The organism is Enterobacter cloacae complex sp. 2022EL-00981, assembly GCF_028737495.1.
GTDB lineage: Bacteria > Pseudomonadota > Gammaproteobacteria > Enterobacterales > Enterobacteriaceae > Enterobacter > Enterobacter cloacae.
In genome coordinates this window covers 1-57,114 of the sequence record NZ_JAQZRK010000013.1, presented here as the reverse complement: position 1 = coordinate 57,114, position 57,114 = coordinate 1, and the positions used below count along the sequence as shown (strand labels likewise).

The window sequence follows — 57,114 nt, the reverse complement described above, 5'->3', positions numbered from 1 at the left end:
TACTGCGCAAAACTTACCAGAATGAAGAAGCGGCGAAACGTGCGGCAGCGGCAAAGTGGCAACAGCTTCAGCGTGGTGCGGCAGAGTTTTCGATCACCCTGGCGCGTGGCCGCGCTGAGTTATACCCCGAAATGCACGTCACGGTTAGCGGTTTTAAGGATGAAATAGACAATCAGGACTGGATCATTGCGCGTGCTGAGCACGTCATTGACGACAACGGCTTTACCACCCGGTTAGAACTGGAAGCGAAAATACCTGACTGGATAGCGGAAACTGAATAAAATGAAATGGAGTTCAACTCCCACAGGGGAGCCATCATTATGTTCAGATGTCCATTCTGCGGCGCTATGGCCCGCACCCGTACCAGCCGCAAAATAACCGATATGACAATCCGGCAATATCACCAGTGTCAGAATCTGGAATGTAGCCGATCATTCACCACGCTTAACAGCGTAGAAAGGGAGGTAACAAGGCGTGCAGGTACTGCGCCGTTACCGCCAGATTTCATCCCCCGCGATGCCTTTCCCGCCTCGCACTATGGAAATAATCAACTTAGCCTGATTATTTAAACAAAAGCCCCGTTTGTGTAACGGGGCTTTTCACTTGTCAATGCGTCCAAATCCGATAAAATCCCAATGATTTGTAACAAAAAGATAAGATTTTCATTTAAGGAGATTTGTTTATGGCATTGGTTAGCTGTCCAGAGTGTCTTAAGGATGTAAGTGATACAGCATTACGCTGCCCGTCATGTGGGAAGCAACTTAAAAAGCCACGGCGTTCACTTTTTGGAAAAGTCATCAAGTGGGCTTTTATACTGTTCAACTTATTTATGATCTACTGCCTCTTCGCAGGATTAGGTGGTAGTGGTGAAGTAATAAATCACGCAACTTCCGATGCAGAAAGAGCTGGGGCTGCAATTGGTACCGGTCTAGGTTTAATGGCAATCGCTAGTGTCTGGGTTATAGGCGACATAATCATCGGTATCCTTGTATTCCTCACAAGACCAAAGGGATGATTAAATGAAAAAGCTGTTTTTAAATGCAATAGCATCATTTATGGCACTCAATGCAGCGTCTGTATACGCAGGAAGTGAACATAAAAACTTCAATGCAGTCCTTGAATGTCGGGCTATGGAAAATAATGCTGAACGACTTTCTTGTTACGACAAATCAATACCGCCATCACGAACACAAAATGCTGATAAATTCGAGAGTAGAGATCAATGCCCTGAGGAGAAAGATAACGATAAACGACTATCTTGTTACGATCGCTTCTTCTCACCAACGTTTAAAGCTACAACAAGCACGATAAACACGTCAGCAAAAACTGATTATCAGCAACCTGGCCGAGCTAAGTTGTTAGAGTGCCAAAGTGAAATTAATGGCACTAAAAGGCTGGCATGTTTCGACAAGTTATTCCCGCAAACTACATCCGCAGAAACTGAAGCTGTAGAAAATTCTGTTTCTAACCCTGGCAAGTGGCAAACATCAATTAGCACCTCGCCGGTAGACGACTCAAAAAACATAATCCTCTCACTTAACAGTAATGATTACATTCGAACACCTTTTGGAGAAAGTGTGATTCCAACAATGTATGTAGCCTGCCGCGAAAAGAAAACGGAGGTATTCATTAACTGGGATGTGTACTTGGGCCTTGAGCAAACGAGCATGCTCTACCGCTTGGATAAGCAGAAAGCAGTTGAAAAAGAATGGTCTATCTCAACTGATACCAAAGCGGTTTTTTACAAGGGTAGTGACATTGATTTCATTAAATCTCTAGCCAAAGCAGACAAAATGTTCACCAGAATCACCCCATACAATGAAGCCCCTGTGAGTGCAACCTTCGATCTCAAGGGCCTTTCAGATGCAATGAAACCGCTTCAAAAAGCTTGTGGTTGGAAGTAAACGAAGTTTATGTCATTAAACAGAGCTATCTTCAGACGATGAAGAGTAACTTGTTATGAAAAAAGCCCCGCTCAATAAGCGGGGCTTTGTCATTGTAATGTGGACACTTTTGTCGAAGTGTGGACGCTATGTGGACGCTGATTTTAAAAATCCCTTTCAATCAGCAATTTAAATTCTTGACCTTCCCCTTGATGGAAGGTTTAACCTTCATAACAGTTAGCGAAAAGCGTTACTCCGGTCAACAACTGACCAGTTCATTATACGGGAGTTTTGTTATGTCTCACACAATTGACCTGACACTGGACGGCCTCTCCTGCGGCCACTGTGTCAAACGCGTTAAAGAAAGTCTGGAACAGCGTCCTGATGTCGAAAGCGCTGACGTCACTATCGATCACGCTGCCGTCACCGGCAGCGCCAGTGCGCAAGCGCTGATTGATACCATCAAACAGGCAGGTTATGGGGCGGAGCTGAGCCACCCAAAGGCTAAACCGCTGGCAGAGTCATCATCCCCGTCGGAAGCACTGACAGCGGCCACTCCTGAGCTTCCGGCAGCTGATGATATCGATGACAGCCAACAGCTGCTGATCAACGGCATGAGCTGCGCCAGCTGCGTCTCCCGGGTGCAAAATGCCTTGCAGGCGGTACCCGGAGTCGCGCAGGCACGGGTCAATCTTGCGGAGCGTACTGCGCTGGTGATGGGCAGTGCCTCCGCCGCAGAATTAGTGCAGGCCGTTGAAAAAGCGGGCTATGGCGCAGAGGCCATCGAAGATGATGCCAAACGCCGTGAACGCCAGCAGGAAACGGCTATCGCCACCATGAAACGCTTCCGCTGGCAGGCCATTGTTGCGCTGCTGGTCGGGATCCCAGTAATGGTGTGGGGCATGATCGGTGACAACATGATGGTCACCGACGACAACCGCACGCTGTGGCTGGTCATTGGTATCATTACGCTTGGTGTAATGGTATTTGCAGGCGGGCATTTCTATTCCAGCGCCTGGAAGAGCCTGAAAAACCGCACCGCAACCATGGATACGCTGGTAGCCCTTGGCACCGGTGCGGCATGGCTCTACTCCATGAGCGTGAACGTCTGGCCACAGTGGTTCCCGATGGAAGCCCGCCATCTCTACTATGAAGCGAGCGCGATGATCATCGGCCTGATTAACCTGGGCCATATGCTGGAAGCCCGCGCCCGTCAGCGCTCCTCAAAAGCGCTGGAGCGGCTGCTGGATTTAACCCCCCCGACCGCCCGCGTGGTCACTGACGACGGAGAAAAAAGCGTTCCGCTGGCCGAGGTTCAGCCCGGTATGACGCTGCGTCTGACCACCGGTGACCGCGTTCCCGTGGACGGAGACATCACGCAGGGTGAAGCCTGGTTTGACGAAGCGATGCTCACCGGGGAACCCATTCCGCAGCAGAAATCACAGGGTGATGGCGTACATGCCGGTACGGTGGTGCAGGACGGCAGCGTGCTGTTCACCGCCAGTGCGGTGGGAAGCCACACCACGCTGTCCCGTATTATCCGCATGGTGCGCCAGGCACAGAGCACTAAGCCTGAAATAGGTCAGCTGGCCGATAAAATCTCCGCCATTTTTGTACCGGTGGTGGTGGGCATCGCGCTGCTGAGCGCGGCTATCTGGTATTTCTTCGGCCCGGCGCCGCAAATTGTCTATACCCTGGTGATCGCCACCACGGTACTGATTATCGCCTGTCCTTGCGCGCTCGGCCTTGCGACGCCGATGTCGATTATCTCCGGCGTGGGTCGTGCCGCCGAGTTTGGCGTGCTGGTGCGTGATGCCGACGCCCTGCAACGCGCCAGCACTCTCGACACGCTGGTCTTTGATAAAACCGGTACCCTGACCGAAGGTAAACCGCAGGTTGTATCCGTGCATACCTCAGGCTTCGCGGAGGCTGACGCACTGCGTCTCGCCGCGGCCCTGGAACAAGGCTCCAGCCACCCGCTGGCGCGTGCCATCATTGAGAAAGCCGGTGAGGCCAGCCTGCCGCAGGTGAACAACTTCCGCACCCTGCGCGGATTAGGCGTCAGCGGTGAGGCCGAAGGGCACACACTGCTGCTGGGTAACCAGGCCCTGATGAATGAAAACGGCATAGCGACTTCAGCGCTGAAAAGTGAACTGAATGCCCAGGCCTCACAGGGCGCAACCCCTGTGCTGCTGGCGGTGGACGGTCATATAGCGGCACTGCTGGCCGTGCGCGATCCGTTACGTCAGGACAGTGTGGATGCCTTACAACGACTGCACCGCGCGGGCTACCGCCTGGTGATGTTAACCGGGGATAACCCAACCACGGCCAACGCCATCGCCAGAGAGGCGGGGATCGATGAAGTCATTGCCGGTGTCCTGCCGGACGGCAAAGCGGACGCCATTAAAACGCTGCAACAACAGGGGCGCCAGGTCGCGATGGTTGGCGACGGTATTAACGATGCGCCGGCGCTGGCACAGGCAGAGGTGGGGATTGCCATGGGAAGCGGGAGCGACGTTGCCATTGAGACGGCAGCCATCACACTGATGCGACACAGCCTGATGGGTGTTGCCGATGCGCTGGCGATTTCGAAAGCCACGTTGCGCAACATGAAGCAGAACCTGCTGGGTGCGTTTATCTATAACTCGCTCGGTATCCCGATTGCTGCCGGCATTCTGTGGCCCCTGACCGGTACGCTGCTTAACCCGGTGGTCGCAGGTGCAGCGATGGCGCTCTCCTCCATTACCGTGGTGAGCAACGCCAACCGTCTGCTGCGCTTTAAACCGAAAGCGTAATACGTTGTAGGCTGGGGAAGCGCAGCGCCACCCGGCTTTTTTGCCTGATGGCGCTGCGCTTATCAGGCCTACGAAACGTGCCGACGTTCACCTGTTGCGCCGCCCTGCCCCACGCGTTAGCATGAACCTTTCCGTTTATGGAGCGCGTATGAGTCTGTTTCGCCGTATAAAAACATCGTTTCGCGCCCTCTTCCCCCGCCGTTATACCTGGCCCGGAATGGATATCTCGCTCCCCGGCGGTCAGCATCTGCACCTGGTGGGCAGCATACATATGGGCACGCAGGATATGTCTCCGCTGCCCTCTGGTCTGTTATCCCTCCTGAAGCAGGCCGATGCGCTGGTGGTTGAGGCGGATATTTCAGGCCACGAGTCTCCCTTTGCCGGGCTGGAGAGCGATTTGACCCTGGCCGACCGTCTGGACGAGGCTCAGCTCGCCGAACTGACGCGCGTGGCGGATGAAACCGGCGTATCGCTCTCCATGCTGGACACCCTGCCGCTCTGGCAGATTGCCATGATATTGCAGGCGACGCAGGCGCAGCGTCTGGGGCTGCGCGGTGATTACGGTATTGATTACCAGCTGCTGAATGCGGCCCGGGCACGCCGTCTGCCGATCATTGAGCTGGAAGGTACCGACAGTCAGATTGCCCTCCTTCGCCAGTTGCCTGATGATGGTCTCATCCTGCTTGATGATACGCTGACGCACTGGCATACCAACGCCCGTCTGCTGCAAACCATGATTGGCTGGTGGCTCGATGCCCCGCCTGCTGAGGGGAAATTAACGCTGCCGTCAACGTTCAGTGAATCGCTGTACGATGTGCTGATGAACGCACGCAATGCGGCATGGCGACAGACGCTGCATGCGTTACCTGCCGGGCATTACGTGGTCGCGGTGGGGGCATTACATTTGTACGGAGAAGGGAATTTGCCGTCGCTGCTGAAATAAAAAAATGGCCAATATTTCTATTGGCCCGTCAAAGAGGAATTTCATCGTTTTTATTATGCCGAAGGAGACCTTCGGTTGAGCCGATTGTCGCTCAAAGTGACCATCACTGCCAATACTATTGCGCAAGATGGTGCTATTTTTTAGACAAACGTCAGGCGTATGCTGTCAGCATGAATTGTCTGTCGTAAGAAGGATAGCTATGACTCCCGCCGTTAAATTACTCGAAAAAAACAAAATTTCTTTCCGGATCCACACTTACGATCACGATCCGAACGAAACCAATTTTGGTGATGAAGTGGTGCGCAAACTGGGGCTGAACGCCGACCAGGTCTATAAAACGCTGCTGGTGGCCGTGAATGGCGATATGAAGCATCTCGCCGTCGCGGTCACGCCCGTGGCTGGACAACTGGACCTGAAGAAAGTGGCCAAAGCGCTGGGAGCGAAAAAGGTAGATATGGCAGACCCAATGGTTGCGCAACGCACCACGGGTTATCTGGTGGGCGGGATCAGCCCGCTCGGGCAGAAAAAACGCCTGCCAACGCTGATTGACGCCCCTTCTCAGGAATTTGAAACCATCTATATTTCCGGCGGCAAGCGCGGGCTGGATATCGAACTGGCCGCAGGCGATCTGGCCAAAATGCTGGATGCGAAGTTTGCGGATATTGCGCGCAGGGATTAAAAGAAAAAGCCGGGTGGCGGCTGCGAGGTAAAAGCAAAACGGTAACAGACGTTACCGTTTTTTGTGTTCGCGCCCTCTCCCGGTGGGAGAGGGTTGGGGTGAGGGCATCAGGCCGCACAACGTTACTGCCAGCTCACCTCGCCTTTCGGCTCATACGCATTCACGTCGATCGGTGAATTCTGCTCGATAAACTGCTTCAGAACCTCGGCATCAATAAAGCCGGTATTCACATAGCCCGGTTTGTTATCGATGTGCGGATAACCGTCGCCGCCGGTGGCGTTAAAGCTTAAGGTTGCCAGACGGTAGGTTTTCGCGGGATCAACCGGCTCACCCTTGATTTTGAGATCGTTGAGCTTGCCGTCTTTGGCCACAAAGCTGACGTTAGCGAACTGCGGATAGGCGCCGGAGTCCGGCTTCATCTGCGCCACGGCGGTAAGATACTCAATCACCTCTTTTCCGCTCATATCGGCATAAACCACCACGTTGCCAAACGGCTGCACCTTCAGCACATCTTTATAGGTGATATTCCCGCCTTCGATGGAATCACGGATCCCGCCGCCGCTCATCACACCAAAATCAGCACCGGTGCGCGCGATTTGTGCCGCCAGCACCAGGTGACCCATATTGGTCTGTACGAAACGGACTTTGCTGCGGTCCCCTTCCAGACGCCCGTTCAGCGTACCGATTTTCACGTCCAGCTGCGCTTTGCCTTTATTCTGGAACGGGGTTAACAGGGAGAGCATCTGTGGGTTCTCGGGGATCTCCGGGGTGTAGAGCACGCGCTCACTTTTCCCGTCCGGGTAGGTCACTTTTTTCTTCAGGTTGACCGGGATGAGCTGATAATGCACCAGTTTCATCTCGCCGTTACGGAACTCAAAGTCGGCACGGCCAACGTATTTACCCCACTCGTGCGCCTGCACAATCCAGATCCCGTTCTGACGGTCTGGTGCACACGGCGTGCCCGGAACATAATCCACCTGTTTTTTATTCTCTGACGCCATGCACACCGGATCTTGTGAGTGACCACCCACAATCATCGCCAGTGAGCCCGCAGGGAGGCTGCGCGCCATTTCAACGTCGCCCGGCGCGTTAGAACCATGCTCACCGTTGTCGTAATGGCCCATATGGGTGGTGGCGATGATCACGTCCGGCTTTTCGTTTTGCTGCAACTCCTGAATCACCAGCTTCGCTTCGTCTGCCGGTTTACGGAATTCGATATCGGTAAAGAACTCCGGGTTGCCAATTTTTGCCGTATCGTTCGTGGTGAGGCCAATCACCGCGATTTTCAGATCCTGACGCTTAAACAGCGCCCACGGTTTAAACAGGCGTTCACCGGTACTTTTCTGATAGATATTGGCGGAGAGGAACGGGAATTTGGACCATTTTTCCTGCTGGCGCAGCACGCTCAGCGGGTTATCAAACTCATGGTTTCCGACGGCCATTGCATCGTAACCGATTAAATTCATGCCACGAAAATCAGGCTCAGCATCCTGTAAATCGGACTCCGGCACGCCGGTATTGATATCGCCCCCCGATAACAGCAGCACGCTGCCCCCTTCGGCGGCAACCTCTTTACGAATGCCATCCACCAGCGTTTTTTGCGCGGAGAGACCATATTCGCCGTACTCGCTGCGCCAGAAATGGCCGTGGTGATCGTTGGTATGCAGGATCGTAATTTTATACGTTTTGTCTTTTTCATACGCCTGTGCGGGCAGGCTTGCCAGACCCCAGGCGGCGAGCAGCGCCAACGCGACGCCATGCTTCATTAACTTCATCTTCTCTCTCCCTGACCAATAGACAAACGCAAAAATTACAGTGAGTAACAAGAATAGACAAATAAGTTTTCATAATTGCGACTTTCTTCAAATGTCGATGGCAGGTATGTTAGTTGGATAATAATTACCCCCTGCATTTTTCATCACTAACGACGTGGTATTTATGGCAATCAGTGAATCAACCCAGCCCGTTTCGGGCGCGCCGGCGTCGCCGCCACCCTCGCGCACCTCATTTAAAGTCTTAGGCGCTATTAGCCTCTCCCATCTGCTCAACGACATGATCCAGTCGCTGATCCTGGCGATTTATCCGCTGCTGCAATCCGAGTTTTCATTAACCTTCGTGCAGATCGGGATGATCACCCTGACCTTCCAGCTGGCCTCTTCGCTACTGCAACCGATCGTCGGTTACTGGACGGATAAATATCCGATGCCGTGGTCGCTGCCGATTGGCATGTGCTTCACCCTGAGCGGGTTGGTGCTGCTGGCTATGGCGGGCAGTTTTGAAGCGGTGCTGCTTGCCGCCGCGCTGGTGGGGACCGGCTCGTCGGTCTTCCATCCGGAGTCCTCCCGCGTGGCACGTATGGCCTCCGGCGGGCGCCACGGGCTGGCGCAATCACTCTTCCAGGTGGGCGGTAATTTTGGCAGTTCCCTCGGCCCGCTGCTGGCGGCAGTGATCATCGCCCCCTACGGCAAGGGTAACGTCGCCTGGTTTGTGCTGGCCGCCCTGCTGGCGATCGTTGTGCTCGCCCAGATCAGCCGCTGGTATGCCGCACAGCACCGTGTAAACAAAGGCAAACCAAAAGTGAAGGTTATCAATCCCCTTCCACGCAATAAGGTTATCCTGGCCGTGTCCGTGCTGCTGGTGCTGATTTTCTCGAAATATTTCTATATGGCGAGCATCAGCAGCTATTACACCTTTTACCTGATGCAAAAATTCGGATTATCGGTACAAAACGCGCAGTTCCATCTGTTTGCTTTCCTGTTTGCCGTCGCAGCAGGGACGGTGATTGGCGGGCCAGTCGGGGATAAAATTGGCCGTAAATATGTTATTTGGGGCTCTATCCTTGGCGTTGCCCCCTTTACCCTTATTTTGCCTTACGCCAGCCTTGAATGGACGGGCATTTTAACGGTGATTATTGGTTTTATTCTGGCCTCGGCGTTCTCGGCTATCCTGGTATATGCGCAGGAGTTGTTACCGGGGCGTATTGGTATGGTTTCCGGGCTCTTCTTTGGTTTCGCCTTCGGCATGGGCGGCCTTGGTGCAGCCGTGTTAGGCATGGTTGCCGACCACACCAGTATCTTCCTGGTTTATAAAATCTGCGCTTTCCTGCCACTTCTGGGGATGTTGACCATATTCCTGCCTGATAATCGTCATAAAGCGTAATTTCATGGCTGCCAAAGTGTAACTTTGGCAGCCTGATGCCCTCATGGCATAAGGCTTTCCTGTTCATCCCTTCTCTGAATTTATCAAAACCTGCCTTTTCTGAGGCATATTGCCGTTTTATTCAAACTTCAACAATTATTCATAAACACAAGGGTAAAAATTGTCATAAACTATTACTCGGTTTTTGGTTTTCACCAAAATGGAACACCCACAACGAAAGGAGACGGAATGCACCACGCCACACCGCTTATCACCACCATTGTTGGTGGACTTGTGCTCGCTTTTATTCTCGGCATGATTGCCAATAAACTGCGTATTTCCCCTCTTGTGGGCTATCTGTTAGCCGGGGTACTGGCGGGACCGTTTACGCCTGGCTTCGTTGCGGATACCAAACTGGCACCTGAACTGGCGGAACTGGGCGTGATTCTGCTGATGTTTGGCGTGGGGCTGCATTTTTCCCTGAAGGACCTGATGGCGGTAAAGTCTATCGCCATACCGGGAGCGATCGCCCAGATAGGGGTGGCGACGCTGCTGGGCATGGCGCTTTCGGCCGTACTGGGCTGGTCGTTAATGACCGGCATCGTATTTGGGCTGTGTCTCTCAACCGCCAGTACCGTGGTGCTGCTGCGCGCGCTTGAAGAGAGGCAGCTGATAGACAGCCAGCGCGGACAAATCGCAATCGGCTGGCTGATTGTTGAAGATCTGGTGATGGTGCTGACGCTGGTCCTGCTGCCTGCCGTCGCCGGAATGATGGAAAAAGACACCCTCGGCTTTGCCTCACTGGCGCTGGATATGAGCATCACCATCGGAAAAGTGGTGGCGTTTATCGCCATCATGATGCTGGTAGGCCGCCGTCTGGTGCCGTGGATCATGTCGCGCAGCGCGGCCACCGGCTCGCGTGAACTGTTCACCCTTTCCGTCCTTGCGCTGGCGCTGGGGATTGCCTTTGGCGCAGTGGAGCTCTTTGACGTCTCCTTTGCCCTTGGCGCGTTCTTCGCCGGGATGGTGCTGAACGAATCCGAACTGAGCCACCGCGCGGCGCATGACACCCTCCCCCTGCGTGATGCCTTCGCGGTGCTGTTCTTTGTCTCCGTCGGGATGCTGTTTGATCCGATGATTCTGGTTCAGCAGCCGTTGGCCGTACTGGGGACGCTGGCGATTATCATCTTTGGTAAGTCGGTCGCCGCCTTTTTCCTGGTGCGAATGTTCGGCCACTCGCCGCGTACCGCTCTTACCATCGCCGCAAGCCTGGCACAGATTGGTGAGTTCGCCTTTATTCTGGCGGGTCTGGGGATGGCGCTGAACCTGCTGCCGCAGGCCGGGCAGAACCTGGTGCTGGCGGGAGCGATCCTCTCGATTATGCTGAACCCCGTGCTGTTCGCGCTGCTGGAAAAATATCTCGATAAAACAGAAACCCTTGAAGAGCAGACGCTCGAAGAGGCCATTGAAGAAGAGAAGCAGATCCCGGTGGATATTTGCAACCACGCACTGCTGGTCGGCTTTGGCCGCGTGGGAAGCCTGCTCGGCGAGAAGCTGATGGCGCAGGGGATCCCGCTGGTGGTGATTGAAACCTCGCGTACCCGCGTCGATGAGCTTCGCGAGCGCGGTATTCGCGCAGTGCTGGGCAATGCGGCGAACGAAGAAATTATGAACCTGGCGCATCTGGACTGCGCCCGCTGGCTGCTGCTGACCATTCCAAACGGCTACGAAGCGGGTGAGATTGTGGCCACAGCACGTGAGAAATGCCCAACGATTGAGATCATTGCCCGCGCCCATTACGACGACGAGGTGGATTACATCACCGAACGGGGTGCGAATCAGGTGGTGATGGGTGAGCGCGAAATTGCGAATACGATGCTGGCGCTGCTGGCGAAGCCGCCGGTTGAAGAAGAGGTGACGGGCTAGCTTGTGCGGCCTGGTCCCCTCACCCTAACCCTCTCCCCACAGGGGTGAGGGAACTCAAACACCCTCGCCCCTGTGGGGAGAGGGCTGGGGTGAGGGGTTTTCTTTTACCTGTCCCAGTACGCCTCTTCGAGGCTGTCTTCCCTTTCCGGCAGGCCACGCGTTAAGCGCGGGGAGTGCTGGTTCAGCACCTGATAACTGACGCGGTTCGCGTATTTACACACCTGCGCCAGCGACGAATAGGTGAGCCAGCTGAACTTATGTTTGCTGGAATTCGGCACGTTGGTTTTGTGGTAGGCATTGGCGGTGATGTCATGCAGCAGCGCCGCCAGCGCACCGTCGCCCGCGCCGTTGGTGTTCATGATCTTCTCCGGCCCGCCCATGTACGGGGCGATGTGTGAGTAGATCCGCAGCGGTTTAACACAGTCTTTATAACGCATGCCACGGCTGAACTCATACTGGTTGAACTCGGCGATGGCGCCAGGCAGCAGCGGATGCTGGGTTTTGCGTTTGCTCTCTTCTTCCGTGAAGCCTGCCATATACAGCCCTACCGGTCCGGCGGTGCAGAGCACCAGATCCACCCAGTCCAGCGCTTTATCGGAGGCCAGCAGCGGATCGCTCTCGCCAGTGAGAGCCTCAGCTTCTTCTTCGTTCATCGCCAGAATCGAGACATGCTCTTTCAGGAAGGCCTGCCACCACTCCGGGTTGTCGGCAATCACAAATTTCGTTCCCAGCGTCAGGACCACCGGCACATCGTACTTTTTAGCGTACTCAATCGCCTTCATGGTGGCTTCCGGCATCGGCTCGCCCGGCTTGCAGCGCACCAGGTAGGAGGTGAGCACCAGCGCCGACGCGCCCGCAATCACCTCTTCGGGAATACTCTCGGCACGCAGCTTGTTCATGTGGCCAGGGCTGATGGCAAAGGTACGCTCGCCGGATTCACCGATCAGCGTAAAGCAGCGGCCAATGGGGCCGTCGACACCCTGCAGATAGTTAAGATCGGTACGGCTGGAGGTATTGCACAGGTAACGGTAGGCGTAGCCACCAATTTCGATGTTGCTGCACATCACGCCGAGCAGCACTGAGCGGTCGTCTGCCAAAACGGAGTAGTTGTGCATGGTATTGCCGATAGTGCCACCGGCAAACTGATGGGTGATCAGGTTGTCACGCACCAGCTCCTGATAGAGCGCCTCCGCAACGTCGTCTTCAATTACCAGCGAGTGGCCGGCGCTCAGACCGTAACGGGCGACAAACGCATCATCCACTTTCGCTTCAATGTCCACCAGCGTCTGATCAATACCGACGACCCATGCGGCGCTGGTTTCATTTTCAGGCTGGATTTGCTGCAGGAGCGGATCGCGGGCATCAACAGGGAAGTAGTGTTTGGATTTGCGTTTACCGGGAAATTTCATGGTCTGAACTGTGCATAGAATATGGGCCGGGAATGGTAGCACAAACCCGGCCCTGAGTGCGATCAGCGGCTGTTGGTCACCAGCGAGACCATCATGTCGATATGTTCCGGAGCGTCGTTAAGTGCCGGAATGTACTCGTACTTCTCACCGCCAGCCTCAAGGAAAAACTCCCGGTTTTGCACCGCGATCTCCTCCAGCGTTTCCAGGCAATCGGCCGAAAAGCCCGGGGACATTACCTGAATATGCTTCACGCCTTTCTCGCCGAGCATTTTGAGGGTTTCGTCCGTATACGGTGTCAACCACGGCTCGCGACCAAAGCGCGACTGGAAAGTCATCATCACCTTCTCCGGCGGCAGGCCGAGCGCGGACACCAGCTCACGCGTGGTATCGCGACAGCGCTGCGGATAATCATCCCCTTCGTTAGCAAAACGCTGCGGAATGCCGTGATAGGACAGCAGCAGCAGATCCGGCTCGCCGTGTTTTTCAAACGACGCGCGGGCACTGCTGGCAAGCGCTTTGATATAGAGTTCGTTATCGGCGTAGTCGCGTATAAAGGTCACGCCCGGAATGCGGCGGCGGGTCGCCAGAATGCGGGCCAGTTCGTCCCACACCGCAGCAACCGTCGAGCAGGAGTACTGCGGGTAGAGTGCCAGCACCACAATGTGCTCAACCCCCTGCGCCAGCAGCGCGTCGACCGCACTTTCCAGAGACGGTTTGCCATAGCTCATGCCGAGTGCGACAGGCATATCCGGCAGGCGGGCAGCCAGCGCTTTCTCCTGACGACGGCTGTAGACCATCAGCGGCGAGCCCTCTTCCATCCAGACAGACTGATAGAGTTTGGCGACGCGCGGTGAACGAATGGGCAGAATCACGCCACGCAGTAATGGCCACCACAGCAGTCTTGGGGTATCCACAACGCGCGTGTCGCTTAAAAATTGTCGCAGATAGCGTTTTACCGCTTCTGGCGTAGGTGCTTCTGGGGTGCCCAGATTGGCAAGCAGGATGCCGGTTTTCGCCTGACTCATTCACGCCTCTTAACCATTTGAATGGTTGTCAATTGTAGCGGAAATGCGTTTAAACGGAACCCATTGCTGTAATAGGTAAGATGAGAAATATTCTCACCCGGGGATCCGGGTGAGAGCAGTGCGATTAGCCGAGGATTTTTTCCAGCTCTGCACGAACGTCAGCCACGGCTTTGGTGCCGTCAACTTTCGCGTATTTGGTGTTACCCGCCTGCGCTTCTTTGGTGTAGTAGCCGATCAGCGGCGCAGTCATCTGATGGTATTCCACCAGGCGCTTACGCACGGTCTCTTCCTGATCGTCTTTACGGGTGGTCAGCTCTTCGCCGGTTACGTCGTCTTTACCTTCAACCTTAGGTGGGTTGAATTTAATGTGGTAAACGCGGCCAGAAGCGGCGTGCACACGGCGACCAACGATACGGTCAACGATCAGCTCGTCTGGTACGTCGAACTCCAGCACGTAGTCTACGTTGATGCCCGCTTCTTTCATGGCGTCAGCCTGAGGAATGGTGCGTGGGAAGCCGTCCAGCAGGAAACCGTTACGGCAGTCTTCCTGAGCAATGCGCTCTTTGACCAGAGCGATAACCAGCTCGTCGGTCACCAGTTTGCCAGCGTCCATGATGTCTTTCGCTTGTTTACCCAGCTCAGAGCCAGATTTAACAGCGGCGCGCAGCATATCACCGGTGGAGATTTGCGGAATACCGTATTTCTCCATGATGAACTGAGCCTGAGTTCCTTTACCCGCGCCCGGAGCGCCAAGCAGAATAATACGCATTGCGAAAATCCCCTCAAAAGTCGATTCAATTTTTCAAAAGCGCTAAACAATACCACCAGAACGGATGCGGCTCAAGGAAGGCGGGAAGGCTGAAACGGTTAATGGGGGGAGATAATTTGGGGGAGTGCGGTCTGGTGCCCTCACCCCGGCCCTCTCCCACGGGGAGAGGGAGAAGACCAGGGGAGGCGTGGTCAATTACGCCAGCAGCAGCGCATTCACACGTTTAATGAAGAGGTTAGGATCTTCCAGCGTGCCGCGCTCGGCCAGCAGAGACTGATCCAGCAGCAGTTCAACCCACTCAGCGAAGCGGGTTTCGTCCTGGGTATCCGCCGCGCGTTTCACCAGCGGGTGATCCGGGTTCAGCTCGAAGATATATTTCACTTCTGGCATCGCCTGACCCGCCGCAGCGAAAAGTTTCGCCATCTGGGTACCCATTTCGTCCGCATCGGTAGTCACAATCGCCGGCGTATCGGTCAGACGGTGGGTGAAGCGCACCTCTTTCACACGGTCGCCCAGCAGGGTTTTCACGCGCTCAACGAACGGCTCCAGCGCCTTCTCGGCTTCTTTCGCGCTTTCATCCACTTCATCCGCCAGCTTGTCGATGGATTCATCGGCTTTGGCAACAGACTGGAATGGCTTACCGTCGAACTCGGTCAGGTAGTTCATCATCCACTCGTCGATGCGGTCAGAAAGCAGCAGCACTTCGATGCCTTTCTTACGCAGCAGCTCCAGGTGCGGGCTGCTCTTCGCCGCGGCGTAGCTGTCGGCGGTGATGTAGTAGATCTTCTCCTGCCCTTCTTTCATGCGGGAAACGTACTCTTCCAGCGACACGGTCTGCGCGGAGGAGTCAGTGTGCGTAGAGGCAAAGCGCAGCAGTTTGGCGATCGCTTCTACGTTCGCGGTGTCTTCCGCCGGGCCTTCTTTCAGTACCAGGCCAAACTGCTTCCAGAAGGTCTGGTATTTTTCCGCGTCGTCTTTCGCCAGTTTTTCCAGCATCTGCAGCGTACGTTTGGTCAGCGCGTTACGCAGGTTGCGGGTCACGGTGCTGTCCTGCAGAATTTCACGGGAGACGTTCAGCGGCAGATCGTTGGAATCTATCAGGCCACGGACAAAGCGCAGGTAGTTCGGCATGAACTGCTCGGCGTCGTCCATGATGAAGACACGCTGAACGTAAAGCTTCAGACCGTGCTTGTGATCGCGGTTCCACATATCCCACGGTGCCTGCGACGGGATATACAGCAGGCTGGTGTACTCCTGCTTACCTTCCACACGGTTATGGCTCCAGGTCAGCGGATCGGTAAAGTCGTGGGCGATGTGTTTGTAGAACTCGTTGTATTCGTCGTCCTTGATTTCAGCCTTATTGCGCGTCCACAGTGCCTGCGCCTTGTTGATTTTCTCCCAGGAGACCACGGTTTCACCGTCTTTCTCTTCCTGTTTTTCAATCTCAACCGGCAGGGCAATGTGGTCGGAATATTTGCTAATGATGGAGCGCACGCGCCAGTCGTTCAGGAAATCGTCTTCGCCTTCGCGCAGGTGCAGGGTGATTTCGGTGCCGCGATCCGCTTTGGTGATGTCATCAACGGTGTATTCACCTTCACCTTTAGATTCCCAGAACACGCCGTTTTCCGCGCTGTCGCCCGCCGCACGTGTACGCACGGTCACTTTGTCCGCCACGATAAACGCCGAATAGAAGCCCACGCCGAACTGGCCGATCAGCTGGCTGTCTTTCGCCTGGTCAGAGCCCATTGATTCCAGGAACGCTTTGGTCCCGGATTTGGCGATAGTCCCGAGGTGGTCGATCACCTCGTCGCGGTTCATGCCGATGCCGTTATCGGCGATGGTCAGGGTACGGTTCTCTTTATTGAAAGAGACGCGCACGCGCAGCTCGCCGTCGCCTTCATACAGATCCGGGTTAGACAGCGCGCGGAAACGCAGCTTGTCCGCCGCATCGGAGGCGTTGGAAATCAGCTCACGCAGGAAGATTTCTTTGTTGGAATACAGGGAATGGATCATCAGGTGCAGAAGCTGTTTTACTTCTGACTGGAAACCACGGGTTTCTTGTCCTTTCATCTAAGTCGACCTCAACAATGCCATTTAATGGGGTTGTAAAACGTTGAGGGAGAGATGGGGATAAGCAGGGAAATTTTCAAGCGGAGGCTGCGAATGCCGCCTCCGTTTGGTCAGAAAATAATCTTGTGACGTCCGGCCAGAGAGTGCGACAGCGTGGTGCCGTCAACCATCTCCAGCTCGCCGCCAACCGGCACGCCGTGAGCGATACGGCTGGCGTCAACGCCGTACTGCGCGCACAGCTCGGCGATGTAGTTGGCGGTTGCCTCCCCTTCCACCGTGGGGTTGGTGGCGAGGATCACCTCTTTGATGGTCTCGGACTCCAGACGCTGTTCAAGGCGATCAAGACCGATATCATCCGGGCCAATACCGTCCAGCGGGGAGAGATGCCCCATCAGCACGAAATAGCGGCCAGAAAACTGCCCGGTTTGTTCGATGGCATAGATGTCCGCCGGACTCTCCACCACGCAAATCTGACCATTCTCCTGACGACGCGGATTCGAGCAAATATTACAGACGTCCTGCTCGGTAAAAGTACGGCAATCCGCACAGTGACCAATTTCTGACATGGCGCGGGTCAGAGCCTGCGCCAGGCGCATCCCGCCGCTGCGGTCGCGCTGCAATAGCGTAAACGCCATACGCTGCGCCGACTTCGGGCCTACGCCCGGCAGGCAGCGCAACGCTTCCATTAACTGCGTGAGCAGCGGACTGGTTTGCATCAGAACGGCATCTTGAAGCCCGGCGGCAGTTGCATACCGCTGGATACAGAGGCCATTTTCTCTTTCTGGGTTTCGTCGATACGGCGAGCGGCATCGTTGAACGCGGCTGCAACCAGATCTTCCAGCATCTCTTTGTCGTCTTCGAGCAGGCTTGGATCGATTTCAACGCGGCGGCAGTTATGCGCACCGTTGATGGTCACCTTGACCAGACCGGCACCGGATTCACCCGTGACTTCCAGCTGAGCGATCTCTTCCTGCATCTTCTGCATTTTTTCCTGCATCTGCTGAGCCTGCTTCATCAGGCCACCCAGACCGCCTTTTCCACCAAACATAGGCTTCTCTCTCTTTCACGTTTAACGATGACAACCGTAAGTCAGACTCACGATCAAATGGGGCGAATACTCTCTTCATCCAGATCGGCGTCGAAGAACCGGCGCAGGGTCTGGATGTTGTTATCCGCTATAATCGACTCACGCGCCTGCGCGAGTTTCTCTTCATAAATGGCCTGGCGCCACTCCAGTGGCGTTCGCACCGCCGGATTATCATCTTCAATGATAGTCAATTCAACCGGTGCACCCTGCAATGTGGCCAGCGCCTCCGCCAGCGCTTTTTGTGCGCCGGGGGAGTTCAGATGCCGTTGACCAGGACGCAGATGCAGACGCACCTGATTACCGTCCTGCTCTTTCCAGGCATTCAGCGCGACCTGCTCGACCAGCTTAGGCAAATGCAGTTTACTGACCTCCGCGGCCCAGGCGTCACGCGCGATAGACTCTTCCGCGAGCTTCGCGGAAAGCTCCGGTGTTTTTTCATGCTCCAGCGCTTTCTTCAGCGCTTTTGGCGTGGCAACCTCTTTCTTCACCTCTTCGACGATGGTCGTCGACTTCCAGCGGTAAGCCTCTTCTTTCACCGGGGCTTTTTGCTCGAGCGCGGACGGTGCCGGGCGCGCCTGTACGCGCTCCGTTACCGAGGCCAGTCGTTCAAGCGCGGCGTTGTTAACCGGCCGCGCTCTTCCTGGCGCTGCCGGTTCACTCTTTTTTGGTTTGGTTGCTCCCTGCGCTCGCTGCAACTGGCTGCGGGCGGCAAGCACCGAACTGGTGGCATCCGACAGCGGTACATTTTGCGGCGGCGCTGCCGGCTGTGCTGGCACCTGCTGCGGGGACATCACTGCCGTTGGAGCGGTCGGGGCGAATGACTGCCGGGGCACTTCAGGCTCTGGCAGCGGCATACGCGGGTGGAACGCCAGCGCACGCAGCAGCGTCATTTCAACGCCCATTCTAGGATCCGGCGCAAACGGCAGCTCTTTACGGCCAATCAGCAAGGTCTGGTAATAAAGCTGTACGTCAGCAGGCGGCACGGTTCGCGCAAGTTCACGCATCCGCTGTTCAATGGCCGCCATATCCGCCCCCATTGCTGACGGAGAGAGCTGAAGCATCGCTACACGGTGCAGCAGGCTAAGCATCTCGACCAGTAGGGCTTCCCACTCAACGCCACGGGCTGCAGCGGCATTCACCAGCGACATGACGCGCTCACCGTTCGCGGCGATCGTGGCTTCAATCAGGGACAGCGCCTGGTCGTCGTCCAGCGTGCCGAGCATGGTGCTGACCGCCTCCGTCGACAGTTTACCGTCACCGCTGGCAATGGCTTGATCCGTCAGACTGAGCGCATCGCGCAGGCTACCGTCCGCTGCACGGGCCAGCAGTTGCAGGGCGCGCGGCTCGTGGACAATGTTCTCTTCGTCGAGAATGTGTTCCAGCTGAGTACGGATCTGTTCAACGTCCAGCGCCTTCAGATGGAACTGCAAACAGCGCGACAGAATCGTCACCGGCAGCTTTTGCGGATCGGTGGTCGCCAGCAGGAATTTCACATGCGCAGGCGGCTCTTCCAGCGTTTTCAGCAGGGCGTTGAAGCTGTGACGTGACAGCATGTGCACTTCATCGATCAGATAGACCTTGAAGCGGCCACGCGCCGGGGCGTACTGCACGTTATCCAGCAGGTCACGGGTATCTTCAACTTTGGTGCGCGAGGCGGCGTCGATCTCGATCAGATCGACAAAGCGCCCCTGTTCGATCTCACGGCAGTTGTCACACACGCCACACGGCGTGGCGGTGATCCCGGTTTCGCAGTTCAGACCTTTTGCCAGCAAACGGGCAATAGAGGTTTTACCGACGCCGCGGGTACCGGAGAAGAGATAGGCGTGATGGATACGACCTAGCGACAAGCCGTTCGCCAGGGCCGTCAGCACATGTTCCTGACCGACAACGTCGGCAAAGGTTTGTGGTCGCCATTTACGGGCTAACACCTGATAACTCATGGGCAGGCTCTGCAACGCTGGAAGGTGAATTAATGGAGGGGAATGCTATCACAACCTCACCCATTGAGCGAGGTTGTGAGAAACGGGATTAATGACCCGGGAAAGGCACCAGGCTGTAGCTGGTAATACCCTGTTTTTCCAGGCGCTGTTCGCCGCCCAGATCGAACAGATTGATGATGAAGGCCGCATCGGTCACTTCACCACCCAGGCGACGAATCAGCTTCACGGTCGCTTCGATAGTGCCACCGGTTGCCAGCAGATCGTCCACCACCAGCACTTTGTCGCCAGGCTTAATGGCATCGACGTGGATTTCCAGCTGATCGGTGCCGTATTCCAGCTCATAGCTCTCCGCGATGGTTTCACGCGGCAGTTTGCGCGGCTTACGCACTGGCACAAAACCTACGCCCATTGCCAGCGCCACCGGTGCGCCAAACAGGAAGCCACGGGCTTCGGTACCTACTACTTTGGTGATCCCGGCGTTTTTATAACGCTCTACCAGCAGTTCAATGCTGAGCGCGTACGCTTTCGGGTCTTCCAGCAAGCTGGTGACATCACGGAAAAGAATGCCAGGTTTTGGATAGTCCTGGATGCTTTTGATGCTGTTTTTCAGATATTCAAGCTGCTGTGCAGTTGCGGTCATCGGTTTGTGCCTAAATGAAACAGTGTTACTCACAGCGCGCAAAGAGGCGGTAAAGGTAACAATTGTTTAACCTTTAACCAGGCGCGCCTGTGCTCGAAAACGGTCGAATTTACTGGCTGCGCGCAATAATTGCAACAGCCATTATAAGGCTTCAGTGCTTTTGTTGCTTTTCATCAACCACGGGGATCCGCCACATAAAGATAAGCAGGCAGGTCAGGATAACCAGCAGCAGGATCCGCACCCACATCATTTTCACCAGCCATAATGAAATGGCGAAGGTGATGAGGATGACTGCAATCGCACGCGGCTTTGCGCCAGGCGGCATGGCCCGGTGTTTCTGCCAGTGGCGCAGATAGCCGCCAAACCACGAGCGATACAGCAGCCAGTGATGAAAACGCGGGGATGAGCGGGCAAAACACCAGGCTGCCAGCAGAATAAACGGCGTCGTGGGCAAAAGTGGCAAAACCACGCCCAGGGTGCCTAACACTACCGCCAGCCAGCCAATGATGATTAAAATAGTACGCTGCATAATGCGAATCGTTATCAAACTGAACGGCTACTTTACCACTGGAGCGCGCCTTGAAAATAGCCCTGCTTTTAGAGACGCTGCAAAATCAGCTCGTTGCCCTGCGCACGCAGGCGTCACCGTTGATGCAGCATGCGACGCTCAAACCGCGCTTTGACCGGCAGTTATTTCATACGCGAAGTACGCTGATGAAAGACTATCTTGATGAGGCGCAGACCAACCTCGACGAACTGCGACAGGCCGTGAATGACGGTAAACATGAGCAGGTGGCCTGGCTTGCGGAGCATCTCACCAGTCAGATCACCGCCTTGCACCGGGAGATCGCAGCCTGGCCCCTGCGTACCTGGGATAGCGCGTCGCCCGGCCTCGGTAAATGGCAGCGCAAACGGCTGGAGCATCAGGAGTTTGAACGCCGTCTGTTTGAGATGAAGCGCGAGCGGGAAGCACGTCTGAACAACAGTGAAACGCTGGAAGAGCAGCAGTTATTGATGCGCGAAATCGACGCGCTGGATGGACGTCTTGTCCGTTGCCGTCAGGCGCTGGATGAGATCGAACGCATCATTGAACGCCTGACCCGTTAAAAGGAGCCACACATGTCGCTGGAAAATGCCCCCGATGAGGTCAAACTGGCCGTCGATTTGATTATGCTGCTGGAGAATCATGAGATCCCGGCTGAGACGGTGCTGAAGGCGCTGGAGATTGTGCGGCGGGATTTTGAGGGAAAGGTGAAGGCCGGTTGCCCTCACCCTAACCCTCTCCCGCAGGGAGAGGGAAAATAGTTCAGGCGGGAGTCGGATCGTCACCCTTAATCTCACGCTTCACTTCCGTATGCTCGTCACCTTTCTCGTTATGCAGGTGAACCTCAAGCTGGTTGAAAGCAATATTGATATTGTTTTCACGGCACAGACGGTCGATGGAGCGGTTCAGTTCATCCACGGTGTAGCTGCGATCGCGAAGCTCACGCACGTATAAACGCAGCTCGTGATCCAGCGTGCTCGCCCCAAAGGTGGTGAAGAAGACGTCTGGCGCCGGCTCGTGCATAACCTTTGGATGCTCTTTTGCGGCCTTCAGCAATACCTCTTTCACCTTATCCAGATCCGAACCGTAGGCTACGCCGAGGCGGATCACCACACGCGTCGTCGTATCAGAGAGCGACCAGTTGATCAGACGCTCGGTCACGAACGCTTTGTTCGGGATGATCACCTCTTTGCGATCGAAGTCGGTAATAGTGGTCGCACGAATGCGGATCTTGCTGACGGTACCGGAGAAGGTCCCGATGGTCACCGTATCGCCAATTCGCACCGGACGTTCGAACAGGATGATCAGGCCGGAAACGAAGTTACCGAAAATCTCCTGCAGGCCAAAACCGAGACCCACAGAGAGCGCTGCCGCCAGCCACTGCAGTTTGTCCCATGACACGCCCAGCGAGCCGAAGACCGTCATCGCCCCGACAATAATAATGACGTAGTTGAGGATGGTGGTAATGGCATAGGACGCCCCCTGACGCAGGTTCAGGCGCGACAGCACCAGCACCTCCAGCAGACCCGGCAGGTTTCGAATCAGCGCCCAGGCCACCATCGACGACACCACCGCAAACAGCAGGCTGCCCATGGTGACGCTCTTCATCACCGCAGCGCCTGCTTCGGTCCCGCTGTACTGCCAGAGGGTGATACTGTCGAGATAGGCAAAGACGGTAATCAAATCAGACCAGATGGCCCAGAACATCACCGCGAACAGGGCAATCATCACCAGCATGGTGATACGCAGCGTCTGTTGGTTAACCTGCTCCAGCGCGATGGTCGGCTCTTCCTGCGGCTCCGCGCCTTCGGCGCCCTCTTTCACCTGATGCTGACGACGCGCAATGGCGCGGCGATAAGCGATACGGCGAGCCGCCACGCTCAGGCCGCGCAGCACGGTCTGGTAGAGCAGGTTCCAGACAATCACCAGATAGACGGTTTCTATCCAGCGGCCGGACAGACGCAGCGTGGTGTAGAAGTAGCCCGTCGCCGTGAGCACCATCAGCGCCAGCGGAATGATTGCCAGCACCGTGACGGTGGCGAGGCGCAGGTTGTGGGACTCTTTATCACGCCAGCTATCGCGGCACATCGGCCACATCAGGATGGCAATCAACAGCAGGTTCAGCAGAATGACCAGCTGACCCAGAACGTCATCCATCAGGTGCAGCGGAGAAAGCTCGGAAACCACCGACCAGAAGTGCAGCGGCAGGAGCGCCAGGCTGATGCGGACAATCTGACGACGCCAGTGGCTGGTCAGTTGCTGTGGCATATTGAAGTGACGCACCGCCACGCCGTCTTTTTCCAGCACCTTCCAGCACAGACCAAACACCAGCCAGAACAGGGCCAGCTTTTTACTGAAAGCCCACAGCAAATCGCTGACGTTGAGCTGCATGGTGAGCAGGATCAGGCCAACAGCAAGGATGATCAGGCACACCGGCAGCGCGCGAATGAGATCGATCAGAATCGCTTTTGGCGTATGCAGCTGGCTGTCATTTCGCAGTTGCCCCACTTCTGAGGCCAGCTTCGCCTGATAGTTCTTCAGCCATCCCAGACGCCAGCGGATCACGCCCGCAATCAGCAGCAGCGGTAATCCCGCCAGGAAGGCAATCATCATCGCGGGCCAGGCTTTCTCCCAGTTCCCGGTGATTTTCATGCTTTTAATCTGCGTTTTCAGCGTTTCGGGGAAGGATTTAATCCAGTCCCAGTCCATCGGTTTGTTGCTGTTAACCCAGAAAATCTGCTGGGTTAAAATCTCCTGCAGACTTTTAGAAACGCTCACCAGCTGCTGCTGGTTGATCTGCAGGTTAATCGCCATCATCAGCTGATTACCCAGCTGTTTATTGAGCTGGTCAAGCAGCTCGCGGCGCATATCCACCACCTGCAACAGTGCGTCGTGCACTTCCGGGTTCACTTCACTGGAGTGGCCCTCTTCTATTTTGGCGACAAAGGTATCGCTCTGGAAAAGGGCATCGCGCTGCTGGTTGACGTCAAACTGTTCCAGACGTAAATCCGCAATGCGGTTGGTCATGTCCTCGAGCTCGTCGGCAGAGGGCAGCGTCTGCTGTTGCTGATAAAGAATGCGTGACAGCAGAAGGCTGCCTTTCAGCACCGCAATTTGCTCTTTGATGTTACGTTCCGCCTGGAGCGCGCGGTCCAGCCAGTTTTTAACTTTAATGTTCTGTTGAACCAGCGAGTTACCGTTTTCGGTCGCCTGAATCAGGCGCTCGCTCAGCTGATGGTTCGCATCGAGCTCCTGCTTCACTAGCGGATTGGCCTGGATGCGGGCGGTTTCGTCCGGCGATACCGCCTCCTGGGCGGTTTTTTCCGTCAGCGTCAGGCGCTTGCTGTTCACCGCCTCCTGCAACAGCTGAAGCTGATGTTCCAGACGGTTAATGTTGGCGGTCACGTAATCACGCTGTTTTTGTAGCGTGTCCTGCAGCACCGTATTCCCTTCCAGGCTTTTACGCTGCTGTTCAATTTGCGCATTCAGTAACGACTGCTGAACCAGCAGCAGCGTTTGCTGCGTCGGGCGCAGCGTGCCTTCACCCACCGTGGTGCCGTTCAGGCGGTTACGGATTTGCTGCAGCTGCTGAGACGCGGCGTACATTGCGTTTTGCACGCGCTCGGGCTGAGTCTGCAAAGAGACAAGCTGACTGTTGTAGGTGGCGAGATCCGACTGTGCAGTTTGCAGATCGTCGAGCAGTTGTGCGACGCGCGACTCCAGCTGACGCAGCGACAGCGTTGCCAGCGTTTTGCGCGTTTCGTCGTCGTTATCCACGTCGCTCAGGGCATTTAGCGAATCCGTTGCTTTACGCATGTTTTCAGGCGCCTGCGCCACCTTCTGACGAAGCTGGGTGGTTTCCGCTTTGACGCGCTCAATTTTATCCAGTGATTCCAGCGTTTCCGTCAGATCCTGCTGAACGAGTTTGTCCTGCGGCGTGAGATCTTTTTGTTTATTCAGGGCGTCGAGCTGCGACTGAACATCAGCACGTGATGGAATGTCATTGCCGTTATCGGCGCGGGCCCAGGAAAGCGGTGCCGTTGCGAAGAAAAACAGCGTCGCGAAGAGTAGTGCAAGAACAGGATGTTGCGAGCGATTGGTGTGCAGCATAGTCGTGAGTGATGTCAGAAGATGACCGAAAATAGTCCGGCGTGCAGAATATCACGCTCGCCTGAAGCAGAATAGCGCGAACGTGAGCCTCTGAGATAAATCCTGGAAATGGCTCAGGCAGTGAGCGAAGGCGCGTCGCTGCGCAGCGTCGGGCAGAGTTGTAGCATTTCCAGTAAAATCGCCACGTAGCTGCGGGCTTCCGCTTTTAAGTCAAAGGATTGCGGGGCGAAAAGCCAGTTTTCCATCAGGCCCGAAATGTAGCTGCGCATCAGAATAGCCGCCCGGCGGGTCAGGAGATTGGCCGGTAGCAGTTTAGCCTGCATGCACTGGTTCAGGTTCTGTTCAATGCGGTCATAGCTTTCCAGGCTAAGGCTGCGCTGCGCCTGCTGCACAACAGCCATCTCTCCCACAAACTCACATTTGTGGAAAATAATTTCCATCATTAACCGACGGCGCTCTTCAACTACCGTCGCTTCAAGGATATATACTAATATTTCTCTTAATACTGAGAGTGGATCGTCAGGGAATTTTGCCCGATACTCACTCTCGAGATCGCTAATGCTGGACTCTGAAAGCTCCCAGATTTCACTGAACAGATCTGACTTGTCTTTAAAATGCCAGTAAATCGCTCCCCGCGTAACGCCAGCGGCCTGAGCAATCTGTGCCAGCGAGGTTGACGAAACACCTTGCTGAGAAAATAAGCGGATTGCCACATCCAGAATGTGTTGTCGGGTTTCAAGCGCTTGTTGTTTGGTTTTTCGTGCCATAAGTGGGTGAATTTACAGGCGTCAGATTTACATACATTTGTGAATGTATGTACCATAGCATGACGATAATATAAACGCAGCAATGGGTTTTTGGACTCAGGACCATTGATCAATTTGAAATCGGACACTCGAGGTTTACATATGAACAAAAACAGAGGGTTAACGCCTCTGGCGGTCGTTCTGATGCTCTCAGGCAGCTTAGCGCTTACAGGATGTGACGACAAACAGGCTCAACAAGGAGCGCAGCAGATGCCAGAAGTTGGCGTTGTGACGCTCAAATCCGAACCTCTTCAGATCACCACCGAATTGCCTGGCCGCACAAGTGCTTATCGCATTGCAGAAGTTCGTCCTCAGGTGAGCGGCATTATCCTGAAACGTAACTTTACCGAAGGCGGCGATGTGCAAGCCGGTGAGTCTCTGTATCAGATTGATCCCGCAACGTATCAGGCGTCGTATGAAAGCGCGAAAGGCGACCTGGCGAAAGCGGAAGCGGCGGCCAAAATCTCTCAGCTGACGTTGAATCGTTACAAAAAACTGCTCGGTACGCAGTACATCAGCCAACAGGACTACGACACAGCCCTGGCGGATGCACAGCAGGCTAACGCGGCCGTTGTGGCAGCAAAAGCAGCTGTCGAAACCGCGCGCATCAACCTGGCCTATACCAAAGTGACCTCCCCTATCAGCGGTCGTATTGGTAAATCCTCCGTGACGGAAGGGGCGCTGGTACAAAACGGTCAGGCCACAGCGATGGCAACCGTGCAGCAGCTTGATCCGATCTACGTTGACGTGACGCAGTCCAGCAACGATTTCCTGCGACTGAAACAAGAGCTGGCAAACGGCACCCTGAAGCAGGAGAACGGCAAAGCCAAAGTGGAGCTGGTCACTAACGACGGCATCAAATATCCACAGGCGGGTACGCTGGAATTCTCTGATGTGACGGTCGACCAGACCACCGGTTCCATCACCTTACGTGCGATCTTCCCGAACCCTGACCACACCCTGTTGCCAGGTATGTTCGTTCGCGCACGTCTGGAAGAAGGCACTAACCCAACCGCACTTCTGGTTCCACAGCAGGGTGTGACCCGTACGCCACGCGGCGATGCGAGCGCACTGGTTGTTGGCGCTGGTGACAAAGTCGAAATGCGCAATATCACTGCTACGCAGGCGATTGGCGATAAATGGCTGGTGACGGACGGTCTGAAAGATGGCGATCGCGTGATTGTTACTGGTTTGCAAAAAGTTCGTCCTGGCGCGCAGGTTAAAGCACAGGAAGTGAAGTCTGACGATAAACAACAAGCTTCGGCCGCTGGCCAGTCAGAACAAACCAAGTCTTAACTTAAACAGGAGCCGTTAAGACATGCCTAATTTCTTTATCGATCGCCCCATATTCGCATGGGTGATCGCCATTATTATCATGCTGGCCGGGGGACTTGCGATCCTGAAGCTGCCTGTTGCGCAATATCCGACCATTGCGCCACCGGCGGTGACGATCTCCGCAACCTACCCGGGGGCGGATGCGAAAACGGTGCAGGATACCGTTACGCAGGTTATCGAACAGAACATGAACGGTATCGATAACCTGATGTACATGTCCTCAAACAGTGACTCCACCGGTACGGTTCAGATCACCCTGACCTTCGAGTCTGGTACTGATGCTGACATCGCGCAGGTTCAGGTGCAGAACAAACTGCAGCTGGCGATGCCGCTGCTGCCGCAGGAAGTACAACAGCAGGGTGTGAGCGTCGAGAAATCGTCCAGTAGCTTCCTGATGGTTGTTGGCGTTATCAACACCAACGGCACCATGACGCAGGAGGATATTTCCGACTACGTGGGCGCCAACATGAAGGACGCCATCAGCCGTACTTCAGGTGTGGGTGACGTTCAGCTGTTTGGTTCCCAGTACGCGATGCGTATCTGGATGGACCCGAACAAACTGAACAACTTCCAGCTGACGCCGGTTGACGTCATCAACGCCATTAAAGCGCAGAACGCCCAGGTTGCAGCCGGTCAGTTAGGCGGTACGCCGCCGGTGAAAGGCCAGCAGCTTAACGCGTCCATCATCGCGCAAACCCGTCTGACCTCCGCCGATGAATTCAGCAAAATTCTGCTGAAAGTGAATCAGGACGGTTCGCAGGTTCGCCTGCGTGACGTGGCAAAAGTGGAGCTGGGTGGCGAAAACTACGACATCATTGCGAAGTTTAACGGCAAACCGGCTTCCGGTCTGGGTATCAAACTGGCGACCGGTGCTAACGCCCTGGACACCGCAACGGCTATCCGTGCAGAACTGAAGAAGATGGAACCGTTCTTCCCGTCAGGTCTGAAGATCGTTTATCCGTATGACACCACGCCATTCGTTAAAATTTCGATTCACGAAGTGGTTAAAACCCTGGTAGAAGCGATCATCCTGGTCTTCCTGGTGATGTATCTGTTCCTGCAGAACTTCCGCGCGACGCTGATTCCAACCATCGCCGTACCGGTCGTCTTGCTCGGAACCTTCGCCATACTGGCAATATTTGGCTACTCGATAAACACCCTGACGATGTTCGGGATGGTGCTCGCCATCGGCTTGCTGGTGGATGACGCCATCGTGGTGGTAGAAAACGTCGAGCGCGTCATGGCGGAAGAAGGTCTGCCGCCGAAGGAAGCAACCCGTAAATCCATGGGCCAGATCCAGGGCGCGCTGGTCGGTATCGCGATGGTGCTGTCCGCCGTATTTATTCCGATGGCCTTCTTCGGGGGCTCTACCGGTGCGATTTACCGTCAGTTCTCCATCACTATCGTTTCTGCGATGGCGCTGTCGGTGCTGGTGGCGTTGATCCTGACGCCTGCGCTGTGTGCAACCATGCTGAAACCGATTCAGAAAGGCGGTCACGGCGAGCACAAAGGGTTCTTCGGCTGGTTTAACCGCATGTTTGATAAGAGTACGCACCACTATACCGACAGCGTAGGGAACATTCTGCGCAGCACCGGTCGTTATCTGCTGCTCTATATCATCATCGTGGTGGGCATGGCCTATCTGTTCGTTCGTCTGCCAAGCTCGTTCCTGCCAGATGAAGACCAGGGCGTATTCCTGACGATGGCGCAGCTTCCGGCGGGTGCATCGCAAGAACGTACCCAGAAAGTGCTGGATGAAGTGACGGACTACTACCTCACCAAAGAAAAAGCGAACGTTGAATCCGTGTTTGCGGTTAACGGCTTTGGCTTTGCGGGTCGTGGCCAAAACACCGGTATCGCCTTCGTTTCACTGAAAGACTGGTCCGAACGTCCGGGCGAAGAGAACAAGGTTGAAGCGATCACCGGCCGTGCAATGGGCACCTTCTCGCAGATTAAAGATGCGATGGTCTTCGCCTTTAACCTGCCAGCGATCGTTGAACTGGGTACGGCGACCGGTTTCGACTTCCAGCTGATTGACCAGGGCGGTCTGGGCCACGAGAAACTGACTCAGGCGCGTAACCAGCTGTTTGGCGAAGTGGCTAAACACCCTGACCTGCTGGTCGGCGTGCGTCCTAACGGCCTGGAAGATACGCCGCAGTACAAGATCGACATCGACCAGGAGAAAGCGCAGGCGCTGGGTGTATCCATCAGCGACATCAATACCACACTGGGCGCAGCCTGGGGCGGTAGCTACGTTAACGACTTCATCGACCGCGGTCGTGTGAAGAAAGTGTACGTGATGTCTGAAGCGCAATACCGTATGTTGCCGAACGATATCAACAACTGGTACGTTCGCGGCAGCGATGGCCAGATGGTGCCGTTCTCAGCCTTCTCGACGTCGCGCTGGGAATACGGTTCACCGCGTCTGGAACGTTATAACGGGCTGCCATCCATGGAAATTCTGGGTCAGGCCGCGCCGGGTCGAAGCACCGGTGAAGCCATGAACCTGATGGAAGAGTTAGCCAGCAAGCTGCCTGCGGGTATTGGCTATGACTGGACCGGTATGTCCTATCAGGAACGTCTGTCCGGTAACCAGGCCCCTGCCCTGTACGCCATTTCACTGATTGTGGTGTTCCTGTGTCTGGCGGCACTGTATGAGAGCTGGTCAATTCCGTTCTCCGTTATGCTGGTGGTGCCATTGGGGGTTATCGGTGCGCTGCTGGCCGCAACGTTCCGTGGACTGACCAACGACGTGTACTTCCAGGTAGGCCTGCTGACAACCATTGGCTTGTCGGCGAAGAACGCGATACTTATCGTCGAATTCGCCAAAGATCTGATGGAGAAAGAAGGTAAAGGCCTGATCGAAGCCACGCTTGAAGCTGTTCGTATGCGTCTGCGCCCTATTCTGATGACCTCACTGGCATTTATCCTCGGGGTACTGCCGCTGGTTATCAGCTCTGGTGCGGGTTCCGGCGCACAGAACGCGGTAGGTACCGGGGTAATGGGCGGTATGATCACCGCGACCGTACTGGCTATCTTCTTCGTACCGGTGTTCTTCGTGGTGGTTCGCCGCCGCTTCAGCCGGAAGAATGAAGATATTGAACACAGTCATTCGGTAGAACCTCACTGATACCGGTTTCACATGATAAAAAGGCCGCATTAGCGGCCTTTTTCATTTCTGAAAAAAATCATAAAATACGCTTATTGTCGTTTTATTTATTTTATGCCATGTTTAAAAGGCATATCATAATTAGCAGAAAACTTAATGGGCGAACTCAGGATTGTTTTAATTCCATTTCGCCGCTTAACTTATTAGGAATATTCCTAATAACAAGTCCATACAAAGAAAATTCTGAATCCGGACTTTTTCCGCGTGTTTACGCTAAATCAATGAAACGTAAGGAAGCGAAAAAAAACCAGCGTTAATTTGGATAAAAGTGTTCACCTTAGGATGTACTATTGCGTAAACGCTCGCAGACTCTGATTTTAATTGTAATTTTTCGTAATAGCGCGGTGAAATCCTGATCAGAGTGGCTTATAGTTAGAGTGAACAGGAGCACAGCACCCGTAGAGCTAAGTAGGTTGTATCCATCCCGACAATGATGTTCGGTGAGTAAGAAATCACTCAGACGGGGATGCGCTATGGACGAGTACTCGCCAAAAAGGCATGATATCGCGCAGTTGAAATTTCTCTGCGAATCCTTGTACCATGACTGCCTTGCCAATCTTGATGAAAGTAATCATGGCTGGGTGAACGATCCAACATCGGCCATCAATTTGCAATTGAATGAGTTGATAGAGCATATCGCGACCTTCGCACTTAATTATAAAATTAAGTACAATGAAGATAATAAACTGATTGAGCAAATTGACGAATACCTGGATGACACCTTTATGTTGTTCAGCAGCTACGGCATTAACGCGCAGGATTTGCAGAAATGGCGTAAATCTGGAAACCGGCTATTCCGCTGTTTCGTCAACGTGAGCAGAGCTAACCCGGTTAGCCTTTCCTGTTAAAATTATTACAATGACTAAGGTGAATTTATGTCTGATAAACCACTCACAAAAACCGATTATTTGATGCGCTTACGACGTTGTCAGTCAATTGACACACTCGAACGCGTGATTGAAAAAAATAAATACGAGCTTTCTGATAATGAACTGACCGTATTTTATTCAGCCGCTGACCATCGTCTTGCCGAGCTGACCATGAATAAACTGTATGACAAAATCCCGCCTTCCGTGTGGAAATTTGTCCGTTAGTTGTTGCAGTGTGTCTGTAGAGGTTCTACGCCACTCTCTTAGTTGTTTATACCTTTCGAATTACGATCCCGGTGTTAAAGCCAGGTCTCCGTGTAAAACGTGATCATTAGCAACAATGTTGTGACTTTAGTCACACGCGCTTTTCGGGAACGTTCCCTTCCTGGCTTATCCCGATTACCCTGCGGTAATCGAACCCAGAGAGGCATCCTATGAGCGTAGAAAAACAGAAAATGATTGCGGGTGAACATTACCGTCCTGGTGATGAAACATTACGGGCCGACCGACTGCGCGCCCGCCATCTGGTTCACCGCTATAACCACTCCGCCCCCGATGAGAAAACAGAACGCCAGAAGATTCTGGCGGAACTGCTGGGGCAAAGTGAAGGGGCTTATATTGAGCCAGCTTTCCGTTGTGACTATGGCTATAACATTTTCCTGGGCAAAGAATTTTACGCTAACTTCGACTGCGTGATGCTCGATGTCTGCCCTATTCATATTGGTGATAACTGTATGCTCGCGCCTGGCGTGCATATTTATACGGCCACCCACCCGCTGGATGCCGAAGAACGCAACAGCGGAGTGGAATACGGTAAACCCGTGCGCATTGGCAATAATGTCTGGATCGGCGGACGAGCGGTGATTAACCCGGGCGTCACGGTGGGGGATAATGTGGTGATTGCCTCCGGCGCTGTGGTGACAAAAGATGTCCCGGCCAATGCCGTCGTCGGGGGTAATCCGGCGAAAATTATCAAAATGCTGTGAGGATGTGGGGAGTCAACTGTTATGGTCTTTCAGCGCGTAACTGTTACTTTTTTCAGTCAAATGGCTCCCCTAAAATAGGCAGATCCTCTGTATTCAACAATCATGAAGGCAAAAAATGACCGAAATACAGCGCCTGCTTACCGCCACCATCGACGATCTCAACATCCGCGAAAAGCGCGATAATCGCCCGCGCTTTAGCATTAGCTTTATTCGCAAACATCCAGGCCTGTTTGTCGCAATGTATGCCGCCTGGCTGGCAACGCTGATTGTCATGCTGAAATCCGAAACGCTGGTGGACTCCGTCTGGCTGCTTGTGGTGCTGTTTGTGGTATTTAACGCGTTTTTCTTTTTTGACGTGCATCCGCGCTATCGTTATGAAGATATCGACGTGCTCGATTTCCGGGTCTGCTACAACGGCGAGTGGTACAACACCCGTTTTGTCCCGCCGGAACTGATCGACAGCATTCTGCACTCCCCTGCAGTAGAAACCGAACAAAAAGAGAAACTGCAAAAAATGGTCTCAACCAAAGGCCAGCTCTCTTTCTATGATGTCTTTACCCTTTCCCGCCCTGCTGTTGCGTGATCAGTATCTGTATGCGTCGGATAGCCGACGCATACAGTGAAGCGGATGTGTTCCCGTAGCCTAATACCAGACCGCTCTGCCCCTGTTTTGTATCAAGGTAATACCCGCTCAATGCCGCTGGAGCCAGCTGATACGCCCTGGCCTGTTCCACCAGTTGCCTGTCGTCGATTCCGTCAATCGCCACCGTCAGATGCATGCCCCCTTCCCCCGCCAGAATCCGGTGTGGTACATGAAGCTCCGCATTCAGAGCCTCACGCAGCTGCCGGTAGCGTTTACGATAGAGACGACGCATGGCTGCCAAATGGCGGGCATAGTGACCCTCTTCAATGAACAGCGCCAGGGTACGCTGCTCAGCACGATGTCCGCCGCGCAATAACGAACCGATGGCCGGGCGTGCCGCTTTCGCCAGCGCCGGGGGGAACACCATAAACCCCATTCTGAGCGACGGGAATAACGTTTTGCTGAATGTACCCAGATAAACAACGGGCGCATGGTTAATCATTCCCAGCATCGCCGGTACCGGCTCACCGCTATAACGAAACTCGCTGTCGTAATCATCCTCGATAATCCAGGCGTTATGTTGTCGCGCCACATCCAGTAACGCCAGACGCCGCCGCGCGCTGAGGACACTTCCGTACGGAAACTGATGTGAAGGTGAAGTAAAAATAAGCGAAGGGGACGGCGCCTCTGTTCCTTCCCAGCACATGCCCTCTCCATCAACCGGTATTCCCGTTATGGCTAAACCCGCTTTCACAAAGGCGCTTTTTGCGCCGGCATAGCCGGGATCTTCCACCCAGGCAACATCGCCCGGCTCACTCAACAGCAGAGTGCAGAGGTTCACGCCTTCCAGTGCGCCTTCGGTGATCACAATCTGGCTGGCGTCGCAGTCAATCCCGCGGGAAAGCGCAAGGTGGCGGGCAATGGCCGCCCGCAAAGCAGGTTCCCCGGCGGGATCGCCGTAGCCCAACAGGGCACTTCCCTCCTCCCGCAACACGCGATCGTACAGGCGCCGCCAGAGCGGCAAGGGAAAATAGTTGATGGCCGGTGTCCCCGGCGTAAAGGCCAGAACCGGCGTGCTACGCGGTACAGGGGCAGGCAGTGCGCTAACCCGTCCGGCAAGCGCAACCGCAGGTGCCGGTAAATCCTGCGCGAGCTGACGGGCCGCCAGCGGTGCCACCCGCGTTCCCTGGCGGCTACGCAACAGATACCCTTCGAGCGTGAGCTGTTCCAGTGCCCCATTAACGGTGTTTCGGGAAAGGGAGAGGTGCCCGGCCAGCGTCCTGGAACCAGACAGGCGACTACCGGACTGTAACCTGCCGGACAATATGTACTCCCGCAATGAAAGATAAAGCGTGCGCTGCAGCGTCTCTTGTCCGCGGTTTTTCAGCGCCGTATTCAGCAAGGTATACAGTTCATCGCCTGGAATATTCATCGCCCCTCCTCGTGGTACCACCAAAACATAGCCTGTTGGTCCTTTTTAAGGAACCACTTCTTCACTAGTCTGGAACTCTTTACAACGTCACGGAGATGAAGATGAATACTTTCAATCAGTTTGGGCAGCCGGTGGGCGAAGCGCTAATCGACTGGCAGCCGCGTCAGCACCCTTCCCGGGTGGTCCTTCAGGGCCGCTACTGCTGGCTTGAGCCGCTGCAGGTGGAGCATGCCGGTGCGCTGTTTGCCGCTTATTCGCTCGCCGGGGATACCCGAAGCTGGACATGGCTTCTGCGTGAACCCGATGCCACGGCAGGAGAATTTGCCGCATGGGTGGCAAGCGTGAGTGAATTATCAGACCCGATACACTTTACCGTCTTCGATAATCAGACCCGCTCCCCGGTGGGAACCCTGGCCCTGATGCGTATCGACCCCAAAAATGGCGTTGTGGAGGTGGGACACGTTCATTTCTCCCCGCTGTTGAGCCGCACGCCAATGTCTACCGAAGCGCAGTTTCTGCTGATGCAATACGTGTTCGATACTCTGGGTTACCGGCGTTATGAGTGGAAGTGCAACAGCCTGAACGAGCCTTCCCGCAAGGCTGCGCTGCGTCTGGGCTTTTTGTTTGAGGGTCGTTTTCGCCAGGCGCTGGTCACCAAAGGCCATAACCGGGATACGGACTGGTTTTCGATTATCGACAAAGAGTGGCCAGCGCTGGCGAGCGCCTTTGAAAGCTGGCTTGCCACCGACAATTTTACTGCCGATGGCAAACAGAAAAGATCCCTGGAAAGCTGGCGTGAAACGGGCGTCTAGCGTCTTTTTTTACGTCCCTGCACCGCTTTAAAGCGCGGGTTTGATTTGCAAATCACATACAGGCGTCCCTTACGTTTGACTATCTGGCAATCCGGGTGACGCTGTTTCGCACTCCGCAACGAGTTAAGTACTTGCATGATCACCCCCGCTTCGCATTAAGAAAGCCGCCAAAACGTTTACGGAAGCGCGCCGCGCTGCCATCCGTCGAGAAGGTTTTCTGTTTGCCGGTATAAAACGGATGCGATTTTGAAGAGACCTCGATGGTGATGTAAGGATAGGTTTCACCGTCGAGTTCAATTTCGCGGTCAGTCTTGATGGTTGAAACAACTTTAAAGTATTCATTGGCGCTGGTGTCGTGAAACACCACGGTGCGATAGGCTGGATGGATATTGGGTTTCATCGTGAATTACTCATGTTTTGTTATAACATAACAAAATAATATCCAGGCTCTGCGGTAAAAACAACCCCCGAGAGTGCATCACATTTCCGACGATATTTTTTGATTTCACTGCTGCGGAACGAAAACCATGACGCTCACGTGCTATAACTATATCATTTCGCGGTAAAAACTTTCTCCTCTGGCAAGCGTCTCAGTGCCCTGGAGTGGGCATATGAGGAAGGACACGGCAGCATGAAAACCCGACATCTGGTCAGCCTGGTGACTGGCATACTGATCTTTTCTGTGCTGATACCGATTTGCCTCAGTATCTGGCTGGCGCATCGCCAGGCGGAAGAAAAATTTGTCGATGCGCTGGACAGCTATGCCTCACGCGTGCTGTTGCGTACGGACAGGGTTGTTGGGCAGGCCAAGGAAGCGCTCACGCAACTGCAGACCTTTAAAGGCCCTCCCTGTAGCCATCTGCATTTACGGGAAATGCGCCGGATCGCCTTCTCGTGGCTCTATGTTCAGGAAGTGATCTACACCGATAACCTTAAACCGCTGTGCTCGTCGCTGGAACAGGTCAGCAAAGCGACTGCGTTCCCGCCGCCCATGCGCATTACGGAAGATGGCTATAGCGCGTGGCTTACGAGGCCAAATGAACTCGGTTTCAACCGCAACATGGCCGTGCTGGGGCAAGGACATTATCTGGTACTGGTCGATCCCGCCTCGCTGGTGGATGTGATCCCCTTCGCCGATATTTCTATCGATGCCGCCCTGGTAGCGAACGCAACGCATCTCGTGTTCTCCAGCAGCAGCAAACTGGATCCGCACATCCGTGACATGATTAAAGATCAGGAGATGGTCAGTGTTGAGTACAACGGTGCAATGTACGTCATGAAGCCCGTACCGGAGCTGGGAATAAACGTTGTTGCATGGGCTGCGCTGAAACCGCTGGCGGAAACCTGGCACCGGCAACTCCTTTTCTGGCTGCCGTTTGGCATGCTGATAAGCCTGCTTGCCGCCCTGTTTGTTCTGCGGATATTGCGTCGCATCCAGTCACCGCGTAACCGCCTGCTTGATGCCATCAATAACCGCGAATTCGAGGTTTACTACCAGCCTATTGTGGCGCTCTGTAGCGGGAAAATAGTGGGCGCAGAGGCGCTAACGCGTTGGCCTCAGCCTGACGGGAGTAGCCTGTCGCCTGACAGTTTCGTCCCGCTGGCGGAACAAACGGGGCTTATCTCGCGCCTCACGCATCTGGTGATCGAAAAAGTGTTCGAGGATATGGGCAACTGGCTGCATCTCCATGCCGATCAGCATATCTCCGTCAACCTCGCGCCTGCAGATTTAACCTCCGGCAAGCTGCCGCCGCTTCTGAGCCAGCTACTCAATAAATGGCAAGTCCGCCCGGAACAGATAGCGCTTGAATTAACCGAACGCGGCTTTGCCGATCCCAAAATCAGCGCACCGGCCATCGCCGCTTTTCGCCGTTCGGGCCACGCCATTTACATCGATGATTTTGGCACGGGCTATTCCAGCCTGAGCTATCTGCAGGATCTGGACGTCGACACGCTGAAAATTGATAAGTCGTTCGTGGATGCGCTGGAGTACAAAAACGTAACGCCACACATTATAGAAATGGCGAAATCACTGAAGCTGGCGATGGTTGCTGAGGGCGTGGAAACCGCAGGGCAGCTCGCCTGGCTGCACCGTCACGGCGTGCAATACGGGCAAGGCTGGTACTACAGTAAGGCGCTGCCAAAAGCGGAATTTATGGCATGGGCAGAAAATAACCTTAACGCCCCTTCTACTTCAGATAAGATTTGATCACCTGTAAAACCACGCCAAGATCGGCCTCACGCTGATCTTCCTCAGGCTCTTTGACGACGTGATCGGTTAAATGGCCTTCGATCACCTGCAGCATCATGCCATTCACCGCACCGCGGATCGCGGCCAGCTGCTGTAATACCTCGGCACACTCATGCTCGTCGTTACTGAGCATTTTTTCCAGCGCGGTGCTCTGCCCCTGAATTTTCTTCAGGCGAGTCAATAACATCTTCTTGTGACGAACCGTATGTGACATCTCTGCATCCTTCTTCTTCTGGCGGATAAAGCATAACACGCCCTACTCCCCCTGAGTATTTTTCTACTGGGGGGTAGTATTCAACTACTGGGGGGGAGTACTATCTGCGCACCTTTTCCAGTGCGGATTTTGTAATGAACGATTTTGCTTCTCTTCTGCAACAGGGCAACGCATGGCTATTCATTCCCAGCGCGATCCTGCTCGGTGCCCTGCATGGTCTTGAGCCGGGCCACTCTAAAACAATGATGGCGGCCTTTATTGTGGCGATCCGCGGCACGCTGAAACAGGCGGTATTATTGGGGCTGGCGGCCACGCTTTCCCATACCGCGGTGGTCTGGATCATTGCCATGGCGGGATTATGGTTTGGTCGCGGCTGGGATGCGCAAACCTCTGAACCCTGGTTCCAGCTTATCTCTGGGGTATTGATCGTTTTGATCGCGCTGTGGATGGCGTGGCGTACCTGGAAGGAGAATCAGCCGCACGATCATCATCACCACCATGACCATGACCATGACCATGACCATGACCACCATCATGATCATCACCATCATGGACATCAACTGGTTGCAGAGGAGTGGCAAGACGCCCACCAGCGCGCCCATGCGCAGGATATCAATCGTCGTTTTAACGGACAAAACGTCACCACCGGGCAAATTGCGATGTTTGGGCTGACCGGCGGGTTGATCCCCTGCCCGGCGTCAATCACCGTCCTGCTGATCTGCCTGCAGCTCAAGCACTTTGCCCTGGGCGCCACGCTGGTATTTAGCTTCAGTATTGGTCTGGCGTTAACGCTGGTGGCATCGGGCGCGATTGCCGCGTTAAGCCTTAAACATGCGACAAAACGCTGGCCGGGGTTCAGCGAGTTTTCACGCAAAGCACCGTGGTTCTCTGCGGCACTGATTATCCTGGTGGGGGGTTACATGATCCTGCACGGGTTAGGCGGTATCCTGGCCTGAACCAGGCGGCCAACGCGTGGCCGCCACCGAAGGTCAGTTGAGGTTCTGACGCCAGCTAAAGCGATAGCGAAGCTGGCGATTTTGCAGGATGAATTCCGGCGAGACGCTGGGGCTCCAGGAGTCATCTCCACCCACGCCCATATGGAACGCATCAAGATTGAGCCAATACCCCGGCTCGTCACGCAGCAGATGGTGATGGGTTGTCTCACGCAGCTGTTGCTGGCTGTAGCGGCTCACAGAGAAATGGAACTGCCCGTTCAACTGATGCGTCCCCAGCACCAGTTCACGGGTATCGCACCGCAAGCCGTTTTCCGTCGGGAAGATGTACGGCGTATGCATTGCCTGCAGCGGCAACGTCCAGCGCCCCTGCTGTGCTGCCAGCTTTCTGTCCGGGTAGTTTTCATGCGGCCCCAGCCCCAGCCAGTGAACGACTTCCGGCGGCCGGGCAAGATGCATGCTCAGGCCAATACGCGCAGGCTCCGGAATATCAGACGCAACCTCTACTTCAACCTCACCGTGCAGCACACCCTGATCGTCCACTCGCCAGACTTTACGGCTCAGGAACAGCGCTTTGCCGAGATGTTCCCAGGCATGCAGCGTCGTGACTACCGCCTCGCGGGCATGCTGCTCTCCTTCACAACGCAGCAACCGCGGGGTGATGTCGTACATCCCCGCTGCCTTCCAGCGCTCCACCCATGCATTTGGATCGATACGCGTGGCCTCGCTGACCCCGATATCATTGTCCAGCGGCGCGCGGGTAAAGTTATCCGTCAGCGGCGAGAGCAGCGTTTCAACGCCATTGTTCAGCCACTGCGTCAGGTGTCCTGAGGTACGGTCAACTATCCATCGCTGCTGCTGGTGCGTCAGGGTCAGCATCTCATCGGTTTGCGTCAGTACCGGCGGCACACCCACCGGTGCGGGCGGGGCGATAAACAACGGTGCCGGGAGTGGCCATTGATCCCACGCGCAGCGATGGTTTTCCGGTGACCACGGCGTCGCCTTCAGCTGGTACACCTCTACATTCAGCCAGACCTCGCCCGGCTCCGCCGTCAGCGCGGGCAGCGAGATGTCCAGACGCTGAGTCTCCTGAGGCGCGATGGAGAGCGTAACCTCCCCCTTAGCCAGCACCGTTCCGTCACGGGTCACCGACCATCTGAGCAGCTCGTTATCCGTATGACGGAACAGGTAATCGCTTTGCACGTCCACCACCAGCGGAGAAGTGCTTACCCGCGTAAAGGTGAAGAACTGCTGCGCACGCTGAGCCTCATACAGTGCCGGGTGCGACGTGCGATCGGGGAATACCAGCCCGTTAAGGCAGAACTGTCGGTCATTGGGTGTATCACCAAAATCGCCGCCGTAGGCCCAGAATGGGGTGCCATTTTCATCTTTCTTCGTCAGCGCCTGGTCGACCCAGTCCCAGACAAATCCTCCCTGCAGACGCGGATGGCTACGAAACGCCTGCCAGTATCTGGCGAAGCCGCCAAAGCTGTTGCCCATTGCGTGGGCGTATTCGCAGAGGATCAGCGGTCGGGTTTCATCCGGCATCCCGATCCATTTTTTAATGGACCATTTCGGCACTGCCGGGAACGGCTGATCCTGATCAACACGGGCATACATCGGACAAATGATATCGGTCGCCGCCGTATTCGCTCCACCGCCTTCATATTGAACCGGGCGCGTCGGATCGGTGGTTTTTAGCCAGCGATACAGCGCGTCGTGGTTTGCACCGTGACCAGACTCATTGCCCAGCGACCAGATGATAATGGAAGGATGATTACGATCGCGTTGCACCATGCGGGTCACGCGCTCGCTCATGGCGGGCAGCCAGCGGGGATCGTCAGCGAGACGACTCATCGGCACCATGCCGTGGGTTTCGATATTGGCCTCGTCAACCACATACAGGCCGTAGCGATCGCAAAGCCGGTACCACAGAGGATGGTTCGGGTAGTGCGAGCAGCGCACGGCGTTGAAGTTGTGCTGCTTCATGATTTCGATATCGCGACGCATCGTCGCTTCGTCCATCACCTGGCCGTTTTCCGGGTGATGTTCATGCCGGTTGACCCCGCGGATGAGCAGTGGCTTGCCGTTGAGCTTCAGCAGGCCATTGCTGATTTCAACACGGCGGAAACCCACATCACAGGCTTCAATCTCCAGCACCTCACCCTGCGGGTCCAGCAGCGCGATCGTCAGCCGATAAAGCGCTGGGGTCTCAGCACTCCATAAAGCGGGTGACGCAACCGGGATCGCCACCGTCAACCGCTCGGCCCAGTTGCCGCGTTCATCCACAATGGCCGAGCCTGGCTGCCGGGTGGCGCTGGCACAGCGTTCACCGTTGCGCCAGAGCGTTATTGCCACCTCGCACTCCGTAAAGTGAGCGCCCGCCAGGGCAACATCCACCTTCAGCACGGCGCGATCCAGCTCCGCATTGAGGTCGGTGACCACCTGATAATCCGCGATGTACGTCTCCGGCTTATGCAGCAGCGACACATCGCGGAAAATCCCGCTCATGCGCCACATGTCCTGATCTTCCAGATAGCTTCCGTCGCACCAGCGCAAAACCATCACGGCCAGACGGTTCTGACCAGCACGCAACACGTCCGAGAGATCGAATTCGGCCGGCAGACGGCTGTCCTGGGAATACCCCACCCACTGACCGTTGCACCAGAGATGAAACGCCGAGTTTACGCCATCAAAGATAATGCGGGTTTGCCCGCCCTCGAGCCAGGCGTCCTCCATCTCAAATGTGAGCGAGTAACAACCGACCGGATTCTCTGCCGGAACAAAGGGCGGATTGACGGGAATGGGATAGGTGACGTTGGTGTAAACAGGTGTATCAAACCCCTGCATCTGCCAGTTTGACGGCACCGGCATCGCAACGGCATCCGGGCAATCTTCGCCTGTCCATGCCTGCGGAACCTGCTCAGGTGCAGAAAAGAAACTAAATCGCCACTCCCCATTCAGGGAACGTCGGCTGATGGATGCCGCGTCCTCTCTGGCGGCGTGTTCATTACGCCAGCTGTGAAATGGCGCATGCGCCGCCAGCCGGTTCCACTGGGTGACGCCGGGATTTTCCCAGTCCCGACGGGCCAGAAGTGCGCTGAGAGTCAGCGAGACAGTATTGGACATGTTTTCCTCTTTGCGAAGCGCTCACAATTTTACTCAACATGCCCTGGCAAACTGCCGCGGTAAAGCGTGGGATCGCCGTGTAGCGAGTCAGATCACAAAAGTGTTACTGGCGAGCAAGTTGCTCTGCCAGCAGGGCCAGGCTTCTGAGCTGATGCGCAAGATCCTCACGATCGGCCTGCTGCGGGGTGCGACGGGCACTGGATTGTCGGCTAATCAACGTGACGGGCAACTGAACCTGCCAGCAGGCTTCATGGCGGGCGGGAGCCAGCAGCCACTCCACACTTTGTTCACCTGCCTCGCGAAATGCCTGACGGATGGTGGTAAGCGGAGGTGAAAACCAGGCGCTGTCGGCGGTATCGTCAAACCCCACTATCGATATCTGGCCCGGGATCGTCACCCCTTTTTCCGCGCAGGCCCGCATCACCCCCAGCGCCATTTGATCGTTAGCTACCAGAATGGCATCCGGTAACGTTGCAGCAGACAACAGCGCATGCCCCTTCTCATAACCGCAGGCTGCGCTCCAGTCGCCGTAGGCCACCGCCGCCGCCTCAAGGCCGGCTTCCTCCAGCGCGGCTTTCCATGCCGCCAGACGGGCACGAGCGGAAACAGAGCTTTCCGGCCCGCTCAGCAATGCAATACGCTGATGCCCGAGCGACAGCAAATGTTCAACGCCCAGACGAGCGCCCTGTTCCGCATTAAAAACCAGACTGTTGACCGCTGCCGACGGAGAGACATCCAGAAACAGCACCGGCACGGGCGACGCCAGTGCCTTGAGTTGTTCGGCATGGGGATCGTCAAGCGGCACGTTCACCAGCAGGGCTTCCACGCGCTGAGCCAGCAGCTCCTGAAGCGCGGCCTGGCACTGTTGCGGATGTTCCACCATTGAGATCAGTACGCTCGCCCCCTTTTCTACCGCCCGGGATTTGACCGCAGAGACAATTTGCGAAGGCGCGTGCAGCGCCAGATCGGTAGTGATCAGTCCCAGCGTACGGGTGCGCTTGCCCGCCAGCTGCTGCGCGCCACGGTTAGGAACATAGTGCAGCTCCGCCATGGCCTGCTGCACCTTTTCCCGTGTCCGGGCAGAAACATGCTCCGCGTCGTTAATCACACGGGAAACGGTTTGATAAGACACCCCCGCAAGGAGGGCAACATCATAGAGGGTAATGGCTTTCATGCGTTCCGGCCTGGTGTTAACAGAGCCGTCTATTGTGACACAGCGCGGCCATTAATACCTGTGAGCGCTTCGCAAAATTAAACAACCCGCTCTGGCTGAGGAACGTTATCCGTACGCGGCTTCTGATGGAACCACGGCAAACAGAGCTGGATAAGCGGGCCGATGGTCAGGGCATACAGTACCGTCCCGACGCCAAACGTTCCGCCAAGGACGCAGCCAATCAGCAGAACACTCACTTCAATTGAGGTTCGAACGCTGCGGATTGACCACCCCAGCCGGGCGTGAATGCCGGTCATCAGTCCATCGCGTGGGCCCGCCCCGAACCCGGCACCGATATACATACCGGTTGCTATCGCGTTCAGCACAATGCCCCCAACCAGCAGAGCAATCCGAATGGGGAGAAGATCCAGCTCGGGGATAAGGGCCATCGAGGCATCCGCCGCCAGGCCAATACAGACTACGTTACTGAGCGTTCCCAGCCCAGGCATCTGACGCAGCGGGATCCACAGCAGCAGCACCGCGGCACCGGTCAAAATAATCACCGTACCGATGGTCATCCCCAGCTGTAATCCCACCCCAAGGTGAAACACATCCCACGGGTCAACCCCCAGATCCGAACGAATAAACATCGCGGTTGAAAGCCCATACAGGCCTAAACCTACGTACAGTTGCAGCAGACGACGTACCATTTTAGCTTCTCCAGTGAACCAGGCTTTCATCTTGTTCGAAAATGGCACTATGATTAATGTCCAGTTTTCAAATAGTGGACTGCATATGTCATCACGCCGTTTCGGAAGTCAGTCGCTGGTTCGCCTTTTGGGCCACTGGCAACAAACCCCGTCCCGAACCCCGCTCTGGCGACAGCTGGCCGACGCGTTGCGCCTGCTGATCCTCGACGGCAGGCTGGCGTTGAGCACGCGCCTGCCCGGTGAACGTGAACTGGCCACGGCGTTAGATGTAAGCCGGACGACCATCAGCAGCGCGCTGGCCCATCTGCGAGAAGAAGGGTATCTGGAGAGCCGCCACGGCAGCGGTTCACGCGTGATCCTGCCCGATACCCGTGCCGTACCGACGCTTTCAGCGGCAAGCGCAGCGCTGGATCTCTCCACTGCCGCCCTGAATGCCGGGCCAGAGATCCACCAGGCTTACACCTGGGCGCTCACCGCGATCACCCAGCATCTTACGCTGACCGGTTACGATCAGCTCGGCCTGGCGGCTCTGCGCGACGCCATTGCCGCTCGCTATACCGCACGCGGGCTGCCGACCCGCGCAGACGAAGTGATGGTGGTCAATGGTGCCGTCAGCGGTTTTGCGCTGGTACTGCGGATGATGGCCGGCCCGGGCGATCGCGTCGTGGTCGATCATCCCACCTATCCGCTGGCGATTGCAGCCATCCAGGGGGCATCGTGTCGGCCGGTGGGCGTGTCGCTGCCGGAAAGCGGCTGGGATACGGATGGCTTTGCCGCCACGCTGGCACAGACGGCACCGCGCCTGGCGTACCTGATGCCGGATTTTCACAATCCAACAGGGCGATGCATGGATATCGCCACCCGTCAGGCAATAACCGACATTGCCGCTCGCACCCGTACCACGCTGGTGGTCGATGAAACGATGGTCGATCTCTGGTTTGAAGCACCGCCCCCGCCGCCGCTGGCGTCGTTTAATTCGCAGGCTACGGTGATCACCCTGGGTTCGGCGGGAAAAAGTTTCTGGGGTGGGCTGCGCCTCGGCTGGATCCGCGCCTCGTCGCGCACCATTGCCACACTTGCCCAGACGCGGGATACGCTGGATTTAGGCTCGCCGCTGCTGGAACAGCTGGCCACGCTGTGGCTTATCAACAATAGCGAGACATTTCTGCCTGCGCGCCGGAAAATACTGAAGGAGCGACGCGACCGCTGCGGTGAACTGCTGCGCGAACATTTTCCCCAGTGGCGGTTTCAGGAGGCGGAAGGCGGGCTATCCTACTGGATCGAGCTGCCGGGCATGCTGGCGACACAACTCGCCGCACGTGCAGAAATGCTGGGGATTAATCTGGGAACCGGCACACGCTTTGGTTTATCGGGTGCGTTTGACCGCTACTTACGCATGCCCTTCTCGCTTGAGTCGGCAGAGCTTGAGCAGGCGTTGCTACGAATCAAACCGGTTTGGCTCGCATTAAATAAAACCGCGCCGTCGTTAAAACGCAGTCTTGTTTAATATAAAAGTTTGAAGTGGATCATAAATAAAAACTGCTGACTGTCATACGGCAGTCAGCAGTTTTCACCAGTCAGGAATCAGTGCTGAGGAGGAATAGGAAAACCTTTCAGTGAAATAACAAAACTTTCACCGTCTTTCTTTATTTTTGCGCCGGTATCACACCAGTCAGACGCAATACGAAAGAACTCATCACTTCCTACATTCCAGCCAAGACGGACATGCTTCACGTAGCCTGAACGCAACAGATCGCAGGCTTCTTTGTAGTCACTGGCGGTCGATAGTTGTTGTTTCATTTTCTCTTCTTCAGAAGTTTACGTAGAGCTTTGATTTCTTTAGGAGTAAAAGGCGTTATACTCTCTTCTTCCGTATGCTGATTATCAATATCCTCTTCCGATACTCCCACCTCGTCTGCGGCTTCAAATGCCAGCAGCAGCAACTTCTCTGTGGTCACGCTTAAGTTTTCGTTATTCACTTCCGCATAGTGGCGAAGTCTTTCTTTTAGCGCTTCGTCAATCTTAACGTTTAATACCGCAGTAGCCATGATTGTCACTTCCCTTCGGAATAAGTGCTTTATTTAATACACGATGTTAACAATGTAATCCAGATATATATTTTTAACTTATGACAGAAAAAAGACGCTCAGAAATAAAATGACAGTCTATTATTACAGGTTTATGACAGTAATATTTCAGCGCGATGAAATATATATTACACCACGAATTAAACCCTGTTAATTCTGTGGAATAGCCATGCCGGAAGGAAGTAAAAAAAATCGGGGAGATGTTGCCAGAAGCACAAATGGGTGGGGGCCCTGCCAGCTACATCCCGGCACACACGTCGTCTGCCCTGGCTGCTTCCTTCCGGACCTGACCTGGTGAACAGAGTAGCGTTGCGGGAGAACCAACAGAGCCCCCATTGTGAGCGTTGTTACCCAACGCGCTGGCGCATTATCCCTGTGCTAACGGTCAATTGCAAGCTGCCAGCAACCGGATGGTGGTTTCTTGCGCAAACAGGCACAGCAATCGGCGCAATCTTCGTTTAACATGGCACTTCACTCATCCCCACAGGTGTACCGATGGACGAACACGACTCCTTTCCACAGCGAGTGTGGCAAATTGTGGCCTCCATTCCGGAGGGCTACGTGACAACCTATGGTGACGTCGCACGTCTTGCTGGCTCCCCCCGCGCGGCGCGTCAGGTGGGTGGCGTGCTAAAACGGCTTCCTGAAGGCAGTACATTGCCCTGGCATCGGGTTGTGAATCGTCATGGTGCCATCTCACTCACCGGGCCGGATTTGCAGCGCCAGAGGCAGGCATTACTTTCAGAAGGGATACAGGTGTCCGGGTCAGGGCAGATTGATTTGCAGAAGTATCGCTGGGTGTATTGACCCCCTCCCCCGAAGGAGAGGGGAACACATTACAGCTGAGTCGGTGGGGTAGGTACAGACGGTTGGTTCGTCTGTGGTGCGATCGGCACTTCGGTTTGCTGCACCGGCACCAGGTTCAGGTCGATTTTCGTCCCACCGTTGTTGATGGCTTCCTGAACCGTATCGGTAATAAACACCAGCTTACCGTTGATGGTTACCGCAGCGCTCAGAAGGATACGGGCGTTCGGCTGTACGTCTGCCGGGTTATACGGCAGCACGAAGCTAAACGGTGCCTGCTTACCTTCGGTACGAACAGCACGCTGGGCCACCACTTTCGACGGCGCGTCGGCCAGAGAAGCATCAGACAGCGTGACCGTTAATACCGCATCCGGTGGTAAAGCGACTCGCTGTTTGATCCAGATAGTACCGGAAACATTAGGTTGCTGAATGGATTGCTGTGAGAGTGTATTAATCCCATTTGGATCTGCTGCTGGCACCGGCACCTGGGCGCTCTTACCTGCACAGGCGGACAACGCCACCGCAATAGCTACACCACTTAGCATGGGCACGAGTTTCATTGAAGTCTCCTTATCATCAATGCACCAGCGGGATCGATCCCATCCGATGTCGTTTCAAACACATATCGTATTCAAGTGTGGCACAGATCACTGATTAATGCCTAAATTCTCCCTGATATTCAGATAATTCTACCCGTCGGACCACTTTCATTTCTGCGTTATACTCTGCCTATCTTTCGCCACGGCGTTTATTGAGGACAACTATGAGTCAGGCACTGAACAATCTGCTGACATTACTGAATCTGGAAAAAATTGAGGAAGGGCTCTTTCGCGGACAGAGCGAAGATTTGGGCTTGCGTCAGGTCTTCGGCGGGCAGGTCGTCGGACAGGCACTGTACGCTGCCAAGGAGACCGTCCCGGCAGACCGTCTGGTGCACTCCTTTCACAGCTATTTTCTGCGTCCTGGCGATAGCGCAAAACCCATTGTGTACGATGTAGAAGTGCTGCGTGACGGCAACAGCTTTAGCGCGCGCCGCGTGGCAGCCATTCAGAATGGCAAGCCCATCTTTTACATGACCGCCTCTTTCCAGGCACCGGAACCGGGTTATGAGCACCAGAAAACGATGCCAGCGGCACCGTCACCGGACGATCTCAAATCGGAGACCGATATCGCCCGCGCGCTGGCCCACTTGCTGCCACCGCAGGTCAAAGAGAAGTTCCTTTGTGATAAACCTCTGGAGATCCGCCCGGTCGAATTCCATAACCCGATGAAAGGCCATACGGCCGAGCCGAAACGCCAGGTCTGGATCCGCGCCAACGGCACCGTACCAGAGGATTTCCGCGTGCATCAGTATCTGCTGGGCTATGCGTCAGATTTTAACTTCCTGCCGGTTGCACTGCAGCCGCACGGCGTGGGGTTCCTTGAAAAAGGGATGCAGGTTGCGACGATCGATCACTCGATGTGGTTCCATCGTCCATTTAACATGAATGACTGGCTGCTCTACAGCGTGGAAAGCACCTCGGCGTCCAGCGCTCGCGGGTTTGTACGTGGAGAGTTTTATACGCAGGACGGCGTGCTGGTCGCCTCGACGGTGCAGGAAGGGGTGATGCGTAATCGCGGGTGATGATACCCTCACCCTGGCCTTCTCCCACAGGGAGAGGGAATAAATACTAAAAACGGCAATCGGAGATTGCCGTTTTGCTGTTTATTATGCGTTATACGCATTCTCGCCGTGGCTGTTGACGTCGAGACCTTCGCGCTCCTGCTCTTCCGGTACGCGCAGACCCACAGTCATGTCCGCCAGTTTGTAGCCAATGAAGGCCACCACAGCAGACCACACAACGGTAATGGCGATACTTTCCAGCTGCACCAGCACCTGGTGAACCATGTCAACGCCCTCAGCGTAACCCACTCCGCCCAGCGATTTCGCGGCGAAGATACCGGTCATGATACAACCGACGATACCGCACACGCCGTGCACGCCAAAGACATCGCAAGGGTCATCCACGCGCAGAAGACGTTTCAGCGCCGTCACACCCCACAGACCCGCCAGACCTGACACCAGGCCGACAAGCAGCGCACCACCGACACCGACGTAACCACATGCCGGCGTGATCCCCACCAGACCGGCAATGGCACCCGAGCACGCGCCCAGCAGAGAAGGTTTACCGCGTACCGCCCACTCACCAAACACCCATGAGAGGATTGCACCCGCCGTGGCCACCACGGTATTCACGAAGGCCAGCGCAGCGATTTCGTTAGCGGCGCTCGCAGAGCCGGCGTTGAAGCCGAACCAGCCAAAATAGAGGATTGCTGTACCGGTAAAGACCATCGGCAGATTGTGTGGTTTGAACGCTTCTTTGCCAAAGCCCACGCGTTTGCCAATCAGGTATGCACCCACCAGACCCGCTACCGCGGCGTTGATGTGAACAACAGTACCGCCTGCGAAATCCAGCGCGCCGTGCGACGCCAGCAGACCGCCCCCCCAGACCATGTGTGCAATCGGCACATAGGAGAGCGTCAGCCAGACCACCACAAAGATCAGAACGGCAGAGAAGCGAATACGCTCAGCCAGCGCACCCACAATCAGCCCCACGGTGATACAGGCGAACGATCCCTGGAACGCAATGTGGATGTACTGATAGAAACTGCCCATCACTGCGGTCAGTTCAATATTTTTCAACATGGCCCAGTTGAAGTTGCCGAAGAAGGCGTTACCTTCACCGAAGGCCAGAGAGTAGCCGTAAACCACCCACAGCACGCAAACCAGCGCGAACGTCACGGCAACCTGCGTCAGCATGGAGAGAACGTTTTTGCCACGGATCAGGCCGCCGTAAAACAGCGCGATACCCGGAATAGACATGAACAGCACCAGCGCGGTGCTGATCATCATAAAGGCGTTATCGGCTTTGTCTGCCACCGCAGGAGCAGCCATTGCCAGGCCCGGCAGCAGTGCCAGCGAACCCAGACCCGTTTTGATTGTTGCTATCTTCATTTTCTCGATCCCTATCACTGTGTGCCAGGAGTTACTTACAGTGCCGCTTCGTCAGATTCGCCGGTACGGATGCGAATGACACGCTGCAGTTCGGCAACGAAAATTTTGCCGTCGCCAATTTTGCCGGTATAGGCCGCTTTGCTGATCACATCGATGACTTCATCAAGCTGGTCATCAGCAATCGCGACATCAATTTTTACTTTTGGCAGGAAGTTAACGCTGTATTCCGCCCCGCGATAAAGCTCGGCATGACCCTTCTGACGACCGAAGCCTTTCACTTCGGTGACAGTCAGTCCCTGAATACCCATTGAAGACAACGCTTCACGCACGTCTTCGAGTTTGAATGGTTTGATTACCACCGTAACCAGCTTCATAGATCCCCTCCAGTCAGAATTCGGTAATGGCCGCAGCTAACACGCAGGAGACATTGCAAGGGGTGTGCCAGAAATGAAAACGGAAGGGAAAAGCGGCGCAATGCGCGTTAAAAGACCATTCATGGCCAACAGGTGAAAAAAAACGCACCATGGCAGTGCATGGCGCGTTTCGGTTTTGCACCAACAGCGGTGACTGTTAGCACGATGCCTGTTTTTGGTGCATCAGGCGCTAAGCGACTCTTCCTCCCGGACGCTGGCCGCCAGCTCTTCACCCGCCAGTTGCAGCTGATACATCTGCCAGTAGCGGCCTTTCGCCTCCAGGAGCGCCCGGTGCGTACCGCGTTCAACGGCCTGTCCGCGATGCAGCACCAGAATGGTATCTGCATCGACAATCGTTGAAAGACGGTGCGCGATAACCACCAGCGTCGTGTGGTCGCGCACGGCGGCCAGTGCCTGCTGGATAGCCTGTTCAGTACCGGAGTCGATGCTGGCCGTCGCTTCATCCAGAATCAGCACCTGTGGCGTTTCAATCAGCACACGCGCCAGCGCAAGAAGCTGTTTTTGCCCGACAGAAAGATTATTACCCTGCTCGCCCAGCCGGGTGTTGATTCCGTCGCTGAATCCGCGTGCCAGCTCTGCGAGCTGCACTTTTTCCAGCACGGCCCAGACCTGCTCCTCGGTATAATCACGCCCCAGGGTCACGTTGGCGTAAAAGGTATCGGCCAGCACAACCGGATCTTGCTGCACCATTGCCACGCCTTTACGCAATACGCTGTGGCTGAGCGACGCCAGCGGACGTCCATCCAGACGAATTTCGCCTTTCGCTAACGGGTAGTAGCCCATCAACAGGCTTGCAAGCGTACTCTTGCCGCTGCCGGTATGCCCCACCAGCGCCACAAAGCCGCGCGACGGCACATCAAGATTGATGTCCTGCAACACCAGCCTGTCTTCACGGTAGGCAAACGAGACATGGTCAAACGTAATCGCCCCGCTTTGCAGAGGTGCTGTATCCTCACCATAGGTTTGACGCGGTCTGTCCATCAGTTCAAAGACGCGCTCGCCGGCAACCACCGCCTGCTGCAACATGGATTGTTGGGTTGTGAGTTCAATCAGCGGCTCGTTCAGGCGTCCCAGATAGCTGATAAAAGCATACAGAACCCCCACCTCAATCGTTCCGCCTGGACTCAGGCCAAAGAGCATCAGCAGGCCGCAAAGCACCAGTGCCGAGAAGAGGCTCAGCAGCGGACGCAGCAGGAAACCATCAAGGCGCAGCGTCTGCATACGCGCCATATAGTGCGAACGGCTGGCTTCGCCCATGCGCTCGCCAAAGCGAGCCTGCTGGCGGAACTGCTGAATGACGCTCATGCCGTTGATCACTTCGTTGAAGCCATCGTTAATATCGGCCAGGTAGGTCCGCACCCGACGTACAATGGGCGTGCTGTAGCGCTGATAGATCACCATCACAATCAGCACTGCCGGGAAAATCGCGATCGCCACCAGCGCCATGCGCCAGTCAAGGCTGAACACCGCCACCAGCATGGCGCCAATCAACGCGGCACTGCGCAGCACGGTCGCCACGACCGTCACATACAGATCGCGAATCACCTCGGTATCGTTGGTCACCCGCGAAATCACCTGCCCGACCGGCTGGATATCAAACTCGCTCAGCGGCTGGCGCAGCGCAGCATCCATAACGTCGGTACGCAGCTTCTGAACCACACCCACCGCCGCCCGGTTAAAGAGCAGCGACTGCGCATAGTGCAGGCCAGCCGCTGCCAGCTGTAGCCCCACATAGGCCACGCCTAACCCCGCCACCAGCCCCAGCGGCAAATAGCTTTTCGCAACCATATTGTCGATGAAATAACTGATGAGCAGCGGACCACTCACTTCTGCAATCGCCGCAATCCACAGCAGCACGACGGCAAGAGCAAGGGGTTTTCGCCATGGCGAACCGTAGGCCAGCAGGCGTTTTAGCGTCGGCCACTGCGTTTTTGATTTACGCATTAGCGTCCTCCTCTTCCTGTTCCGGGGCATCGTCGAGTGCCGCTTCAAGCTGCTGATAGCGATACATATCGCGATACCAGCCCGGTTGCTCCGCAAGCTGGTCATGCTGCCCGCGCTGGGCAATGTGCCCGTGCTGCAACACCAGAATTTCACTGGCTTCCGTCAGCGCTGACAAACGGTGGGCACTGATGATCACCGTCCGTCCGTCGCTCCACTGGCGAAGGTTATGCAGGATTTGGTGCTCGGTTCGACCATCCACAGCAGAAAGCGCATCATCCAGGATCAGGATTTCAGCATTGAGCAGCAGCGCACGGGCAATGGAAATTCGCTGTTTTTGCCCGCCAGAGAGCATAACGCCACGTTCACCCACCTCCGTTTCATACCCCTGCGGCAGACGCAAAATATCGTCATGTACGCTGGCTAAGCGCGCCACATGCTCAATCTCTTCCTGCGTGGCCGACGGACAGCCAAGGGCTATGTTGTTCGCCACGGTGTCAGAAAAGAGAAACGGCGTCTGGCTGACCACGGCCAGTCGGCGACGCCAGTCGTCAAGTTGCAGTGTCGTGAGGGGAAGATTGTGGAAACGAATATCCCCCTGCGTGACATCAAAGTGACGCTGGAGCAGCGAAAGAACGGTACTTTTACCGGATCCCGTCGGGCCACAGATCCCGAGCATTTGCCCCGGTTGCAGCGTAAAGCTGACGTTTTCCAGCACCGGATGTTCCGTCTGCGGATAAACAAACGTACGGATGTCGACGTTCATCACCCCACGCCCTTCCGGTACCGGTTCGGTACCGTCGTTGACCACTGGCGCTTCAGACAGCATGGCGCGAATGCGGCTATAGGCGGCACTGCCGCGCTCCACGATGTTAAACATCCAGGCCAGCGCCAGCATCGGCCAAATCATCAGCCCCAGGTACATGGCAAAACTGGTTAACTGCCCCAGGGTCAAGGTGCCCTGCACCACCATCCAGCTCCCGCCACCGACGGCCAACAGGTTGGCCATGCCAATGGCGATATAGATGGTCGGATCAAAGCGTGCATCAATACGCGCAACGCGCATGTTTTTTGCGCCGGTGTCTGCGGCATCGGCCGCAAACAGGGCAGATTGCCGATCCTCCAGACCAAAGGCTTTGATCATGCGGATGCTGGTCATACTCTCCTGCGTACGATCGTTTAGTGACGAAAACGCCGCCTGCGCCAGCTTGAAACGCTCGTGCAGTTGTTCGCCATAACGGTTGATCGCCAGCGCCATTAGCGGCATCGGCAGCAATGCCAGCAGGGTAAGTTGCCAGCTGATCTGAGTGGACATCACAATCAGAACCGCGCAGCCCATCACCAGCGAATCCACCAGCGTTAACACCCCTTCCCCGGCCGCGAATACCACGCGATCGACGTCGTTGGTGGCGCGGGCGATGAGATCCCCGGTGCGATGGCGCAGGTAAAACTCGGGGTGCTGGCGACTCAGCTGACGGTAAAAATCCTCGCGCAGCTCAACGGCAAGCTGATAGGACGCGCCAAACAGCAGCACGCGCCAGACGTAACGCAGCAAATAGACGATGACGGCCGTCAGCACCAGCGTGCCAACCCACATCAACACCCGTGCGGTGGTGTAATGCTGTTCCGTAACGCCATCCACGACGTAGCCCACCACCTTCGGCGGGATCAGCTGCAAAATGGCAATGATGATAAGCAGGAGAACTGCGCCGAGGTAGCGCTGCCACTCCCGACGAAAGTACCAGCTTAGTTGGGCAAATAATCGCACGCGGTTTGTTCCTGAAGGTATTTTATGGAGTTATTCAATAGGTAACGCTGTGGTGTATTTAATCTGTTCCATGGCGAAGCTTGAGGTGACGTCCGACAAGCCCGGTACGCTATTCACCAGCCGCTTGTAGAAATCATCATAGCGCTTCATGTCTGCCACCTGGACACGCATCAGATAATCGTACTCCCCGGCCATACGCCAGAAGCCGAGAACCTCCGGCATGTCAGAGACCTGGTTTACGAAGCGGCAATACCATTCGCTGCTGTGGTGCTGCGTTTTTATCAGGACAAAGGCCGTCAGGCCCAGCCCCAGTTTTTCGGGATCTAATAACGCGACACGCCCCAGCAGAATGCCGTCATCTTCCAGCTTCTTGAGGCGCTTCCAGCACGGTGTGGTGGTCAGATTAACGGCATCTGCCAGCGCCTGCAAAGAGAGGGTGCAGTCACTTTGCAGCAATGAAAGCAGCTTGCGGTCAATTTTATCTAGCATACCCACCTCACAGAGAAAATTTTTCTCCCTTCATTCTATTTTAAAGGCCAGATAGCAACAATTTTTTCTGTGCTTTTCGCTATGCTGGGCACAAAATGACAAACGGATAATTACGATGAATAGCAACTGGGTTAAACATGCCATCAGCGAAATCAATGCCGACTACCAGCGCTCGGCCGACACCCATTTAATCCGCCTCACCCTGCCGGGGTTTGCGGGGATTCAGCTGTATCTGAAAGATGAAAGCACCCATCCTACGGGCAGCCTGAAGCATCGTCTGGCGCGTTCGCTGTTCCTGTATGGCTTGTGTAACGGCTGGATTAAAGAAGGCACGACAATTATTGAATCGTCATCCGGTTCAACCGCCGTCTCCGAAGCCTATTTCGCCCGTCTGCTGGGCCTGCCGTTTATCGCCGTCATGCCCTCCTGCACCGCGAAACGCAAAATCGAACAGATCGAATTTTATGGCGGACGCTGCCACTTTGTAGAAAGCGCCTGCGAAATTTACGCCGCCTCGGAAATGCTGGCCCGTGAGCTGAACGGCCACTATATGGACCAGTTCACCTTCGCCGAGCGTGCAACCGACTGGCGTGGCAATAACAATATAGCGGACAGTATTTTCCGTCAGATGACTCATGAGCCTCATCCGGTTCCGTCATATATCGTCATGAGCGCCGGTACGGGCGGAACCTCGGCCACCATTGGCCGCTATATCCGCTGTCAGGGCTACGATACGCAACTGATGGTGGTTGATCCGCAAAACTCGGTCTTCCTCGACTACTGGCAAAGCCGCAATGCCGACCTGCGCAGTCCGGTGGGCAGTAAAATTGAAGGGATTGGCCGCCCGCGCGTTGAGCCGTCGTTCATTCCTGATGTGGTGGATGAAATGCTCCGCGTACCGGATGCCGCCAGCGTCGCGACGGCCCACTGGCTGGAGACGCAGCTGGGCCGCAAGGTGGGTGCCTCTACCGGTACCAATATGTGGGGTGCGCTGCAGCTGGCAGCACGCATGCGTGAAGAGGGCCGCACGGGCTCTATCGTCACGCTGCTGTGCGACAGCGGGGAGCGCTACCTGGAAACCTATTACAACGCGGAGTGGGTGCAGGCAAACATTGGTGATATTGCGCCGTGGAAAGCGCAAATTGCACAGCTGGTGAAATAAAAAAAAGCCAGACCGAAGTCTGGCTTGCTGGAAGGGTCTCACTATTCGGGGGAATATGGGAGGGTGTTGTTGTCCAGCCAATGTGTTAAAAAATGGGACACCGCTTCATTACGGCAGTGTCCGATAACCGGCAGATGAGGAAGCGCAGAGATCAGCTGCGGCATAGCATTCCCCATAATCAAACCGCGCCCGACGCTGCCCAGCATCTCGCGGTCGTTCATGGCGTCACCAAACGCCATACACTCCTGCAGCGTCAAGCCCAGGTAGTCGCTCAGGACCGCCAGGGCAGAACCTTTGTTACACCCCACCGGCAACACTTCCAGACAATCCACCGCCGAAAAGGTCAGATGGGCCCGGTCGCCTAACGCCTCATTCAACTGAATACGTAAGCGGCAGAGATCGTCGTGATCGCCACAAAAACAGATCTTGGTCACCGCGTGGGCAGGGATGCGGCGCAGATCCATCAGCTGATAGCGAAAACCGCTGTAGACATGCGCATGGAGAAGTTGAGGGATTTCACGACCGGTAAACCAGCCGTTATCGTTAAAGACATGAACGCTGGCCTGGGTATCCCAGGTACTGTGCAGCACGATATCCGCCACTTCCGGGTTGAGATCCTGACGGTGCAGCACCCCACCTTCGACCGAATGAATTCGTGTTCCGTTGCCGGTAATCAGAAATGCATCCAGGGAAAATGCGCCCAGCAGATGGCGCATCTCCAGCACATGACGGCCAGTGGCAAACGTCAGGGTTACATCACGCTCACGCAGGCGCTTAAGGGTGTTCAGGGTTTTCTCCCCTAAACGGTGATCCGGCATTAACAACGTGCCGTCCATATCAAATGCAGCGAGCCGAGCCATCATAACTCCCGAAATGTGATGCGATTAACTTGTGCATCAGTATTGCGTGAGATATACGGAAGTAATAGTGAATAGATGAGAATTATTGTTCCGGGTTTATCATGCGCCAGCTCAACCGCCTCAAACAGTATCAACGCCTGTGGCAACCCTCCGAAGGGGCACCGCAGCAGGTCACCATTGCGGAGCTCGCCAGCCGCTGTTTTTGCAGCGAGCGGCATGTTCGCACCCTGCTGCGTCAGGCGCAGGAGGCTGGCTGGCTGAACTGGCATGCGCAGTCTGGTCGCGGCAAGCGCGGCGAGCTCAGGTTTTATGTCAGCCCGGAATCACTGCGCAATACGATGATGGAAGAAGCGCTGAAGCATGGGCAGCAGCATAACGCCCTGGAGCTGGCCCAGCTTGCGCCGGAAGAGTTGCGGGAGTTGCTGCATCCCTTTTTGGGCGGACAGTGGCAAAACGATACGCCGACGCTGCGCATTCCCTATTACCGCTCGCTGGATGCGCTGCAGCCTGGCTTTTTACCCGGCCGGGCGGAGCAGCACCTGGCAGGCCAGGTTTTCTCCGGGCTGACGCGCTTTAACGGCAACAGCAGCGAACCGACGGGCGATCTTGCCCATCACTGGGAAGTCACGGATGGCGGCCTGCGCTGGCATTTTTATATCCGCTCGACCCTGCACTGGCATAATGGCGACAAAATTGAGACAGCGCAGTTGCAGCGGAGCCTGAAGGCCCTGCTTATGCTGCCAGCCCTGCGCAAACTGTTCCAGAGCGTATTAGATATCGAGGTCACTCACCCGCAATGCCTGACGTTTACTCTGCATCAACCGGACTACTGGTTGCCCCATCGTCTGGCGACCTACTGTAGCCGTCTGGCCCACCCCGATCAGCCCATGACGGGCAGCGGCCCTTTCAGGCTGAGCGTGTTTGATTCCGAGCTGGTGCGTCTGGAAAGCCACGAGCAGTACCATCTTAACCACCCGCTGATCAAGGCGATTGAATACTGGATCACGCCGACGCTATTTGATTACGGACTGGGGACCAGCTGCCGTCATCCGGTGCAGATTGCCATTGGCGAGCCTGATGAACTGGAGAGCTGGTGCGTCTGGAAAGCCACGAGCAGTACCATCTTAACCACCCGCTGATCAAGGCGATTGAATACTGGATCACGCCGACGCTATTTGATTACGGACTGGGGACCAGCTGCCGTCATCCGGTGC

52 protein-coding genes, 1 other RNA gene, 1 pseudogene and 1 other annotated feature (1 of these 55 only partly in view) are annotated in these 57,114 nt (G+C 55.5%); of the genes and pseudogenes, 25 read left to right on the top strand and 29 right to left on the bottom strand.

Annotated features, from left to right (window positions below; all coding sequences use genetic code 11):
- The 7 genes from PUZ33_RS13125 to ybaK form a co-directional block, all read left to right on the top strand.
- Positions 1-281 carry the 3' end of a phage late control D family protein gene (locus PUZ33_RS13125; protein WP_274205321.1) on the top strand. It extends 856 nt beyond the left edge of the window, so the window shows 281 of its 1,137 coding nt (coding positions 857-1,137); the start codon falls outside the window, past its left edge; its stop codon occupies positions 279-281.
- 39 nt (positions 282-320) lie between these two features.
- On the top strand, positions 321-569 hold the full coding sequence (locus PUZ33_RS13120) for an ogr/Delta-like zinc finger family protein (RefSeq protein WP_216689633.1): 249 nt from the start codon (positions 321-323) through the stop codon (positions 567-569).
- Between the two features lie 113 nt (positions 570-682).
- Positions 683-1,015, top strand: a complete 333-nt coding sequence (locus PUZ33_RS13115) for a hypothetical protein (RefSeq protein ID WP_010428212.1) — start codon at positions 683-685, stop codon at positions 1,013-1,015.
- Positions 1,016-1,019: 4 nt separating this feature from the next.
- Positions 1,020-1,904, top strand: coding sequence for a type VI secretion system-associated protein TagO (locus tag PUZ33_RS13110; RefSeq protein ID WP_057056010.1), 885 nt, complete (start codon positions 1,020-1,022; stop codon positions 1,902-1,904).
- 275 nt (positions 1,905-2,179) lie between these two features.
- The gene (gene copA / locus PUZ33_RS13105) at positions 2,180-4,678 is read left to right on the top strand and encodes a copper-exporting P-type ATPase CopA (RefSeq protein ID WP_058681166.1); all 2,499 of its coding nucleotides are present in this window, start codon (positions 2,180-2,182) and stop codon (positions 4,676-4,678) included.
- Positions 4,679-4,826: 148 nt separating this feature from the next.
- Entirely contained in the window at positions 4,827-5,621 is a 795-nt protein-coding gene (locus tag PUZ33_RS13100) for a TraB/GumN family protein (protein ID WP_013095905.1), read from the top strand.
- A gap of 199 nt (positions 5,622-5,820) precedes the next feature.
- A complete protein-coding gene (ybaK, locus tag PUZ33_RS13095) occupies positions 5,821-6,300 on the top strand; it encodes a Cys-tRNA(Pro)/Cys-tRNA(Cys) deacylase YbaK (RefSeq protein WP_010428207.1) in 480 nt (159 codons plus the stop codon).
- 122 nt (positions 6,301-6,422) lie between these two features.
- On the opposite strand, the gene ushA is transcribed toward ybaK, so the two are convergent.
- Positions 6,423-8,075 (bottom strand): bifunctional UDP-sugar hydrolase/5'-nucleotidase UshA, encoded by a 1,653-nt coding sequence (ushA, locus tag PUZ33_RS13090; protein WP_058681167.1) that lies wholly within the window; start codon positions 8,073-8,075, stop codon positions 6,423-6,425.
- Between the two features lie 163 nt (positions 8,076-8,238).
- On the opposite strand from ushA, the gene PUZ33_RS13085 reads away from it, so the two are divergent.
- Both PUZ33_RS13085 and ybaL read left to right on the top strand, forming a co-directional pair.
- The gene (locus PUZ33_RS13085) at positions 8,239-9,459 is read left to right on the top strand and encodes an MFS transporter (protein WP_013095903.1); all 1,221 of its coding nucleotides are present in this window, start codon (positions 8,239-8,241) and stop codon (positions 9,457-9,459) included.
- A 228-nt stretch (positions 9,460-9,687) separates the two neighbouring features.
- On the top strand, positions 9,688-11,364 hold the full coding sequence (gene ybaL / locus PUZ33_RS13080) for a YbaL family putative K(+) efflux transporter (RefSeq protein WP_040021505.1): 1,677 nt from the start codon (positions 9,688-9,690) through the stop codon (positions 11,362-11,364).
- A 104-nt stretch (positions 11,365-11,468) separates the two neighbouring features.
- On the opposite strand, the gene PUZ33_RS13075 is transcribed toward ybaL, so the two are convergent.
- From PUZ33_RS13075 to PUZ33_RS13035, 9 genes are all read right to left on the bottom strand, one after another.
- Positions 11,469-12,773, bottom strand: a complete 1,305-nt coding sequence (locus PUZ33_RS13075; RefSeq protein WP_058681168.1) for an inosine/guanosine kinase — start codon at positions 12,771-12,773, stop codon at positions 11,469-11,471.
- 62 nt (positions 12,774-12,835) lie between these two features.
- On the bottom strand, positions 12,836-13,798 hold the full coding sequence (hemH, locus tag PUZ33_RS13070) for a ferrochelatase (protein WP_013095900.1): 963 nt from the start codon (positions 13,796-13,798) through the stop codon (positions 12,836-12,838).
- Between the two features lie 124 nt (positions 13,799-13,922).
- Positions 13,923-14,567 (bottom strand): adenylate kinase, encoded by a 645-nt coding sequence (gene adk, locus PUZ33_RS13065; RefSeq protein WP_006809841.1) that lies wholly within the window; start codon positions 14,565-14,567, stop codon positions 13,923-13,925.
- 195 nt (positions 14,568-14,762) lie between these two features.
- Entirely contained in the window at positions 14,763-16,637 is a 1,875-nt protein-coding gene (gene htpG / locus PUZ33_RS13060) for a molecular chaperone HtpG (RefSeq protein ID WP_023620089.1), read from the bottom strand.
- Between the two features lie 110 nt (positions 16,638-16,747).
- Positions 16,748-17,353, bottom strand: coding sequence for a recombination mediator RecR (gene recR / locus PUZ33_RS13055; protein ID WP_013095898.1), 606 nt, complete (start codon positions 17,351-17,353; stop codon positions 16,748-16,750).
- Positions 17,353-17,685 (bottom strand): YbaB/EbfC family nucleoid-associated protein, encoded by a 333-nt coding sequence (locus PUZ33_RS13050; RefSeq protein ID WP_003858972.1) that lies wholly within the window; start codon positions 17,683-17,685, stop codon positions 17,353-17,355. The genes recR and PUZ33_RS13050 overlap by 1 nt, the downstream gene beginning before the upstream one ends.
- 53 nt (positions 17,686-17,738) lie before the next feature.
- On the bottom strand, positions 17,739-19,664 hold the full coding sequence (gene dnaX, locus PUZ33_RS13045) for a DNA polymerase III subunit gamma/tau (protein WP_020685009.1): 1,926 nt from the start codon (positions 19,662-19,664) through the stop codon (positions 17,739-17,741).
- Positions 18,345-18,409, bottom strand: a sequence feature (DnaX frameshifting element). It overlaps the preceding gene by 65 nt.
- A gap of 88 nt (positions 19,665-19,752) precedes the next feature.
- A complete protein-coding gene (gene apt, locus PUZ33_RS13040) occupies positions 19,753-20,304 on the bottom strand; it encodes an adenine phosphoribosyltransferase (RefSeq protein ID WP_000127359.1) in 552 nt (183 codons plus the stop codon).
- A gap of 151 nt (positions 20,305-20,455) precedes the next feature.
- Positions 20,456-20,833 (bottom strand): DUF454 family protein, encoded by a 378-nt coding sequence (locus tag PUZ33_RS13035; RefSeq protein ID WP_013095896.1) that lies wholly within the window; start codon positions 20,831-20,833, stop codon positions 20,456-20,458.
- A 50-nt stretch (positions 20,834-20,883) separates the two neighbouring features.
- Here PUZ33_RS13035 and priC point away from each other — a divergent pair, with 50 nt between their 5' ends.
- Both priC and rsmS read left to right on the top strand, forming a co-directional pair.
- The gene (priC, locus tag PUZ33_RS13030; protein ID WP_038418819.1) at positions 20,884-21,411 is read left to right on the top strand and encodes a primosomal replication protein N''; all 528 of its coding nucleotides are present in this window, start codon (positions 20,884-20,886) and stop codon (positions 21,409-21,411) included.
- Between the two features lie 12 nt (positions 21,412-21,423).
- The gene (gene rsmS, locus PUZ33_RS13025; protein ID WP_023620091.1) at positions 21,424-21,609 is read left to right on the top strand and encodes a pleiotropic regulatory protein RsmS; all 186 of its coding nucleotides are present in this window, start codon (positions 21,424-21,426) and stop codon (positions 21,607-21,609) included.
- 1 nt (position 21,610) lies between these two features.
- On the opposite strand, the gene mscK is transcribed toward rsmS, so the two are convergent.
- Together mscK and acrR are read right to left on the bottom strand one after the other, a co-directional pair.
- Positions 21,611-24,958, bottom strand: a complete 3,348-nt coding sequence (gene mscK, locus PUZ33_RS13020; protein WP_058681169.1) for a mechanosensitive channel MscK — start codon at positions 24,956-24,958, stop codon at positions 21,611-21,613.
- A 113-nt stretch (positions 24,959-25,071) separates the two neighbouring features.
- Complete coding sequence (gene acrR / locus PUZ33_RS13015) at positions 25,072-25,725, bottom strand: multidrug efflux transporter transcriptional repressor AcrR (RefSeq protein WP_013095892.1); 654 nt, start codon at positions 25,723-25,725, stop codon at positions 25,072-25,074.
- Positions 25,726-25,866: 141 nt separating this feature from the next.
- On the opposite strand from acrR, the gene acrA reads away from it, so the two are divergent.
- The 6 genes from acrA to PUZ33_RS12985 all read left to right on the top strand — a co-directional run bounded on the left by acrA (position 25,867) and on the right by PUZ33_RS12985 (position 32,706).
- The gene (gene acrA, locus PUZ33_RS13010) at positions 25,867-27,060 is read left to right on the top strand and encodes a multidrug efflux RND transporter periplasmic adaptor subunit AcrA (RefSeq protein ID WP_023620093.1); all 1,194 of its coding nucleotides are present in this window, start codon (positions 25,867-25,869) and stop codon (positions 27,058-27,060) included.
- Positions 27,061-27,082: 22 nt separating this feature from the next.
- Positions 27,083-30,229: a multidrug efflux RND transporter permease subunit AcrB gene (acrB, locus tag PUZ33_RS13005; RefSeq protein ID WP_013095890.1), complete on the top strand. Its 3,147-nt coding sequence runs from the start codon at positions 27,083-27,085 to the stop codon at positions 30,227-30,229.
- Between the two features lie 512 nt (positions 30,230-30,741).
- Positions 30,742-31,116 carry an Hha toxicity modulator TomB gene (gene tomB, locus PUZ33_RS13000; protein WP_008499288.1) on the top strand — a complete coding sequence of 125 codons (375 nt, stop codon included), beginning with the start codon at positions 30,742-30,744 and terminating at the stop codon, positions 31,114-31,116.
- Positions 31,117-31,143: 27 nt separating this feature from the next.
- A complete protein-coding gene (locus tag PUZ33_RS12995) occupies positions 31,144-31,362 on the top strand; it encodes an HHA domain-containing protein (protein ID WP_013095889.1) in 219 nt (72 codons plus the stop codon).
- 209 nt (positions 31,363-31,571) lie between these two features.
- On the top strand, positions 31,572-32,123 hold the full coding sequence (maa, locus tag PUZ33_RS12990) for a maltose O-acetyltransferase (RefSeq protein WP_013095888.1): 552 nt from the start codon (positions 31,572-31,574) through the stop codon (positions 32,121-32,123).
- 115 nt (positions 32,124-32,238) lie between these two features.
- A complete protein-coding gene (locus PUZ33_RS12985; protein WP_013095887.1) occupies positions 32,239-32,706 on the top strand; it encodes a YlaC family protein in 468 nt (155 codons plus the stop codon).
- On the opposite strand, the gene pdxR is transcribed toward PUZ33_RS12985, so the two are convergent.
- Positions 32,678-34,138 carry a MocR-like pyridoxine biosynthesis transcription factor PdxR gene (gene pdxR / locus PUZ33_RS12980; RefSeq protein ID WP_048970693.1) on the bottom strand — a complete coding sequence of 487 codons (1,461 nt, stop codon included), beginning with the start codon at positions 34,136-34,138 and terminating at the stop codon, positions 32,678-32,680. The genes PUZ33_RS12985 and pdxR overlap by 29 nt on opposite strands.
- A gap of 101 nt (positions 34,139-34,239) precedes the next feature.
- Here pdxR and PUZ33_RS12975 point away from each other — a divergent pair, with 101 nt between their 5' ends.
- Positions 34,240-34,950 (top strand): GNAT family N-acetyltransferase, encoded by a 711-nt coding sequence (locus PUZ33_RS12975; protein ID WP_023620096.1) that lies wholly within the window; start codon positions 34,240-34,242, stop codon positions 34,948-34,950.
- Here PUZ33_RS12975 and ykgO read toward each other — a convergent pair.
- Together ykgO and PUZ33_RS12965 are read right to left on the bottom strand one after the other, a co-directional pair.
- The gene (gene ykgO, locus PUZ33_RS12970; RefSeq protein ID WP_003859006.1) at positions 34,947-35,087 is read right to left on the bottom strand and encodes a type B 50S ribosomal protein L36; all 141 of its coding nucleotides are present in this window, start codon (positions 35,085-35,087) and stop codon (positions 34,947-34,949) included. The two genes, PUZ33_RS12975 and ykgO, sit on opposite strands and share 4 nt — an antisense overlap.
- 2 nt (positions 35,088-35,089) lie before the next feature.
- A complete protein-coding gene (locus tag PUZ33_RS12965) occupies positions 35,090-35,350 on the bottom strand; it encodes a type B 50S ribosomal protein L31 (RefSeq protein ID WP_274205320.1) in 261 nt (86 codons plus the stop codon).
- Between the two features lie 231 nt (positions 35,351-35,581).
- On the opposite strand from PUZ33_RS12965, the gene PUZ33_RS12960 reads away from it, so the two are divergent.
- Positions 35,582-37,159 carry an EAL domain-containing protein gene (locus PUZ33_RS12960; protein ID WP_023620097.1) on the top strand — a complete coding sequence of 526 codons (1,578 nt, stop codon included), beginning with the start codon at positions 35,582-35,584 and terminating at the stop codon, positions 37,157-37,159.
- Here the strand turns inward: PUZ33_RS12960 and PUZ33_RS12955 are convergent.
- Complete coding sequence (locus PUZ33_RS12955; protein ID WP_014830896.1) at positions 37,140-37,415, bottom strand: metal/formaldehyde-sensitive transcriptional repressor; 276 nt, start codon at positions 37,413-37,415, stop codon at positions 37,140-37,142. The two genes, PUZ33_RS12960 and PUZ33_RS12955, sit on opposite strands and share 20 nt — an antisense overlap.
- 134 nt (positions 37,416-37,549) lie before the next feature.
- Here PUZ33_RS12955 and PUZ33_RS12950 point away from each other — a divergent pair, with 134 nt between their 5' ends.
- On the top strand, positions 37,550-38,371 hold the full coding sequence (locus tag PUZ33_RS12950; RefSeq protein WP_058681170.1) for a nickel/cobalt efflux protein RcnA: 822 nt from the start codon (positions 37,550-37,552) through the stop codon (positions 38,369-38,371).
- 33 nt (positions 38,372-38,404) lie between these two features.
- Here PUZ33_RS12950 and PUZ33_RS12945 read toward each other — a convergent pair whose 3' ends face one another.
- The 3 genes from PUZ33_RS12945 to yczE form a co-directional block, all read right to left on the bottom strand.
- Positions 38,405-41,497 (bottom strand): beta-galactosidase, encoded by a 3,093-nt coding sequence (locus PUZ33_RS12945; RefSeq protein ID WP_058681171.1) that lies wholly within the window; start codon positions 41,495-41,497, stop codon positions 38,405-38,407.
- Between the two features lie 103 nt (positions 41,498-41,600).
- Positions 41,601-42,671 carry a LacI family DNA-binding transcriptional regulator gene (locus tag PUZ33_RS12940; RefSeq protein ID WP_058681172.1) on the bottom strand — a complete coding sequence of 357 codons (1,071 nt, stop codon included), beginning with the start codon at positions 42,669-42,671 and terminating at the stop codon, positions 41,601-41,603.
- 77 nt (positions 42,672-42,748) lie between these two features.
- Positions 42,749-43,360, bottom strand: coding sequence for a membrane protein YczE (gene yczE, locus PUZ33_RS12935; RefSeq protein ID WP_274205319.1), 612 nt, complete (start codon positions 43,358-43,360; stop codon positions 42,749-42,751).
- Between the two features lie 85 nt (positions 43,361-43,445).
- On the opposite strand from yczE, the gene yczR reads away from it, so the two are divergent.
- Positions 43,446-44,867, top strand: coding sequence for a MocR-like transcription factor YczR (gene yczR, locus PUZ33_RS12930; protein WP_252107645.1), 1,422 nt, complete (start codon positions 43,446-43,448; stop codon positions 44,865-44,867).
- Positions 44,868-44,944: 77 nt separating this feature from the next.
- On the opposite strand, the gene PUZ33_RS12925 is transcribed toward yczR, so the two are convergent.
- From PUZ33_RS12925 to ffs, 3 genes are all read right to left on the bottom strand, one after another.
- Positions 44,945-45,160 (bottom strand): hypothetical protein, encoded by a 216-nt coding sequence (locus tag PUZ33_RS12925; protein ID WP_013095877.1) that lies wholly within the window; start codon positions 45,158-45,160, stop codon positions 44,945-44,947.
- A complete protein-coding gene (locus PUZ33_RS12920; protein WP_058681174.1) occupies positions 45,157-45,408 on the bottom strand; it encodes a hypothetical protein in 252 nt (83 codons plus the stop codon). The genes PUZ33_RS12925 and PUZ33_RS12920 overlap by 4 nt, the downstream gene beginning before the upstream one ends.
- Positions 45,409-45,676: 268 nt before the next feature.
- An RNA gene (gene ffs / locus PUZ33_RS12915) (signal recognition particle sRNA small type) lies at positions 45,677-45,773 on the bottom strand.
- 169 nt (positions 45,774-45,942) lie between these two features.
- Here ffs and PUZ33_RS12910 point away from each other — a divergent pair.
- On the top strand, positions 45,943-46,254 hold the full coding sequence (locus PUZ33_RS12910; RefSeq protein WP_023620099.1) for an MGMT family protein: 312 nt from the start codon (positions 45,943-45,945) through the stop codon (positions 46,252-46,254).
- A gap of 29 nt (positions 46,255-46,283) precedes the next feature.
- Here PUZ33_RS12910 and PUZ33_RS12905 read toward each other — a convergent pair whose 3' ends face one another.
- On the bottom strand, positions 46,284-46,811 hold the full coding sequence (locus PUZ33_RS12905; protein ID WP_013095874.1) for a YbaY family lipoprotein: 528 nt from the start codon (positions 46,809-46,811) through the stop codon (positions 46,284-46,286).
- 203 nt (positions 46,812-47,014) lie between these two features.
- Between PUZ33_RS12905 and tesB the strand changes: the two genes are divergently transcribed.
- Positions 47,015-47,875 (top strand): acyl-CoA thioesterase II, encoded by an 861-nt coding sequence (gene tesB, locus PUZ33_RS12900; protein WP_013095873.1) that lies wholly within the window; start codon positions 47,015-47,017, stop codon positions 47,873-47,875.
- Between the two features lie 84 nt (positions 47,876-47,959).
- Here the strand turns inward: tesB and amtB are convergent, their stop codons facing one another.
- From amtB to PUZ33_RS12875, 5 genes are all read right to left on the bottom strand, one after another.
- Positions 47,960-49,246 (bottom strand): ammonium transporter AmtB, encoded by a 1,287-nt coding sequence (gene amtB, locus PUZ33_RS12895; protein WP_058681175.1) that lies wholly within the window; start codon positions 49,244-49,246, stop codon positions 47,960-47,962.
- Positions 49,247-49,281: 35 nt separating this feature from the next.
- The gene (glnK, locus tag PUZ33_RS12890) at positions 49,282-49,620 is read right to left on the bottom strand and encodes a P-II family nitrogen regulator (protein ID WP_008503304.1); all 339 of its coding nucleotides are present in this window, start codon (positions 49,618-49,620) and stop codon (positions 49,282-49,284) included.
- Positions 49,621-49,842: 222 nt separating this feature from the next.
- Positions 49,843-51,624 carry a SmdB family multidrug efflux ABC transporter permease/ATP-binding protein gene (locus PUZ33_RS12885; protein ID WP_252107644.1) on the bottom strand — a complete coding sequence of 594 codons (1,782 nt, stop codon included), beginning with the start codon at positions 51,622-51,624 and terminating at the stop codon, positions 49,843-49,845.
- Positions 51,617-53,389, bottom strand: a complete 1,773-nt coding sequence (locus PUZ33_RS12880) for a SmdA family multidrug ABC transporter permease/ATP-binding protein (protein ID WP_023621395.1) — start codon at positions 53,387-53,389, stop codon at positions 51,617-51,619. The genes PUZ33_RS12885 and PUZ33_RS12880 overlap by 8 nt, the downstream gene beginning before the upstream one ends.
- A gap of 30 nt (positions 53,390-53,419) precedes the next feature.
- Complete coding sequence (locus tag PUZ33_RS12875) at positions 53,420-53,878, bottom strand: Lrp/AsnC family transcriptional regulator (protein WP_020686133.1); 459 nt, start codon at positions 53,876-53,878, stop codon at positions 53,420-53,422.
- A gap of 115 nt (positions 53,879-53,993) precedes the next feature.
- Here PUZ33_RS12875 and PUZ33_RS12870 point away from each other — a divergent pair, with 115 nt between their 5' ends.
- On the top strand, positions 53,994-55,040 hold the full coding sequence (locus tag PUZ33_RS12870; RefSeq protein ID WP_058681177.1) for a PLP-dependent cysteine synthase family protein: 1,047 nt from the start codon (positions 53,994-53,996) through the stop codon (positions 55,038-55,040).
- Between the two features lie 41 nt (positions 55,041-55,081).
- Here PUZ33_RS12870 and cof read toward each other — a convergent pair whose 3' ends face one another.
- Positions 55,082-55,900 carry an HMP-PP phosphatase gene (cof, locus tag PUZ33_RS12865; protein ID WP_058681178.1) on the bottom strand — a complete coding sequence of 273 codons (819 nt, stop codon included), beginning with the start codon at positions 55,898-55,900 and terminating at the stop codon, positions 55,082-55,084.
- Between the two features lie 101 nt (positions 55,901-56,001).
- Here cof and PUZ33_RS12860 point away from each other — a divergent pair.
- Positions 56,002-56,985: pseudogene (locus PUZ33_RS12860) on the top strand (SgrR family transcriptional regulator); the annotation flags it as partial.
- Positions 56,986-57,114 lie beyond the last annotated feature (129 nt).

Bases quoted from the DNA above. Each gene is read 5' to 3' on its own strand.
- PUZ33_RS12920 (WP_058681174.1), bottom strand. From the start codon at position 45,408: ATGGCTACTGCGGTATTAAACGTTAAGATTGACGAAGCGCTAAAAGAA.
- ushA (WP_058681167.1), bottom strand. From the start codon at position 8,075: ATGAAGTTAATGAAGCATGGCGTCGCGTTGGCGCTGCTCGCCGCCTGG.
- pdxR (WP_048970693.1), bottom strand. From the start codon at position 34,138: ATGAATATTCCAGGCGATGAACTGTATACCTTGCTGAATACGGCGCTG.
- PUZ33_RS12940 (WP_058681172.1), bottom strand. From the start codon at position 42,671: ATGAAAGCCATTACCCTCTATGATGTTGCCCTCCTTGCGGGGGTGTCT.
- PUZ33_RS12945 (WP_058681171.1), bottom strand. From the start codon at position 41,497: ATGTCCAATACTGTCTCGCTGACTCTCAGCGCACTTCTGGCCCGTCGG.
- hemH (WP_013095900.1), bottom strand. From the start codon at position 13,798: ATGAGTCAGGCGAAAACCGGCATCCTGCTTGCCAATCTGGGCACCCCA.
- htpG (WP_023620089.1), bottom strand. From the start codon at position 16,637: ATGAAAGGACAAGAAACCCGTGGTTTCCAGTCAGAAGTAAAACAGCTT.
- acrA (WP_023620093.1), top strand. From the start codon at position 25,867: ATGAACAAAAACAGAGGGTTAACGCCTCTGGCGGTCGTTCTGATGCTC.
- dnaX (WP_020685009.1), bottom strand. From the start codon at position 19,664: ATGAGTTATCAGGTGTTAGCCCGTAAATGGCGACCACAAACCTTTGCC.
- PUZ33_RS12875 (WP_020686133.1), bottom strand. From the start codon at position 53,878: ATGCTAGATAAAATTGACCGCAAGCTGCTTTCATTGCTGCAAAGTGAC.
- PUZ33_RS13115 (WP_010428212.1), top strand. From the start codon at position 683: ATGGCATTGGTTAGCTGTCCAGAGTGTCTTAAGGATGTAAGTGATACA.
- apt (WP_000127359.1), bottom strand. From the start codon at position 20,304: ATGACCGCAACTGCACAGCAGCTTGAATATCTGAAAAACAGCATCAAA.
- PUZ33_RS12975 (WP_023620096.1), top strand. From the start codon at position 34,240: ATGAATACTTTCAATCAGTTTGGGCAGCCGGTGGGCGAAGCGCTAATC.
- copA (WP_058681166.1), top strand. From the start codon at position 2,180: ATGTCTCACACAATTGACCTGACACTGGACGGCCTCTCCTGCGGCCAC.
- ybaK (WP_010428207.1), top strand. From the start codon at position 5,821: ATGACTCCCGCCGTTAAATTACTCGAAAAAAACAAAATTTCTTTCCGG.
- PUZ33_RS13120 (WP_216689633.1), top strand. From the start codon at position 321: ATGTTCAGATGTCCATTCTGCGGCGCTATGGCCCGCACCCGTACCAGC.
- PUZ33_RS12910 (WP_023620099.1), top strand. From the start codon at position 45,943: ATGGACGAACACGACTCCTTTCCACAGCGAGTGTGGCAAATTGTGGCC.
- amtB (WP_058681175.1), bottom strand. From the start codon at position 49,246: ATGAAGATAGCAACAATCAAAACGGGTCTGGGTTCGCTGGCACTGCTG.
- PUZ33_RS13100 (WP_013095905.1), top strand. From the start codon at position 4,827: ATGAGTCTGTTTCGCCGTATAAAAACATCGTTTCGCGCCCTCTTCCCC.
- PUZ33_RS13035 (WP_013095896.1), bottom strand. From the start codon at position 20,833: ATGCAGCGTACTATTTTAATCATCATTGGCTGGCTGGCGGTAGTGTTA.
- tomB (WP_008499288.1), top strand. From the start codon at position 30,742: ATGGACGAGTACTCGCCAAAAAGGCATGATATCGCGCAGTTGAAATTT.
- PUZ33_RS12950 (WP_058681170.1), top strand. From the start codon at position 37,550: ATGAACGATTTTGCTTCTCTTCTGCAACAGGGCAACGCATGGCTATTC.
- PUZ33_RS12985 (WP_013095887.1), top strand. From the start codon at position 32,239: ATGACCGAAATACAGCGCCTGCTTACCGCCACCATCGACGATCTCAAC.
- PUZ33_RS12905 (WP_013095874.1), bottom strand. From the start codon at position 46,811: ATGAAACTCGTGCCCATGCTAAGTGGTGTAGCTATTGCGGTGGCGTTG.
- adk (WP_006809841.1), bottom strand. From the start codon at position 14,567: ATGCGTATTATTCTGCTTGGCGCTCCGGGCGCGGGTAAAGGAACTCAG.
- ybaL (WP_040021505.1), top strand. From the start codon at position 9,688: ATGCACCACGCCACACCGCTTATCACCACCATTGTTGGTGGACTTGTG.
- tesB (WP_013095873.1), top strand. From the start codon at position 47,015: ATGAGTCAGGCACTGAACAATCTGCTGACATTACTGAATCTGGAAAAA.
- acrB (WP_013095890.1), top strand. From the start codon at position 27,083: ATGCCTAATTTCTTTATCGATCGCCCCATATTCGCATGGGTGATCGCC.
- yczR (WP_252107645.1), top strand. From the start codon at position 43,446: ATGTCATCACGCCGTTTCGGAAGTCAGTCGCTGGTTCGCCTTTTGGGC.
- PUZ33_RS13050 (WP_003858972.1), bottom strand. From the start codon at position 17,685: ATGTTTGGTGGAAAAGGCGGTCTGGGTGGCCTGATGAAGCAGGCTCAG.
- maa (WP_013095888.1), top strand. From the start codon at position 31,572: ATGAGCGTAGAAAAACAGAAAATGATTGCGGGTGAACATTACCGTCCT.
- PUZ33_RS13075 (WP_058681168.1), bottom strand. From the start codon at position 12,773: ATGAAATTTCCCGGTAAACGCAAATCCAAACACTACTTCCCTGTTGAT.
- PUZ33_RS13085 (WP_013095903.1), top strand. From the start codon at position 8,239: ATGGCAATCAGTGAATCAACCCAGCCCGTTTCGGGCGCGCCGGCGTCG.
- rsmS (WP_023620091.1), top strand. From the start codon at position 21,424: ATGTCGCTGGAAAATGCCCCCGATGAGGTCAAACTGGCCGTCGATTTG.
- PUZ33_RS12925 (WP_013095877.1), bottom strand. From the start codon at position 45,160: ATGAAACAACAACTATCGACCGCCAGTGACTACAAAGAAGCCTGCGAT.
- acrR (WP_013095892.1), bottom strand. From the start codon at position 25,725: ATGGCACGAAAAACCAAACAACAAGCGCTTGAAACCCGACAACACATT.
- PUZ33_RS13110 (WP_057056010.1), top strand. From the start codon at position 1,020: ATGAAAAAGCTGTTTTTAAATGCAATAGCATCATTTATGGCACTCAAT.
- PUZ33_RS12955 (WP_014830896.1), bottom strand. From the start codon at position 37,415: ATGTCACATACGGTTCGTCACAAGAAGATGTTATTGACTCGCCTGAAG.
- PUZ33_RS12885 (WP_252107644.1), bottom strand. From the start codon at position 51,624: ATGCGTAAATCAAAAACGCAGTGGCCGACGCTAAAACGCCTGCTGGCC.
- recR (WP_013095898.1), bottom strand. From the start codon at position 17,353: ATGCAAACCAGTCCGCTGCTCACGCAGTTAATGGAAGCGTTGCGCTGC.
- cof (WP_058681178.1), bottom strand. From the start codon at position 55,900: ATGGCTCGGCTCGCTGCATTTGATATGGACGGCACGTTGTTAATGCCG.
- mscK (WP_058681169.1), bottom strand. From the start codon at position 24,958: ATGCTGCACACCAATCGCTCGCAACATCCTGTTCTTGCACTACTCTTC.
- PUZ33_RS12870 (WP_058681177.1), top strand. From the start codon at position 53,994: ATGAATAGCAACTGGGTTAAACATGCCATCAGCGAAATCAATGCCGAC.
- PUZ33_RS12965 (WP_274205320.1), bottom strand. From the start codon at position 35,350: ATGAAACCCAATATCCATCCAGCCTATCGCACCGTGGTGTTTCACGAC.
- PUZ33_RS12960 (WP_023620097.1), top strand. From the start codon at position 35,582: ATGAAAACCCGACATCTGGTCAGCCTGGTGACTGGCATACTGATCTTT.
- glnK (WP_008503304.1), bottom strand. From the start codon at position 49,620: ATGAAGCTGGTTACGGTGGTAATCAAACCATTCAAACTCGAAGACGTG.
- ykgO (WP_003859006.1), bottom strand. From the start codon at position 35,087: ATGCAAGTACTTAACTCGTTGCGGAGTGCGAAACAGCGTCACCCGGAT.
- PUZ33_RS12995 (WP_013095889.1), top strand. From the start codon at position 31,144: ATGTCTGATAAACCACTCACAAAAACCGATTATTTGATGCGCTTACGA.
- yczE (WP_274205319.1), bottom strand. From the start codon at position 43,360: ATGGTACGTCGTCTGCTGCAACTGTACGTAGGTTTAGGCCTGTATGGG.